The sequence below is a fragment of the Candidatus Tectomicrobia bacterium genome (assembly GCA_016192135.1).
Classification (GTDB): Bacteria; UBA8248; UBA8248; order UBA8248; family UBA8248; genus 2-12-FULL-69-37.
This window is the reverse complement of sequence record JACPUR010000035.1, coordinates 57311-112837: the sequence shown is the minus strand read 5'-3', so window position 1 is coordinate 112837 and position 55527 is coordinate 57311. Positions and strand designations below refer to the sequence as shown.

General features: G+C 68.1%; 56 protein-coding genes (2 of these 56 only partly in view). 24 read left to right on the top strand and 32 right to left on the bottom strand.

Annotation, left to right across the window (positions count from 1 at the left end):
- Nucleotides 1-613: the 3' end of an MFS transporter gene (locus tag HYZ11_14295; protein ID MBI3128771.1), read on the top strand. Its footprint begins 623 nt before the window's first position; only the last 613 of its 1236 coding nucleotides appear in the window; the start codon falls outside the window, past its left edge; the stop codon is at nucleotides 611-613.
- Between the two features lie 55 nt (nucleotides 614-668).
- Nucleotides 669-1154, top strand: coding sequence for a hypothetical protein (locus tag HYZ11_14290; protein MBI3128770.1), 486 nt, complete (start codon nucleotides 669-671; stop codon nucleotides 1152-1154).
- A gap of 3 nt (nucleotides 1155-1157) precedes the next feature.
- Here the strand turns inward: HYZ11_14290 and HYZ11_14285 are convergent, their stop codons facing one another.
- Nucleotides 1158-1946 (bottom strand): hypothetical protein, encoded by a 789-nt coding sequence (locus tag HYZ11_14285; protein MBI3128769.1) that lies wholly within the window; start codon nucleotides 1944-1946, stop codon nucleotides 1158-1160.
- A 5-nt stretch (nucleotides 1947-1951) separates the two neighbouring features.
- Nucleotides 1952-2635, bottom strand: coding sequence for a glycosyltransferase family 2 protein (locus HYZ11_14280; protein MBI3128768.1), 684 nt, complete (start codon nucleotides 2633-2635; stop codon nucleotides 1952-1954).
- Nucleotides 2636-2954: 319 nt separating this feature from the next.
- On the opposite strand from HYZ11_14280, the gene HYZ11_14275 reads away from it, so the two are divergent.
- Nucleotides 2955-3869, top strand: a complete 915-nt coding sequence (locus HYZ11_14275; protein ID MBI3128767.1) for a dienelactone hydrolase family protein — start codon at nucleotides 2955-2957, stop codon at nucleotides 3867-3869.
- Here HYZ11_14275 and HYZ11_14270 read toward each other — a convergent pair.
- Entirely contained in the window at nucleotides 3838-4230 is a 393-nt protein-coding gene (locus HYZ11_14270; GenBank protein MBI3128766.1) for a redoxin domain-containing protein, read from the bottom strand. The genes HYZ11_14275 and HYZ11_14270 overlap by 32 nt on opposite strands.
- A 27-nt stretch (nucleotides 4231-4257) precedes the next feature.
- On the bottom strand, nucleotides 4258-4398 hold the full coding sequence (locus HYZ11_14265; GenBank protein ID MBI3128765.1) for a hypothetical protein: 141 nt from the start codon (nucleotides 4396-4398) through the stop codon (nucleotides 4258-4260).
- A gap of 170 nt (nucleotides 4399-4568) precedes the next feature.
- On the opposite strand from HYZ11_14265, the gene HYZ11_14260 reads away from it, so the two are divergent.
- From HYZ11_14260 to HYZ11_14240, 5 genes are all read left to right on the top strand, one after another.
- Nucleotides 4569-5240 (top strand): cyclase family protein, encoded by a 672-nt coding sequence (locus HYZ11_14260; GenBank protein MBI3128764.1) that lies wholly within the window; start codon nucleotides 4569-4571, stop codon nucleotides 5238-5240.
- A gap of 8 nt (nucleotides 5241-5248) precedes the next feature.
- The gene (locus HYZ11_14255) at nucleotides 5249-6388 is read left to right on the top strand and encodes a hypothetical protein (protein ID MBI3128763.1); all 1140 of its coding nucleotides are present in this window, start codon (nucleotides 5249-5251) and stop codon (nucleotides 6386-6388) included.
- Complete coding sequence (locus HYZ11_14250) at nucleotides 6385-7239, top strand: ABC transporter substrate-binding protein (protein ID MBI3128762.1); 855 nt, start codon at nucleotides 6385-6387, stop codon at nucleotides 7237-7239. Before HYZ11_14255 ends, HYZ11_14250 begins: the two co-directional genes overlap by 4 nt.
- A 74-nt stretch (nucleotides 7240-7313) precedes the next feature.
- Complete coding sequence (locus HYZ11_14245) at nucleotides 7314-7517, top strand: type II toxin-antitoxin system HicB family antitoxin (GenBank protein MBI3128761.1); 204 nt, start codon at nucleotides 7314-7316, stop codon at nucleotides 7515-7517.
- Nucleotides 7514-7741, top strand: a complete 228-nt coding sequence (locus HYZ11_14240) for a type II toxin-antitoxin system HicA family toxin (GenBank protein MBI3128760.1) — start codon at nucleotides 7514-7516, stop codon at nucleotides 7739-7741. Before HYZ11_14245 ends, HYZ11_14240 begins: the two co-directional genes overlap by 4 nt.
- A gap of 102 nt (nucleotides 7742-7843) precedes the next feature.
- On the opposite strand, the gene HYZ11_14235 is transcribed toward HYZ11_14240, so the two are convergent.
- The 4 genes from HYZ11_14235 to HYZ11_14220 form a co-directional block, all read right to left on the bottom strand.
- On the bottom strand, nucleotides 7844-8908 hold the full coding sequence (locus HYZ11_14235; protein ID MBI3128759.1) for an ABC transporter ATP-binding protein: 1065 nt from the start codon (nucleotides 8906-8908) through the stop codon (nucleotides 7844-7846).
- Nucleotides 8909-8911: 3 nt separating this feature from the next.
- Nucleotides 8912-10711: an iron ABC transporter permease gene (locus HYZ11_14230; protein MBI3128758.1), complete on the bottom strand. Its 1800-nt coding sequence runs from the start codon at nucleotides 10709-10711 to the stop codon at nucleotides 8912-8914.
- Between the two features lie 67 nt (nucleotides 10712-10778).
- On the bottom strand, nucleotides 10779-11843 hold the full coding sequence (locus HYZ11_14225; protein MBI3128757.1) for an extracellular solute-binding protein: 1065 nt from the start codon (nucleotides 11841-11843) through the stop codon (nucleotides 10779-10781).
- Between the two features lie 149 nt (nucleotides 11844-11992).
- Entirely contained in the window at nucleotides 11993-12868 is an 876-nt protein-coding gene (locus tag HYZ11_14220) for an isocitrate lyase/phosphoenolpyruvate mutase family protein (GenBank protein MBI3128756.1), read from the bottom strand.
- 262 nt (nucleotides 12869-13130) lie between these two features.
- On the opposite strand from HYZ11_14220, the gene HYZ11_14215 reads away from it, so the two are divergent.
- Together HYZ11_14215 and HYZ11_14210 are read left to right on the top strand one after the other, a co-directional pair.
- Nucleotides 13131-13613: a cytochrome c gene (locus tag HYZ11_14215; protein ID MBI3128755.1), complete on the top strand. Its 483-nt coding sequence runs from the start codon at nucleotides 13131-13133 to the stop codon at nucleotides 13611-13613.
- Nucleotides 13614-13815: 202 nt separating this feature from the next.
- Nucleotides 13816-14331 carry a tetratricopeptide repeat protein gene (locus tag HYZ11_14210; protein ID MBI3128754.1) on the top strand — a complete coding sequence of 172 codons (516 nt, stop codon included), beginning with the start codon at nucleotides 13816-13818 and terminating at the stop codon, nucleotides 14329-14331.
- 230 nt (nucleotides 14332-14561) lie between these two features.
- Here HYZ11_14210 and HYZ11_14205 read toward each other — a convergent pair whose 3' ends face one another.
- The 9 genes from HYZ11_14205 to HYZ11_14165 all read right to left on the bottom strand — a co-directional run bounded on the left by HYZ11_14205 (nucleotide 14562) and on the right by HYZ11_14165 (nucleotide 25385).
- Nucleotides 14562-15011, bottom strand: coding sequence for a cupin domain-containing protein (locus HYZ11_14205; GenBank protein ID MBI3128753.1), 450 nt, complete (start codon nucleotides 15009-15011; stop codon nucleotides 14562-14564).
- Between the two features lie 140 nt (nucleotides 15012-15151).
- Nucleotides 15152-15913, bottom strand: a complete 762-nt coding sequence (locus HYZ11_14200) for a cytochrome b/b6 domain-containing protein (GenBank protein ID MBI3128752.1) — start codon at nucleotides 15911-15913, stop codon at nucleotides 15152-15154.
- On the bottom strand, nucleotides 15910-17133 hold the full coding sequence (locus HYZ11_14195; protein MBI3128751.1) for a cytochrome C: 1224 nt from the start codon (nucleotides 17131-17133) through the stop codon (nucleotides 15910-15912). The genes HYZ11_14200 and HYZ11_14195 overlap by 4 nt, the downstream gene beginning before the upstream one ends.
- A 345-nt stretch (nucleotides 17134-17478) precedes the next feature.
- Nucleotides 17479-18618: a hypothetical protein gene (locus HYZ11_14190; protein MBI3128750.1), complete on the bottom strand. Its 1140-nt coding sequence runs from the start codon at nucleotides 18616-18618 to the stop codon at nucleotides 17479-17481.
- A gap of 245 nt (nucleotides 18619-18863) precedes the next feature.
- Complete coding sequence (locus tag HYZ11_14185; GenBank protein ID MBI3128749.1) at nucleotides 18864-19643, bottom strand: M48 family metallopeptidase; 780 nt, start codon at nucleotides 19641-19643, stop codon at nucleotides 18864-18866.
- A gap of 262 nt (nucleotides 19644-19905) precedes the next feature.
- Nucleotides 19906-20916, bottom strand: a complete 1011-nt coding sequence (locus tag HYZ11_14180; GenBank protein MBI3128748.1) for an alpha/beta fold hydrolase — start codon at nucleotides 20914-20916, stop codon at nucleotides 19906-19908.
- 62 nt (nucleotides 20917-20978) lie between these two features.
- On the bottom strand, nucleotides 20979-22322 hold the full coding sequence (locus HYZ11_14175) for a 4Fe-4S dicluster domain-containing protein (protein MBI3128747.1): 1344 nt from the start codon (nucleotides 22320-22322) through the stop codon (nucleotides 20979-20981).
- Between the two features lie 235 nt (nucleotides 22323-22557).
- Nucleotides 22558-23931, bottom strand: coding sequence for an FAD-binding oxidoreductase (locus HYZ11_14170; GenBank protein MBI3128746.1), 1374 nt, complete (start codon nucleotides 23929-23931; stop codon nucleotides 22558-22560).
- A gap of 5 nt (nucleotides 23932-23936) precedes the next feature.
- On the bottom strand, nucleotides 23937-25385 hold the full coding sequence (locus HYZ11_14165) for an FAD-binding protein (GenBank protein ID MBI3128745.1): 1449 nt from the start codon (nucleotides 25383-25385) through the stop codon (nucleotides 23937-23939).
- A gap of 256 nt (nucleotides 25386-25641) precedes the next feature.
- Between HYZ11_14165 and HYZ11_14160 the strand changes: the two genes are divergently transcribed.
- The gene (locus HYZ11_14160; protein MBI3128744.1) at nucleotides 25642-26916 is read left to right on the top strand and encodes an MFS transporter; all 1275 of its coding nucleotides are present in this window, start codon (nucleotides 25642-25644) and stop codon (nucleotides 26914-26916) included.
- 73 nt (nucleotides 26917-26989) lie between these two features.
- Here the strand turns inward: HYZ11_14160 and HYZ11_14155 are convergent, their stop codons facing one another.
- The 6 genes from HYZ11_14155 to HYZ11_14130 all read right to left on the bottom strand — a co-directional run bounded on the left by HYZ11_14155 (nucleotide 26990) and on the right by HYZ11_14130 (nucleotide 33136).
- Nucleotides 26990-27763 (bottom strand): PAS domain S-box protein, encoded by a 774-nt coding sequence (locus tag HYZ11_14155; protein ID MBI3128743.1) that lies wholly within the window; start codon nucleotides 27761-27763, stop codon nucleotides 26990-26992.
- A gap of 113 nt (nucleotides 27764-27876) precedes the next feature.
- A complete protein-coding gene (locus tag HYZ11_14150; protein ID MBI3128742.1) occupies nucleotides 27877-29148 on the bottom strand; it encodes a hypothetical protein in 1272 nt (423 codons plus the stop codon).
- A gap of 25 nt (nucleotides 29149-29173) precedes the next feature.
- Nucleotides 29174-29947, bottom strand: coding sequence for a hypothetical protein (locus HYZ11_14145; protein ID MBI3128741.1), 774 nt, complete (start codon nucleotides 29945-29947; stop codon nucleotides 29174-29176).
- Between the two features lie 38 nt (nucleotides 29948-29985).
- Nucleotides 29986-31380, bottom strand: coding sequence for a tetratricopeptide repeat protein (locus HYZ11_14140; GenBank protein MBI3128740.1), 1395 nt, complete (start codon nucleotides 31378-31380; stop codon nucleotides 29986-29988).
- A gap of 105 nt (nucleotides 31381-31485) precedes the next feature.
- Complete coding sequence (locus HYZ11_14135; GenBank protein ID MBI3128739.1) at nucleotides 31486-32538, bottom strand: Ldh family oxidoreductase; 1053 nt, start codon at nucleotides 32536-32538, stop codon at nucleotides 31486-31488.
- An 88-nt stretch (nucleotides 32539-32626) separates the two neighbouring features.
- On the bottom strand, nucleotides 32627-33136 hold the full coding sequence (locus HYZ11_14130) for a VOC family protein (protein MBI3128738.1): 510 nt from the start codon (nucleotides 33134-33136) through the stop codon (nucleotides 32627-32629).
- A gap of 173 nt (nucleotides 33137-33309) precedes the next feature.
- On the opposite strand from HYZ11_14130, the gene HYZ11_14125 reads away from it, so the two are divergent.
- Together HYZ11_14125 and HYZ11_14120 are read left to right on the top strand one after the other, a co-directional pair.
- Nucleotides 33310-34059, top strand: coding sequence for a DsbA family protein (locus tag HYZ11_14125; GenBank protein ID MBI3128737.1), 750 nt, complete (start codon nucleotides 33310-33312; stop codon nucleotides 34057-34059).
- A 27-nt stretch (nucleotides 34060-34086) separates the two neighbouring features.
- Nucleotides 34087-34815, top strand: a complete 729-nt coding sequence (locus HYZ11_14120; GenBank protein ID MBI3128736.1) for a TIGR00730 family Rossman fold protein — start codon at nucleotides 34087-34089, stop codon at nucleotides 34813-34815.
- 9 nt (nucleotides 34816-34824) lie between these two features.
- On the opposite strand, the gene HYZ11_14115 is transcribed toward HYZ11_14120, so the two are convergent.
- From HYZ11_14115 to HYZ11_14105, 3 genes are all read right to left on the bottom strand, one after another.
- Complete coding sequence (locus tag HYZ11_14115) at nucleotides 34825-35061, bottom strand: hypothetical protein (GenBank protein MBI3128735.1); 237 nt, start codon at nucleotides 35059-35061, stop codon at nucleotides 34825-34827.
- Between the two features lie 23 nt (nucleotides 35062-35084).
- Nucleotides 35085-35303 (bottom strand): hypothetical protein, encoded by a 219-nt coding sequence (locus HYZ11_14110; protein MBI3128734.1) that lies wholly within the window; start codon nucleotides 35301-35303, stop codon nucleotides 35085-35087.
- A 95-nt stretch (nucleotides 35304-35398) separates the two neighbouring features.
- Entirely contained in the window at nucleotides 35399-36289 is an 891-nt protein-coding gene (locus HYZ11_14105) for a lyase (protein ID MBI3128733.1), read from the bottom strand.
- A 552-nt stretch (nucleotides 36290-36841) separates the two neighbouring features.
- Between HYZ11_14105 and HYZ11_14100 the strand changes: the two genes are divergently transcribed.
- The 9 genes from HYZ11_14100 to HYZ11_14060 all read left to right on the top strand — a co-directional run bounded on the left by HYZ11_14100 (nucleotide 36842) and on the right by HYZ11_14060 (nucleotide 46335).
- A complete protein-coding gene (locus HYZ11_14100) occupies nucleotides 36842-37249 on the top strand; it encodes a peptidoglycan-binding protein (GenBank protein MBI3128732.1) in 408 nt (135 codons plus the stop codon).
- A gap of 216 nt (nucleotides 37250-37465) precedes the next feature.
- Nucleotides 37466-38578, top strand: a complete 1113-nt coding sequence (locus HYZ11_14095; GenBank protein ID MBI3128731.1) for an ABC transporter substrate-binding protein — start codon at nucleotides 37466-37468, stop codon at nucleotides 38576-38578.
- Nucleotides 38579-38657: 79 nt separating this feature from the next.
- Complete coding sequence (locus tag HYZ11_14090) at nucleotides 38658-40406, top strand: iron ABC transporter permease (protein MBI3128730.1); 1749 nt, start codon at nucleotides 38658-38660, stop codon at nucleotides 40404-40406.
- A gap of 230 nt (nucleotides 40407-40636) precedes the next feature.
- On the top strand, nucleotides 40637-41746 hold the full coding sequence (locus HYZ11_14085) for an ABC transporter substrate-binding protein (GenBank protein ID MBI3128729.1): 1110 nt from the start codon (nucleotides 40637-40639) through the stop codon (nucleotides 41744-41746).
- Nucleotides 41747-41821: 75 nt separating this feature from the next.
- Complete coding sequence (locus HYZ11_14080) at nucleotides 41822-43564, top strand: iron ABC transporter permease (GenBank protein ID MBI3128728.1); 1743 nt, start codon at nucleotides 41822-41824, stop codon at nucleotides 43562-43564.
- A 392-nt stretch (nucleotides 43565-43956) separates the two neighbouring features.
- Nucleotides 43957-44208 (top strand): hypothetical protein, encoded by a 252-nt coding sequence (locus HYZ11_14075; GenBank protein ID MBI3128727.1) that lies wholly within the window; start codon nucleotides 43957-43959, stop codon nucleotides 44206-44208.
- Between the two features lie 30 nt (nucleotides 44209-44238).
- Nucleotides 44239-44514, top strand: a complete 276-nt coding sequence (locus tag HYZ11_14070; GenBank protein ID MBI3128726.1) for a hypothetical protein — start codon at nucleotides 44239-44241, stop codon at nucleotides 44512-44514.
- A 424-nt stretch (nucleotides 44515-44938) separates the two neighbouring features.
- Nucleotides 44939-45439, top strand: coding sequence for a RidA family protein (locus HYZ11_14065; protein MBI3128725.1), 501 nt, complete (start codon nucleotides 44939-44941; stop codon nucleotides 45437-45439).
- 494 nt (nucleotides 45440-45933) lie between these two features.
- Nucleotides 45934-46335, top strand: a complete 402-nt coding sequence (locus tag HYZ11_14060) for a cyclic nucleotide-binding domain-containing protein (protein ID MBI3128724.1) — start codon at nucleotides 45934-45936, stop codon at nucleotides 46333-46335.
- Nucleotides 46336-46669: 334 nt separating this feature from the next.
- On the opposite strand, the gene HYZ11_14055 is transcribed toward HYZ11_14060, so the two are convergent.
- The 5 genes from HYZ11_14055 to mgtE form a co-directional block, all read right to left on the bottom strand.
- Complete coding sequence (locus tag HYZ11_14055; GenBank protein ID MBI3128723.1) at nucleotides 46670-46855, bottom strand: hypothetical protein; 186 nt, start codon at nucleotides 46853-46855, stop codon at nucleotides 46670-46672.
- Nucleotides 46856-46866: 11 nt separating this feature from the next.
- Nucleotides 46867-47139 carry a DUF4242 domain-containing protein gene (locus HYZ11_14050; GenBank protein ID MBI3128722.1) on the bottom strand — a complete coding sequence of 91 codons (273 nt, stop codon included), beginning with the start codon at nucleotides 47137-47139 and terminating at the stop codon, nucleotides 46867-46869.
- 582 nt (nucleotides 47140-47721) lie between these two features.
- On the bottom strand, nucleotides 47722-50340 hold the full coding sequence (locus tag HYZ11_14045) for a leucine--tRNA ligase (GenBank protein MBI3128721.1): 2619 nt from the start codon (nucleotides 50338-50340) through the stop codon (nucleotides 47722-47724).
- A 432-nt stretch (nucleotides 50341-50772) separates the two neighbouring features.
- Nucleotides 50773-51168, bottom strand: a complete 396-nt coding sequence (locus tag HYZ11_14040; protein ID MBI3128720.1) for an acyl-CoA thioesterase — start codon at nucleotides 51166-51168, stop codon at nucleotides 50773-50775.
- 69 nt (nucleotides 51169-51237) lie between these two features.
- Nucleotides 51238-52605, bottom strand: coding sequence for a magnesium transporter (gene mgtE, locus HYZ11_14035; GenBank protein MBI3128719.1), 1368 nt, complete (start codon nucleotides 52603-52605; stop codon nucleotides 51238-51240).
- Between the two features lie 185 nt (nucleotides 52606-52790).
- On the opposite strand from mgtE, the gene hflX reads away from it, so the two are divergent.
- Nucleotides 52791-54515 carry a GTPase HflX gene (gene hflX / locus HYZ11_14030; GenBank protein ID MBI3128718.1) on the top strand — a complete coding sequence of 575 codons (1725 nt, stop codon included), beginning with the start codon at nucleotides 52791-52793 and terminating at the stop codon, nucleotides 54513-54515.
- Between the two features lie 44 nt (nucleotides 54516-54559).
- Nucleotides 54560-55204, top strand: coding sequence for a hypothetical protein (locus HYZ11_14025; protein ID MBI3128717.1), 645 nt, complete (start codon nucleotides 54560-54562; stop codon nucleotides 55202-55204).
- A 3-nt stretch (nucleotides 55205-55207) separates the two neighbouring features.
- Here the strand turns inward: HYZ11_14025 and HYZ11_14020 are convergent, their stop codons facing one another.
- Nucleotides 55208-55527 carry the end of an insulinase family protein gene (locus HYZ11_14020; protein ID MBI3128716.1) on the bottom strand. Its footprint extends 2425 nt past the window's final position, so 320 of the gene's 2745 nt are visible here — the last part of the coding sequence; its start codon lies beyond the right edge, outside the window; the stop codon is at nucleotides 55208-55210.

Sequence of the window (55527 nt, the reverse complement as noted above, 5' to 3'; positions counted from 1 at the left end):
GGGCGGCCCTTCCCTCCTTCGGGGCCTGCAGGCGTCCCTGCGGGAGGCCGGGCTTCCACTCGTCATCCTGACCGGCATCACGTTCTGCCGCGCCATGGTGAACATCAACCTGATGGGCTTCCTCCCGACCCTTTACGTGGAGCGGGGGCTGGGGCTTTGGCAAGGCGGGACGGCGAACGCCATCCTACTCTTCTTCGGCGGCCTGGGGGTGATGCTCGGCGGCGTCCTGGCCGATCGCATCGGCATGCGGACCATCGTCGTCACCGCGCAGGTCCTCTCCTTCCTCAGCCTTTCGGCGTTCCTCGCCTCGCCCCCCGGCCTGGGCATGGCCATCCTCGCCGCGGTCGGGATCAGCATGTACCTGATGATGGGGGTGGGCATCGCCTACGCGCAGGAGATGATGCCCAACAACCGCGGCTTCGCGAGCTCCATGATGCTGGGAGTGGCCTGGGGGATGGCGAGCTTCTCGGTCTATCCCATCTCGAAGGTGGCCGAGCAGGTGGGGCTCCACAGCGCCTTCTGGATCCTGCCAGGCTTCCTCGTGGTGAGCTTCCTCCTCTCCCTCCTCCTCCCGAGGAAGGCCGCGCCCGCGCGGCAGGCATCGCGCGGTTGAGCCGTCCCCCGCCCGGGGCTAATATTCCCCGAGACCTTCCCCCGGGAGAAAAGACATGCCTCATCCCCTCCGCCTCGCCTGCCTCCTGGCGCTGAGCCTGGCCCTGGCGCCCTTCCCCGTCCTGGCGGGGCCCGCCGCGCCTCCCGCGCCGCCCGGGAACCAGCCGCCGGCCGAGAAACCCGAGGATGCCCGCAAGCGCGCCGAGGAGGAGCGGCGGGCCCGCGAGGCCCAGGCGAAGGAGATCCGGAAGAAACTCGACACCCTGAGGGGGCTGATCAAGGAAACCAACGCCGACCTTCAGCTTCGCACGGCAGGGAGCGACATCTTCGAGCGCAAGCGCGTCCTCGAGAACCAGCTCCGAGACTACATCGCGCTTCTCTCCCTCACGGATCAGGCCCTGGCCGAGGCCGAGCGCCTCGCCCACGAGGTGGAAGCGCTCCGCAGGGCGGCGGGCGCGGGGCCCCGGGATGCGCAGCGGCTCCAGCTCGTGAATTTCCTTGAGGCGCGCCGGCGCGAGTACATGCTCTTCGCCACGCGCTGAGCCTCAGCCGCCCTCCGGAGGGCCGAAGACGGCCCACGCCACGTCCGCGGCCCGCCGAAAGCCCAGGTTCAAGAAGACCCGCTCCGAGGCCGTGTTCCCGTCCACGATGTAGCAGAAGACCTCCCTGCCCCGCGCCCACTGCCGCTCCACCATGGCCGTGACCACGGCGCGCGCGAGCCGCCGGTTGCGGTAAGCGTCCAGCGTCCGCAGCATGCCGATGTCCCCGCTGGCGTGGACGATCATGAAGGAAGCCAGGGCGCCTTCAATCCGGACGGCCGCGGTGGGGGCGCCGCGGATGCGTTCCAGGCAGTACGCGACGTCGTGCCCGTACTCGCTCAGCCGGGCGAGGAGGGGGGCATCCTCCTCCCGCAGCGTCTCCACCGGCGGCCCCTCCCGGAAGGGGCGGAAGTCCTCCCTCCGAAGGGTATAGAGGCCGCAGGGGGACTGGCGGACCAGGGGGCGCGAGGCCGCCAAGGCGTCCCGCAGGGGGGGCGGGATCGACGCCAGCTTCAGGAGGCCCTCGTCCTCGCTCCCCCGGTTCACCTCGGCCGAGAGGGCGTCAAGATCATCCAGATGGGCGAGTACCGCATCGGGATCGCCCACCGGCAGGAGCCACTTCCGCTGCGCGGCGTGGACGGCGAGCCTGGGCGCGGCCGGATTGTCCGTCCAGACGGGGAAGGCGCCGCCCGACTCGGCCAGCGTGCCGCGCATGCGGAGGCTCTGGGGATGATGCTTCCGTAGAAAAGCGTCGAAGGGGGCTCCCGCCGGGTGGAGCACGGGATGGAGCGGCATGGCGTTCAGTCCCAGAAGCGGTAGCGCAGCAGGGTCCACATGGCGACGGCGCCGTCCCGCCAGGTGATCTTCTTCCCCTCGTCGTAGGAGCGGCCGTAGTAGGAGATGGGCACCTCGTACACCCGCCACCGCTTCGCCTTGAAGATCTTGGCGGTGAGCTCGGGCTCGACGTCGAAACGGCGCGAGCGCAGGGTGATGCCCGCGATGACCTCCCGCCGGAACATCTTGTAGCCCGTCTCCATGTCGGTCAGGGTGGTGTTGAAGAGAAGGTTGGTCAGGAAGGTGAGGCAGCGGTTGCCCACCTTGTGCCAGAACATGTGGACGCGCTGGGGCCTTCCGCCGAAGCGGCTGCCGTAAACTACGTCCGCCACCCCCCTCTGGATGGGCCCGAGGAGATCGGGAAGGTCGGCGGGGTCGTATTCCAAGTCGGCGTCCTGGACGACCAGCACGTCCCCGCGCGCGGCCGCGAAACCCGCCGCCAGGGCGGCGCCTTTTCCCCCGTTCTCCGGCTGGTGAAGGATGCGGACCCCATCCCCCTCCAGCCCGGCCAGGACGCCGCGCGTCCCGTCCGTGCTGCCATCGTCCACCACGATGATCTCCAGGGAGAGCGGGACGGCCTTCACCCGTTCCACGACCTGCCGGATGGTGGCTTCCTCGTTGTAGCAGGGGATGACCACGCTCAAGAGGATGTCCACTTTCCATCCCTCCATGGGAGCAGAAGGGCGGAAGCTAGCACGGGGATTTGGAGAGGGTCAAACTCAGGCCTTTCCCGGGTTTGACGCCGCTCTTTCGACGCACCTAAGATGAACTTCAGCTTACGGCGCTGCACCGGGCCATCTAGCAGGCGGGATATTGACAATCCGAGCGAACGCACCGCGCACTCCCTGGAAGCGCAGTGGGGGCCACCGGCCGGCCCTCCTGGCCGCCCTGCTTCTCGCCGGAGGGTGCGCGCTGTTTCCGCCGGCCGGGAACGTCAAGCTGCCTCCCCCGCCCCGGCATGAAGGGGAATTGCAGCCCTTCCGCTACGCCAGCCCGGACGGCTTGCCCATCGAGGGCTACATGGCCCTTCCTGCCGGGGCCTCGGCGCCCGCCAAGAGCCCCTGCCTGCTCTTCCTGCACGGGCAGATCGGCTTCTGGCGGTCCTACCGGCCTTACGCCCTGCAGCTGGCCCGGTTGGGGTACGGCGTCCTCTACATTAACTATTATTCGGCCCGGATGGTGAACCTGAAGGAAGGGATGCGCCCCTTTCCCGAGCGGGTCGAGCGCTTCCATTTCCTGCTCGAGGACATGGCCCGCGGGGTGGACACCCTGGCGGCGCACCCGCGCTGCGAGGGGGGCGGGGTGACGCTCGTCGGCTTCAGCCTGGGAGGGAGCTACGCCTTTCAGGTGGCCGCGCGGCGGCCGGGGAAGGTGGCGGGCATCGTCTCCTTCTACGGCGGCTATCGCTTCCGGCCCCTCATGGACACCTGGGACATCCGGCTCTCCTACTATTTCGCCGACGAGGATGGCCGGCTCTGGCACCAGTGGTTCGCCCGGCAGGACCCGCAGGCCCTCATCGGGAAGGTCCGTTCCCCCGTCCTTCTCCTCCATGGGCGGAGGGACGCCTGGATCCCCTATCAGCAGGCGCGGGAATATCATGGGGCGCTCCGGGAGAGGAACATCCCGGCCGACCTGGTGCTTCTCCCCCGGGCGAACCACGACTTCATGTTCAGCCTGGACCCCTCGCCCGGCCAGCAGGCGGTGAGCTATCTGGTGGAATTCCTGGAGCGCCGGGTGGTGGCCGCGCTGCGCCGCGGATGCTCTCCGGGCGGATACGGGGCCCTCCCCCCCTGCCCCGAACCGGTCCCGCTGCATACGGTGGGACGGCCCGAGAAGCTAGCGGCGCCCCTCCTCACGCCCGCTGGATCCCATCCCAGGCGTTGAGCAGGTCCTGCGCCGTGGGATGATCGGCCGCATCCCGCCCCCGGCGCCCCCAGCGGATCGTCCCCTCCCCGTCGATGATGAAGGCGCCCGGCAGGCGCGAGCGGTCGCCGATGGTCTGGCCATGTCTGTGCCCGCGCAGCATGGCCCAGAGGCCGCGCGAGAAGGTGCGGAAGTTAATCAACTGCGAGACCTCGGCCTGAACGAGGCCGAAGGCGTCGTATGCCTTTCCGGCCGGATCCCCCAGGCAGATGAAGGGAGAGCCCAGCATCCCGCACACCGCCTCGGCGGCGGCCCCCTCCGCCGGGCTCACGGCGACCACCCGGATCTTCTTGTCCTGGAACAGCGGCCACGCGCGGCGCAACTGCGCCACCTGCTCCCGGCAGAAAATTCACCCCAGGTGGCGCATGAAGACGAGCGCGAGGGGTCCCTGCTTCCACAGCGAGGAGAGCGGAACGGGGCTTCCCCCGCCGTCCTCGAACCGTATCTCGGGGGCGGGACCCTCGGGACCCGTCATTTCCGGCGATTGCATGCAGCCTCCTTTCGGGCGTCCGGGCGGACGCCTCCGGGAACCATCATACGCCTCCTGGCCGGGCGCCTGAACAGGCCGGGAGGCTTGGCAGAAGCGTGCGTGCGTGCCAAGATTGGCGCTCATAAGCCGGCCAGTGGCTCGGGCGCGCGCATATCCACAAGGAGGCTGTCATGCCCCGCTACATCGACATCAGCTGCGAGATCAAGAGCGGCGTCCCCATCCCCCCGGGCGTCCCCCAGAAGGTGAAGCACACCACCGCCTACCGGGGGCCCTATTCCCACCACTGGCAGGCCACCTGGCTCGAGCTCAGCGCCCACACCGGCACCCACGTGGACAGCCCCCTGCACGTCGTGAAGGGCGCCCCCACCGTCGGGGCCATCGACTTCCAGCTCTACATGGGCGAGGCCGTCATGCTCGACGTCACCTCGATGGGCAAGCCCAACGCGGTGATCAAAGCGGCCCACCTCGAGAAGCACGAGAAGAAGTGCCGCGCCGGGGACATCATCGTGGTGCGCACCGACTGGGGCCGCAAGATGTTCGGCACGCTCGAGTACTACACCAAGTCCCCCTACATCGATGTCTCCGCCGCCAAATGGCTGGTCGCGCGCAAGCCCAAGGCCATCGCCTTCGACTTCTTCGAGGAGTACGACGCCCGCCGCACCGACTTCGACTCGACCGAGTTCAAGGTGCACCACGTCATGCTCGGGGCGGGCGTCGTCCTCATCGAGGGCCTGGACAACCTGGATAAGGTCAAGAAGGAGCGCTTCTTCATGATGGCCCTTCCGATCAAGATTGCGGACGCCGAGGCGGCCCCCGCCCGCGCGATCGCCATCGTGGACTGAGCCCGGCCATGCCCTCCCCCCTCATCGAGCGCCTGCGGGCGCTCTGCGCCCTCCCGGGCCCGCCGGGGCGCGAGGAGGCGGTGCGCGAGGCCATCGCGGCGATCCTCCTGCCCCATGCGGACCGCCTGCGCCAGGACGCCTTCGGCAACCTCCTCGCCCAGCGGCTAGGGAGCGAGGGCGCGCCCCACCTGCTCCTCCAGTGCCACATGGACGAGGTGGCCGTCGTCGTGACCGGGGTGGAGCCGGGCGGGGCGGTGCGCTTCGACAAGGCGGGGCTGCTGGCGAACGCGGTTTTCCCGGGCCGGGAGATCGACCTCCTCGCGCCGGACGGCTCCCTCCACCGGGGCATCGTCCACATCGCGGGCGGGCATCAGCAGTTCCTCTCCGGCGACCAGCACCCCACCCCCGCCCAGATGTGGATCGAGGTGGGCGGGCTGGACGGCGCGGCCGTCCGGAAGCTCGGCATCGGGCCGGGCACCCTCGGGGTCTTCCACGGCCCCTTCGCGGGCATGCCAGGAGGCGCCTGGAAGTCCAAGGCGGTGGACAACCGCTCGGGCTGCGCCCTCTGCGCCGAGGCCTTCCTGAACGCGGGACCCCTCGCCGGCCGCCTCAAGCTCACCGCCGCCTTCTGCGTCCAGGAGGAGCTCGGCTCGCGCGGCGCCTCCGTCCTGAACGTGACCCACACCATGGGGGGCCACCCGCCCGATCTCGCCATCGTCCTCGACACCGTCCTGGCCGGAGGCCCCGCCGGCACCCCGGACGGCCAGGCGCTCCGGATGGGCGCCGGGCCCGCCCTCCGCCGCTACGACCACCACCCGATCACCTTCCTCGGCCACATCGCCCCGGCCCCCCTCGCGGAGTGGGTGAAGGAGACGGCCCGGGCCGCGGGCGCCCCTCTCCAGGAGGACGCCGTCGCCAACACCTTCACCGATGCCGCCACCCTGAGCCGATCCCTGCCGGGCGGGCTCCCGGTGGTGAACCTCAACCTCCCCCGGCGCTTCGCGCACTCTCCGGTCGAGATGTTCCTCGAGTCCGACCTCGAGGCCCTCTCCGCCCTCCTGGGCGCCCTCATCCGCCGCGTGGCGGAGGGCGACTTCCCCGTCCTCGCCCGGGACTACAAGGGCCGGAGCCGGAGCGCGTTCGGATGAGGGCGAAGGACGCGCCAAGGACCATCCGCGTCGCCCACAGCCCGGACTCGGACGACGCCTTCATGTTCCACGCCCTCGCCAACGGCAAGATCGGCACCGGGCGCTATGAGTTCGTTCACGAGCTCCGGGACATCGAGACGCTGAACCGGGCCGCCTTCGAGGGGACCTACGAGGTCAGCGCGGTGAGCTTCCACGCCTACTGCCACCTCGCGGACCGCTACGCCATCCTCCCCCACGGGGCGAGCTTCGGGGATGGCTACGGCCCCGTCCTCGTCGCGCGCCGGCCCATGGTGAAGGAGGAGGTGCGGGGCGCGGAGATCGCCGTCCCGGGCCTCCTCACCACGGCCTACCTCGCGCTCCGGCTCTACCTGGGAGGAGCCGAGCCCCAACACCGCGTCGTCCCCTTCGACCGGATCATGGAGGAGGTGGCGGGGGGCTCCGTGCCCTGCGGCCTCCTCATCCACGAGGGCCAGCTCACCTACGCGGAGGAGGGCTTCCACCTCGTCGAGGACCTGGGCGCCTGGTGGAAGAAGGAGACGGGCCTGCCCCTGCCCTTGGGCGGCAACGTCATCCGGAAGGACCTGGGCCCCGAGGCGGTGCGCGAGGTGAGCCGGCTGCTCTCGGCGAGCATCGCCTACGCCCTCGACCACCGGGAAGAGGCCCTCGACCACGCCATGCGCTACGCGCGTGACCTCCCCCGGGAGAAGGCGGACCGCTTCGTCGGGATGTACGTGAACGACTGGACGCGGGGCTACGGCGAGCGGGGCAAGGAGGCGGTCCGCGTTCTCCTGCGAAGGGCGTACGAGGCGGGGATCGTGCCCAGGAGGATCGAGCCCGAGTTCACGGAGTAAATCGCAACCCCTGTCCCGCCTGGAATTGCGGTAGAATAAAAAAAGTTAGGCTTGCCAAGAAGGGGACTGCGGCCATGAAACTCAAGATCATTCTCGAACCCAGCGATGAAGGCGGCTTCACGGTCTATGCCCCCTCCCTCCCCGGCTGCGTCAGCGAAGGGGAGACCGAGGAGGAGGCCCTCGCCAACATCCGCGAGGCCATCGAGCTTTATCTGGAATCTGCCGAGGATGACGCCCTCCCGGCCGAAAAAGCCAAAGTGATGGAACTCGTTCTTTGACGCGGGTCCCCAGCCTTTCGTATGTCCAGGTAGTCCGTGCCCTTCAACGGACAGGGTGGATTGTCGTGAGGCAACGGGGGAGCCATATCCGGCTTCAAAAGCGTGAGGGGGAACACCTCTTGAAGCTGGTCGTCCCTGCCCACCGCCCTGTCAAGCGCTCGACCCTAGCTCACATCCTCAAACAAGCCGAAATCGAACTGGATGACTTCCTGGGGATGCTTTAAACGCGAATCCCTACGAAACCCTCCCCGCCGAAATCAGCGCCCGGTTGAAGTGCAGGTAGAGCGGCGCGGCGGCGAAGCCCATTTCCTTCCAGCGGTCCCTCCCTACCCCCCCAACACCTGGCACAGCTCGGGGTTGATGTGGATGCGGACCGCGTCTCCTTCGCTGACGGCCGCCACGCTCCGCACCCGGGCGCGCAGCGTGCGGGAGCCCACGCGGAGGCGGAGGTCCAGGACCTCGCCGAGGAAGTAGCGCTCGCTTACTGAGGCCTCGAAGCAGTTGGGTCCGCCGTCCGGGGGGTTGAGGGTGATGCCCTCGGGCCGGATGGCCACCCGGATGGCCTCGCCGGCGGCCCGGCCTTCCGGCCGGCCCGTCACCCGGAGCGGCGCCCCCAGCCCCGCGTCCACCAGGCCCTCGCCTTCCGCGACGCGGGCCTCGAGGGTGTTGGCGAGCCCGACGAAGGTGGCGACGAACTCGGTGGCCGAGCGGCGGTAGATGTCCTCGGGCGAGCCGATCTGCTCCTCCTTGCCGTGGCGCATGACGACGATGCGGTCCCCGACCACCATGGCCTCTTCCTGGTCGTGGGTGACGTAGATGCTCGTGATGCCGAGCCGGCGCTGGAGGTGCTTGATCTCGAAGCGCATCTCCTCGCGCAGGGTGGCGTCGAGGTTGGAGAGGGGCTCGTCCAGGAGGAGGAGCTTGGGCTCGAGCACAAGGGCGCGGGCCAGGGCCACGCGCTGCTGCTGGCCGCCCGAGAGGGCGCTGGGCAGCCGGCCGCCCAGGGCGCTCATCTGGACGAGTTCCAGGGCGCGCCCCACCCGCCGCCCGATCTCGGCCTTGGAGAGCTTGCGGAGCGTGAGGCCGAAGGCGAGGTTCTCGGCCACGGTCATATGGGGCCAGACGGCGTAGTTCTGGAACACCATGGCGAAGCTGCGCCTGTCGGGCGGCATGGAGAAGCGGGCGGAGGCGACCAGCTCCCCGTCCATGCGGATCTCGCCCGCGTCCGGCTGGATGAAGCCCGCGATCATGCGGAGGGTGGTCGTCTTGCCGCAGCCGCTCGGCCCCAGGAAGACCACGGACTCCCCGGACTTCACCTCGAGGTTGAAGTCGCGGACCGCGCGGACCTCGCCGTAGCTCTTGCTCACTCCCTGAAGGACCAGCGTGGACACCGGTCACACCTCCATTACGGATTTCCCGGCGAACCTCCGGACGAGCCACGTCGCCCCGACCGAGGCCACGATGATGATGATGCACATCGCGGCGGCGCGCTCGAGGAGGCCGTCCTCGATGAAAAGCAGGATGCGCACCGCCATGGTCTGCGCCCCCTGGACGTTCAGCATGATGGTGAGGGGCAGCTCACGGAGCAGGACGGCGAAGACGAGCGTCCAGCCGATCCACAGGCCGCTCTTGAGCAGGGGCACCGAGATGCTCCAGGTGGTCCGCGTCCACCCCGCCCCCACCATGCGGCCCGCCTCCTCCATCTCGGGGCCCACCTGCTTCATCGTATTCCGCACGAAAATGAAGGCGAAGGCGATGTAGCGCGTGATGTAGGCCAGGATGAACATCATCATGGTGCCGAAGACGGGCAGCCACTCGAGCCTCAGGTAGCCCACGTAGAGCCCCACGGCCAGCGCCACGGAGGGGAAGGCGAAGGTCATCATGATGAGGCCGGTCAGCGCGCCCCTCCCATCGATTCCCGAGCGCTCGACGATGTAGGCCGACACCACCGCCAGCAGGAGGATGAGGGTGGCCGCCACCGCCGAGAGCCACATGCTGTTGTAGACGGCGCATATGGCCTCGGTGACGATGTAGCCGCCGGGAAGATCGCAGTTGGCCAGGGCGGGGTCGAAGAGCTGCTCGTAGTGCGTCAAGGAGAAGCCGCCGGCGGCCGGCGGGAAGAGCCCGGTGAAGAGCGGCCGCCCCCACACCTCCGTCACGGAGGTGGCGAAGATGGCGTACATCGGCGCCCCCACCGAGACGAACACCACGAGCATGGAGAACCCGCTCAGGACGTAGCGCCACCGCCCGATGTCCATGGGCGCGGGGGCGGTGGCCTTGCCGCCCACCGTCACGTACTGCCGCCGGGACAGGATGCGCCGCTGAAGCCACAGCGCCCCCGCCGTGATGACGATGAGCGGAGAGGCCAGCGCCGTCGCCATGGCGAAGTTCGGCGGCGGCTCGAACAGGTTGTAGATGCGCGTCGTCAGAACGTGAAACCGGGCGGGAACGCCGATGACCTGGGGGGCGCCGAACGCCGCCAGCGTCTCCAGGAAGACCATGATGGCGCCCGACACGATGGCGGGGGCCGCCATGGGGAGGGTGATCCGCAGCACGGTCAGGAGCCTCCCCGCCCCCACCATGCTCCCCGCCTCCTCGTAGGAGGGGTCCATGTTGTCGAGCGAGGCGCTCACGGAATAGAAGACGAACGGGAAAAAATGCAGGACCAGGACGAAGGCCAAACCCCAGAAGGAGAAGACCGTGAAGGGGCCGCTCTCGATCGGCTCCGCCAGGAAGGGGTTGACGATCCAGCGCACCAAGCGGTTGATGTCCCCCTGGTTCTCCCCGAGCAGGAAGATCCAGCCCACCGCCCCGATGAAGCTCGGGATGATGAAGGCGATGCCGGTGAGGCTTCGCACGAGCTCCCGGAAGGGCATCCGCGTGCGCGAGACCCCGAAGGCCATGGGGATGCCGAGAATGAGCGAGAAGAAGGTGACGATGAGGCTGAGCCAGATCGAGCGGATGAACGCGTCCCGGAAGCTCTCCTCGGTGAAGATGCGGACGTAGCTTGAGATCGTCCAGGCGCCCGTCTCCGGGTGCTGAAGGCTCATGACGAAAAGGGTCAGGAAGGGGTAGGCGATGAGGGCGGCCAGGAACGAGGCCGTCAGCGCCATCGCGGCGAACTTGCCGGGCTCGTTTCTCCATTGGGCCGCCCGGTCCGCCAGCCATCCCGCGGGGGCGGATATCGCCTCCATGCAGCCTCCGTCCTGCCTGGGCGCCCCGCCGCCCCCGGCGGAGGCCGGGGGCGGCGCGCGGCCGGAGCTACTTCAGCCCGTACACCTGATCAAACTTCTTCAGGAACGGATCGTGCTCTTGGATGGCCTTCTCGAGGTCGGGCCACCACAGGTTCTTGTACGTGTGCAGCGGCTGGGCGCCGGGCACCGGCTTCACGTCCTTGCGGCCGCTGAAGAAGTGCGCGTGCTCGACGATGTTCTCCTGGCCCTCCTTCGAGGAGAGCCACGTCACCAGGAGCCTGGCGGCGTTGGGATGCCTGGCGGCGCCCTCCTTGAGGATGGTCATCGCGAAGTTGATCATCACCGCGCCCTCGCAGGGCCAGAAGGTGAACACGCCCTTCTTGGGATCCTGCCCGTGCTCCAGGGCGCGGTAGCCCGTCACCGCGTAGGTCACCGGCCGCTCGCCCTTGATGACCATGCTCGTGGTCACGCCCGCTGTCGCCCCGAGCAGGATGTTGTGCTTACGCAGGGTTTCATGGAACTCCCAGCCGAAGAGCTCGGTCATTCGCATGGCGGCAAAAAGGGCGGTCCCGCCGGCGTTGGCGTGGGTGACCACCTGCTTGCCGGAGAATTTCGGGTTTAGGAAGTCCTTGTAGCACTTGAAGTCGCCGGGCTTCATGCCGATGCTCTCGACGTACTTCTTGTTCACGAGGGGGAGCATGGGGGTGACGCCCATGGCCGCGAAGGTGAAGTCTTTGTCGAGGTACTGCGGCTCGTAGTCGGCATAGTAGGGGCTCTTGTAGGAGAGCAGCCTCCCTTGCTTCTTCCATTTGACCAGGATCACGGGGTCGGTGACGTGGACCACCTCGTGGGTGAGCTTTCCGGCCCGGAATTCCGCCTCGATGGCCTTGACGAGCCTCCCCGTCGGGTTGCGCGAATACTTCAGCTTCACGTCGGGATAGCGCTTCGACCATGCCCGTGCGACGTTGATGAAGGAAGTCCGCTCGGTCGGCCCCCGGAAGTCCACCTCCCCTTCCTTCTTGGCCTCCCGGTAGAGCTTCTCCTCCTCGGGCGAGACGGCGGCGCCCGCCGGGGCCGCCGCGCCGGCCGCCAGCGCCAGCGCGGCGGCGAGACTCAGCAAGGAATTCCTCATCGGCATTTCTCCTCATTCGGATGGATGCAAAGCCGGACGCGAATGGGTTGCCTCCCGGTGGAGCTTCTCCCTTCGTGTGCATGGGCTTAATGCCCGCATTTTGGCGGAAAACCGGAGGGAAGGAAAGCCGGGATTCGGGCCGCGGGATATCAGTCCCGGGGCAGGTAGCGGGCTTCGATCCGGTGATAGGCGTCGTAATCGATGAGGTCGTACAGCTCCGCGCGGGTCATCATCCGGTCCAGGTACGCGGCTTGGGTGCCCTTCTCCCGGATCTCGTCGAGGAGCTCGGCCGCCGCGCGCAGCATGACCCGCAGGGCGCTCGCGGGGAAGATCACGAAGCGGTAGCCCATCCGCCCGAACTCCTCCGCCGGGATGAGGGGCGTCTTCCCGAACTCCGTCATGTTCGCGAGCAGGGGTCCCGGGCAGCGGCGGGCGTACTCTGCGAACTCCTCGGCCGACTCGAGCGCCTCGATGAACACCAGGTCGGCCCCCGCCTTCAGGGCCTCGTTCCCCCGGACTACGGCCTCCTCGAAGCCGAAGGTCGCCCGGGCGTCGGTGCGGGCCATGATCGCCAGCGCCGGGTCGGGCCGGTGATCGGCGACGGCCCGGATCTTGCCGACGAACTCGGCGCGGCTCACCACTTCCTTCCCGGGAAGGTGCCCGCACCGCTTGGGCGAAACCTGATCCTCGATCTGGACGCAGGCGGCCCCGGCCCGGTCCAGATCGCGGATGGTGCGGACCGCGTTGACGGCATTGCCGTAGCCGGTATCGGCGTCTACGATGAGGGGGATGGAAACCGAATCCGCGATGTAGCGCGCGTTCATCACCGTCTCCGAGGCGGTGACCAGGCCGTTGTCCGGCAGGCCGGTCAGGGCGACGGAGGTGCCCCCGCCGGTCATATAGACCGCCTCGAAGCCCTTGGCCTCGATGAGCCGGGCCGTGAGGGCGTCGTGCGCGCCCGGGACGAGGGTGACCCCCCGCCGGCCGAGCAGCTCCCGGAACTTCGCCCTCCTGGGGTCGGACATGAGAGACCTCCCGCTCCGATTGAAAGCGCGCCTCACGGCCGGCGAGCCGGCCTCGAAGCCATTTCCGCAAGCAAGAATGGGAAATCTTAATCGTTCTCCGTCGGGCAGCCAAGCGGAAATGGGGCCGCCCCGGAACTTTTTCCGGCGCCCGGGTGTTCTCACTCCGGCACCCAGCACGCATCCGCCGCGGCCTTTTTCACCCCGCCGGGACGCCTCCGGCAGGGGCGCGCGTTGTCCCGTATATCAGAGGAGATCAAGGCTGATGAAGAGTCTGCGTGCCGGTTTCACCCTCGCCGCCCTCGTCGCGGCGGTGGGGCTGCTCGCGGGATGTACGAAGGACTTCTCCTTCGCCGAATTGATCGGCTACGAGAATCCGCAGGTGAAGGCCCGCAAGGACCTGATGCAGAGCCACCCGCGCAACATCCGGGCCATTCAGGCGGCCATGAAGGAGAACAGGCTCGCCGACGCGGCCAAGTCCGCTGATGCACTTTCCCAATCGGCCCGGCGAATCCCTGACGCTTTCAAGGAGAGAGTCCTGGAGGGCCAGACGACCGCCCTCCCCGTCATCTGGGAGAACAAGGCGGACTTCGATCAGAAGGCCAGGAACCTCGGGACCGCCGCCGCCTCGCTGGCGGTGGTCCTGCGGGCAGGCGACAGGAACGGCGCCGAGGCGGCCCTGAAGAACGTTCAGGGAACCTGCGGAGGCTGTCACCGGACATACCGGAAGCCGCCCCCGAAAAAGTGAAGGCGCTCACGCGCGCGGCGCCCCGGCCGTCCGGCTGGGGCGCTTTTTTTCCATTGGGTCGGGGATTTCCCTCCCCCTCTTCCCCGTACGAGCCTTTCTTGACAGCCGGGCCGGGCGCGTTAACATTGAATAAGGTCTGAAATCCACCGCCGGGTTTCGGACGCAAGGGAGGGCAGTGACCATGCAAGAGAGCTTCCCTACCATGTCGTTCGAGGAAAAATACTGGGAAGAGTCCCGGGTGAATCCCGAGCTGAGAAAGGCCCTGGAGCTGCTGGCGGAGGCGGAAAGCGCGCACCGGAGAGGTAGAATCGATCGGGCGGTCGAGCTGTACAAGAATTCTCTCGCCTACCATCCCACCGCGGACGCCCACACCTACCTGGGCTGGATGTACAGCAAGCAGGGCAGGCTCGAGGAGGCCATCGAGGAGTGCCATCTCGCCATCGAGGTCGACCCCGATTTCGGGAATCCTTACAACGACATCGGCTGCTATCTGATGCAGTTGGGCGATCTGGAGCAGGCCATCGAGTGGCTGGAGAAGGCAAAGCGGGCGCCTCGGTATGATCCCCGTCACTTCCCCTACACGAACCTCGCGCGCATCTACCTGAAGCGCAGCGAGCACGGGAAAGCCGCGAGCGAGATTCTCGGCGCCGTCCGGCGGGCGGCGGACGAGGAGACTCTCAAGCGCCAGCTCCTGGAGCTCGTGACGCTGCTGAATTGAACCGCCGCACAGCCTGAGACTTTCCCCCTCCCTCCGGGAAGGGGCTGGGGGAGGGAGAATCTATCGGCGCTATAAATCCTTCCCCCACCCTGGCCCTCCCCTCCGGGTGAGGGGAAAAAAAAACCTCAGTCATCACTTTTTCACACGTACGTTGACCAGAAAGTAATGTGTTTAGGACCCACAAGAAAAGCCGGCCCCGAAGGGCCGGCTTTTCTTGGTTCGTCCGATGCCTACTTCGGGATGCGATCCCGCTTGTCCTCTTCCTGCCACGCCTCCTCCACATAGATAGTTCGCGCGGCATCCCGGTTCGGGCAGTTGCCGTACGTGAAGATGAGCTCGGCGTCCTCGGTCTCGCTCGGGTTATAGAGGCCGTGGATCTCGCCCGCCGCCGCGTAAACGAAAGTGCCGGTGGGGACGGTGTGCTCCTCCTTCTCCTCTCCCATCCACACGACGATGGGCCCCCGCACGATATAGAAGGTGGCGTCGCAGACGTGGTAGTGGCGCTGGTTCCGGGCCTTGGGGGGGATGATGGTGCGGCCCATGGTGATGGTCTGGGTGCCCACCGCGTGGCTGTCCACTCCCCAGGCGATGATGAGAGGGGGCTCGTACTTCTTGTCGACTCCGATCGCCGTCGAATCCACCAGCGCCCACCGGCGCTTCGTCGGGGCCTTGATCGCCATGGTGCCTCCTGCATGGAAGATGAAGGGAACGCCCGCCGCGCCCGGGGGCCCGGCGTCCGGAGCCGGCATGATTGCTCGCTTCCGGGCGGCTGGCAAGCGGCGGGCGCCGCTCACCATCCAATCCCCGGGGCGGGCGGACCTCAGGCGGGGCTGGGATCGGAGGCGCCGCGGGCCGGGCGTTCTTCCTCGCCCTCCTCGGCGGCCTTCTCCGGAAACAGGCGCTCGAACTCGAGCGGGTGCTCTTCCCGCAGGCGCCCGAGGCTCATGCGCCCGTGGATGATCGTGGTGTCCAGAGGGAACACGCCGGGCCGGAACATGGCGTTGTAGAGGTGCCAGACGACGATCACCATGAGGGCCAGCATGGCCTCGTAGCTGTGCGCCGTCTTGGCAACGGGGATGACCTGGCCGGGCAGCCAGCGGGTGGCCTGAATCGGGAAGTAGAGGATCAGTCCGGTCAGGATCATGACGCCGCTCCCCAGGAGCATTCCCCAGAACTCGAGCTTCTCCCGGTAATCGAAGCGCCCGGCGGCCGGCCGCGGCCCCAGCCCGGCGGCCCACAGGAGGCCGCGATAGACCTCCCTCAGGTCCGAGAGGAAGGGGGCCATGGAGAGGGCCGCCCGCCCCCGGAGGACGTCGAGCGACGCGAAGACCAGGAAATAGACGGTGAAGCCGCCGAAGGCGAAACCCGCCATCCGGTGGAGCCAGCGCATCAGGTCCAGGTCGCCGATCAGCCGCACCACGGAGCCCGCCCAGAAGGCGTCGGAGAACTTCTGTGGCAGGCCCGTCACCGTCAGCAGGATGAACAGGGCGGCCATGATGTGATGCTCCAGCCGCTGCCTCCTCGTGAACCGCAGCACGGAGCCCTCCTCCTCCCGCACGTCCTTCTCCTCCGGCGGCATCATGCCCGCTCCTTCCGGGACCGCCGCCGGGCGCGGAGCTCGGCGGCGAAGTCGAGCCCGACGTGGAAGAGCATGCAGGCGATGATCGCCGGGACAAAGATGAAATAGAACAGCCGGAGGAAGAACACCAAGGGATAGCGCGTCGTGCTCGGCGGATAGTGCGAGAGCCAGCTCGCCGGGAAATTGAGCGAGGCGTCCGGGTGGCACTTCTGGCAGGTCCGCATCAGGTTTTCGCGCACGACCTTCGAATCCGGGTCCTTCACCCGCAAGATGTCGTGGATGCCGTGGCAATCGGTGCAGACCGCCGTCAGGCGCGGGGGAAGGTTCCGCTGCTCGCGGTAGAGGCTGATCGAGGCACCGTGAAAATCCTCAAGATAAGTCGAGACGACCTGAGAGGAGAGGCCGTATTTCTCCATCAGCGGCTTGTTTTGATGGCAGTCGGCGCATAGCTGGGGAATGTTGATGCGGAACTCCATCTTCCGGGGGTCCTGCCCCGTGTGGGAGGGATGGCAGGTGGAGCAGCCGGGCACATCCTTGGCCCCGTTCTGGATGAGCCCCCGCCCATGAACGCTGGTCTCGTATTGCCGGTAGGGCTTCTCGTGGCACTTCGCGCAGGCCTGGGGGGTGAAGCCCTTGGCGACTCCTCCCTTGGTGATCGCGTGCGCGCCGTGGCAGTCCGCGCACAGGGGCGCCCGGCGGTCGCCTGCGGAGAGGAGGCGCCAGTGGATCCCTTCCTGGAATTCCTTGAACTTTCCGCCGTGGCAGGAGGTGCACGCCCTGCTGTAGTGGAGGCTGAGAGCGCGCCGGTCCTCGAACTCAAGCTTGTCGTGGGGCACCTTCTTGATATCGGTGTGGCAGGCCGTGCACAGCAGGAGACTCCCGTGCGCGGACTTTCCGAAGTCCGCGGCGGGAATCTGAAGGGAGACGCTGGAGCCGTCCTTCAGCTTCATCTGCAGCGGCAGCTTGTGGCAGTTGATGCACATCTCGTTCGACACCGCCTGTCCCCAGGCTGCCGGCCCCCCCAGCAGGACGGCGCCCGCCAGGAAGAGGCCCGCCGCGCGGCCGCCCCGTCCCCTGCGGATGAGCTTCACGGGGATGATCGCCATCGCGGCCAGGGTGAGGAAGATGAAGCCGAGGACGAAGACGGTGCCGAGCACGGGGGAGATCAGGAGCGCGGCCAGGGGAGGGATTCGGCGGAAGATTCGATCGGCGGGGCCGGGCAAGGACCGGCCCCCTCCATCTTGAAAGATCGGCGGCTCCCACCACCCTTCCAGGTAGATTCCGGCCGGGGCGGGACTCCCGCCCGGGAAGCGCTTGAAAATGGTTCGTTCCCTCGGCAATGAAGCCCCCTTCAGAGACGGCCTGTAATCTCTGGCGAACTTGCGGAGAGGCGCCCGAAGCGGGGAAGGCCGAACCGGATCAAAAATAGGGCGGAAACCGGACCCCCGCAACCGAAATGCGTGTTTTCTTCTCGCGAGGCGGCCGCTCGGGATGAAACCGCCGCAAGCGCGGCGGCCCGCCGGGCGGGGAAACCCCGCCACGGCGGGCCGAAGAAGGAAAGCGCTTAGCTATTTCTTTCCGGCGACGGCTTTGCCGTAGCCGTGAATCCCCTTCTTGGTGGCATCCATCGCCCATTCCTTGGTCCTGCCGCCGTGGCAGGCGAGACAGGCATACTCGACCGTGAGGAAACCTTTCGCGAACTTGCCGTCCGGCGTGAACATGCTCGCCGCCGGGTCGAGGCTGATCTTGAAGAGGTGCGCCCGGATGTCCGCCTCGTGCGGACCTTTCTGGATGGCCGTCTTGGTCGCCCGCGCCATGTGGCAATCCGCGCACTTAACGCCGCCGAGCTGCATCATGCTGCCCTTATAATCGGCCGCCTGCTTCGGATGGCAGCTCTCACACTGCACCTTGAGGCCGTCCTTGAACTTGGCGCTCACGTGGGGCTTATGGCAGGTGACGCAGTCGAGCGCCTTGTGCTTGTTCGCCAGGAGCTCGTTGTACTGCTCGTGGTGCTGGATGAATCCGCCGGAGGCGGGGATGGTGTCCGCCTTCCCCCGGATGTGGCACTGGCCGCACATGGCCTTATCGGGGCGGACTTGGATGTTGCCCTTGTAGCCCTTCCCGCCGACGTGGTCCCCGCCGGGCCCGTGGCAAGCCTCGCACCCGACCCCGGGCTCCGCCCAGGTCCCCACGATGCCGGGCATCCCGTCCTGATGGCCTTCCTTGCTGTATCCGGTCGTGTGGCAGGCGCCGCAGTCGTACTTAAGGTTCTTCTGGCCCGGGTGATAATTGCTCCAGGTCCCGTCCTTGAGGTTGAACTGGTTCTTTCCGGGCGTGCCGCGCTTCACGTCCTTCAGGGAGAATATGTCGCGCTTGGCGTCGGGCATGACGCCCGTGGACGTGATGATGTAGCCCTGCTTGTCGACGTAGCGGAGCTTCCAGTTCCGGCCCCCGATGACGTAGCTGATGTCATCCCACGTGTAGCCGCCGGGCAGGGGCAGGCCCGCCCTGCGGGCGTCCTCGGCCTTGCGCAGCTTGTAGGGGTGCCCCGAGGCCACCCAGTCGTTTTGCTGCGCTTGGTGGCAGGTGACGCAGACCTGAGAGCCGACGTACTTCGGCTGTGCCTTTTTCTCTTCCTTCGGCTGCGCCTCCGCCCAGGCCGGAAGGAGCAGGCCCCCCGCGAGCAGACAGCCCAACGTGTATTTCACCAGTCCGCGTGCACCCCCTGACATAGGCTCCCCCCCTTCATGACACGCACGGATGAGGACACCCTGGCGCCGTGAAGGCGAGGCGGCCAGAGCCTGAATTTTGTGCGCGAAGGGAGACGGTGCTTTTACGGAAGGCCGAACGGAAAAAATATATTCCATCCTAACGAAATTCACCAGTTAGAAATGCCGGAAAAATCAGGCGCAAAAAGGATTTAACTTAATTAATTTCCTGATTTCCCCGGTCGTCACGGCCGATAATTCCGCATCGCCTCGGGGAGCCACTGCTGGAGCTGGCGGATGCGGGTCTCATCCGACGGATGGGTCGAGAGGAATTCCGGCGGCTTGCCCTTTCCCCGCCCGGCTTGCTGCATCCGGCGCCAGAAGTCCACGGCGGCGCGGGGGTCGTAGCCGGCCTTTGCCATGTAGATGAGCCCCAGGCGGTCCGCCTCGGACTCGTGGCTGCGCGAGAAGGGCAGGATGAGGCCAACCGAGGCCCCCGCTCCCAGGAGGCCCGTCACCTGCCGCACCATCGCGGGGTCTCCGCCCGACATGCCGGCCTCGACGGCGGCCAGCCCGAGGTTCACCAGGAGCTGCTGGCTAACCCGCTCCCCGCCGTGGCGGGCGATCACGTGGGCCACCTCGTGCCCGATGACGGCGGCCAGGCCCGTTTCGTCCCGGGTGTAGGGAAGGATGCCAGTGTGAACTCCCACCTTCCCGCCCGGGAGCGCGAAGGCGTTGGGCGTCCGGTCCTCGATGACGGCGAATTCCCATTTGTAGCCGGTCTGCCCCGTGGCGCCCGCGATGCGGCCGAGGACGCGCCGCACCATCGCGTTGATCCGCGGATCGCGGTTAATCTTATGCTTCTTGAGGAGCTCCTGCCAGGCCGTGAGGCCCATCTCCTGCTCGGAGGAGGGAGGGAGAATGAGGAGCTGTTGCCTGCCCGTCAGCTCGGAACGGACGCACCCGCCCAGCAGGGGGAGAGCGAGAAAAGCGGCGAGGACGAATGCCAGCAGGCGGTGGAACATGGGGAGTTCCTCCCGGCGGCCTTTCCAAAGCCTCAGCGAGCTGCACCCGAGAACTTCCTGCCTCGGCGATCCCTCTTCTTCCAGGCTCCTCTCTCCCCGTCTTTTCGGGTCCCCGAACCGGCCCGCCGGTTCGGGAGGAGGGAGAGGGGACGGGGGGTGAGGGAACGGCCACACGCGGCGCCAAATCCTCCCTCACCCCTGCCCTCTCCCATAGGGAGAGGGAGAAATGCCGAACCCGTCCGAAACCGGACGTCTCGTCCCCCTACTCCTCCAGGAAGTGCTGCACCTCGTTCAGAAGCTCCATCCGGCGCTTCTCGAGCTCCATGAAATGGGTGCCGTCCTCGAGGATGACGTAGCGCTTCCCCCAACTGTTGCGCAGCGCGTGGAAGAGGCCCAGGGCCTCGGGATCGGCCGAGGCGCCGTCCTGCGTCCCCCGGATGAGGAGGACCGGGCACCGGACCTTCGCCGCGTCGTAGAGGGGGACGTTGGAGGCCCGGTCGTAGAGGTCGGCCAGCGAGCCATTCGGCAGGCGCTGGGCGGGCGGCCGGCGCTTCGCCCCTTCCGGATCGTTGGCGAGGAGGGACTTCCAGTACGCGTCGACCACCCGCGGCTCCCGCCACTTGTGGTGGGCCGTGCCGGAAATGTGCCCCCACCAGCGCCGCTCCATGTTCTCCCGCGTGTTCCACATCCAGGCCCCGCGGCGGGCGTCGAAGCGGCCGGGCCGGGCCGGGTCCTCGAAAGCCGCCCGGCGGCGGGGGTCGTCGAAGGCGTAGTAGGGGGCGTAGAGGACGAGCTTCCCCACCCGCGCGGGCTCCTGGGTGGCGAAGAGCGGCGAGAGGGTGGTCCCCCACGAGCGGCCGAGGATATTGACGCGGTCCACCTCCCTGCGCTCGCAGATGAAGCGCACGGCCGCCGCGATGTCCCGCACCGCCTCCTTCCCCCGGATGGCGGGCGGCTTCCCGGCCGGGTCCTCGCGCATGACCTTCGGCCAGGTGGATTTCCCGAAGCCCCGCACCGAGAGGGTGAAAACGTCGAAGCCCCGGGAGGCGATGAAGTCCATCCAGGAGTAGCCCGGCACCTTGAGATCGAAGGCGACGGGGCCCGGAGCCACCCGGCCGTGGACGAGGAGCAGCGCCGCCTCCGGGCCGAAGCGCCGCTTGCCCCTCGGCCGCTTCTCCCACAAGTGGACGGTGATCCCCTTGTCCAGCGAGGGGATGAAGTGTTCCTTGGCCTCGATGGCCGGGGAGGCTTTGCGCGCTGCGGCGACGGGCATCCGGTGGCTCCTCAAGACAGATGAAAGCACAGTCCCCAGGGGGTAGATAATCGCTCTTTTTTCTAGGGCAGCGCCGCGCCCTCGTAGAAGCCCGCGGCGCGGTAGGCCTCGTCCAGGAGCACGACGGGGTGGACGACGCGCAGGTCCATCCCCCGCTCCCGGGCGCCGTAGGTGATCTGGATCTGGCAGCCGGGGTTCCCGGTGCAGACCACCGGCGCCCCCGAGGCCTCGACGTGGCCCATCTTGCGGTCCAGCAGGCGCATGGAGAGCTCGGTCTGGGTCAGGTTGTAGCTCCCCGCCGAGCCGCAGCACCAGTCGCTTTCCTTTAAGGGCACCGTCTCCACGTTCCCGACCGCCTCCAGCACCTTCAGGGGCTCCTGGCGCACCTTCATGGCGTGGTAGAGGTGGCAGGGGTGGTGGTAGGCCACCCGCTGGGGCTCGGGATGGGGAGCCTTGCGGAGCTGGATGCGGGAGAGGAAGACCGTCACGTCCATCACCTTCTCGCTGAAGGCCCGGGCGCGTCGGGCGAAGGCGGGGTCGCGCGCCAGGAGCGCCCCGTACTCGTGCAGCATGGCCCCGCAGCCCGAGACGGCGAGCACGATGGCGTCGAACTGGGAGGGATCGATGGCCTCGAGGTTCTGCCGGGCGAGGAGGCGGGCCGTTTCCCGGTCCCCGGCGTGGGCCTGGAGCGCCCCGCAGCAGGTCTGCGCCGCCGGGATGCTCACCCGCGCCCCGTTCGCGGCGAGGGCCCGCACGGCGGCGCGGTTCACGTCCCCGAAGAGGGCCGACTGGAGGCAGCCCCCGAAGAAGGCCACGCGTGTCCTCTCCTCCCCGATGGCCGGGATCTCCGAGGGGAGCGGGAGCATCGAGGAGAGGGGGGGCGCTTCGGGCATCATGGGCTCGAGGCGCGCGAGCTTCTCAGGGATCAGGCCGAGTCCGAGCAGGAGCGGGCGCAGGAAGGTGCGCTGGTAGAGACGCGTCCCCGCCGCCGCGAAGGCGAGCAGGGCACGGTTCGGCAGGAGCCACCGGAAAAGGAAGCGCCGCAGCAGCCGCACCCCAAGAGGCCGCTCCCGCACCTTCTCCAACCCCTCGCGCGCCGCCTCGATCAGGGAGCCGTACTTCACCCCCGAGGGACAGGCCGTCTCGCAGGCCCGGCAGTCGAGGCAGCGGTCGAGATGCTTCAGCACCGTGGCGTTCACCGCCATCTCCCCGTCCACCACCATGCGCATGAGGTAGATGCGCCCGCGCGGGGAGTCCATCTCGTTCCCCAGCAGGGCGAAGGTCGGGCAGCTCGTGGTGCACAGGCCGCAGTGGATGCAGCGCTGGATCATCTCCCGGTCCGGGCCCAGGGGGCCGGAGAGGGGGTTGGAGGCCTCGGCCGTTTTGCTCTCGGTCGCTATTGCCATTTGTCCCGCCTGATTTTGAATCTGTAGGGGCGGTTCGCGAACCGTTCCTACATCAGGTGTGCCATATCCGCATCCGCACGGGCGAAGCAAGCCTCGCCCCTACCACAACATCCCACCGCCCTTCCATGTGCGATGTCATTCCGAGCGCAGCGAGGAATCTGCTTTTGAACCAACAACAGATTCCTCGGGCCTTCGGCCCTCGGAATGACATCTTCAGTCTTCGTCCCCTTTTTTCCTACAGCCGCCCCACGAACCGCCCGGGGCTCAGGGTGCGGGTCGGGTCGTACTCGCGCTTCAAGCGGCGCATGAGGACCAGCGCGGCGGGATCGAGGGCGTCCTCCCCCCAGACGGGAATCTGCTCCCGCAGGGAGGTGGGGCCGCCGTCGAGTCGCACGTGGACGAACCGGCCCGCCGCCGGATCGGCCCCCGCCCGGCAGAGGGAGGCGAAGGCGTCCCAGGCCGCCCGGGGCTCGACGCCCCGCTCCCGGGGGGCGAGCCAGGCCCGGAGCACCCCGCTCCCGGCGTGGGCGGCGACCGCGCGGCGGAAGCCGCCCTTCCCGGCCGCCTCCTCCGCCGCGCGGGCGAAGCGGGGGAGCTGGTCCGCCCGGCCCGAGGCCCGCACCGCGAGCGACTCCTCGCGGGCGAAGTCCCCGCCCGGCTGGTCCGCCAGGGCGGCGCCCAGGCGGGCCGTCTCCTCCTCGTCCAGGCGGGCGAGCTCCCGGCCCCCCTCCCGGCCCAGGAGGTCCTCGAAGCGGCGGAGCGCCTCGGCCAGGCCCTCCTCGAAGTCCCCGAAGGCGGCGGCGAGGCACCAGGGGCCCGGGAGGAAATACCGCTCCCCCAGCGCCTCGATGCGCCCCGCGTCCAGCACCTCGACCCACAGGGGATGGAGCGGGAGGGCCATCAGGCGCCGCGCCGCCCGGAAGGCCTCCCCGGCGGTGCCGAAGCCGGCCGCGCGCGCGCCCGAGCGCTCGGGCGCCTTGTAGAGGCGGATGGCCAGCTCGGTCGCCACCGCGAGGGTGCCCCAGCTACCGGCCAGGAGGCGGTTCATGTCGTAGCCCGTCACGTTCTTCACCACCAGGGCGCCGTAGGTGTGGGAGGAGCCGTCCGGCAGCGCCACCTTGAGCCGCATCACCCGGTCCCTCGCCCTCCCCCAGCGCACGCGCTGGGGGCCCGACCGTTCGGCGAAGACGGTGCCGCCCACCGTGGCCTTCCCCGGGTTCGCGGGATCGAGGCCCGCCGTCTGCCCCTCGGGCCGGGTGAGCCGGTTCAGCGACTCGATGGTCATGCCGGGCTGGACGACGGCGGTGAGGTCGTCGCAGAGAAAATCCACCGCCGCCGAGAGGCGCTCGGTCGAGAGGGCCACGTCGTACCGCTCGGGGGGATAGCCCGCCCTGCGGCTCGTGCCCCCGCCCCAGGGGACGACGCCGAGGCTCCCCTCGCTGGCCCGGGCGAGGACGCTCAGCACCGCCTCGTGGCTCGCGGGCCGGGCGACGAGGAAGGGCATCCGGCCCCCCAGGACGTACATGCCCGTCCCATCCCCCGAGAGAAGGGAGGGGTCGCCGGTATCGGCCTCCACGGCGCGGGCGAAGGCGTCGAGCGAGGCGGCCATGCGGGCTACTTGGTGAAGGCGGCGGCCATGCGGGCCACCCCTTGGCTGGCGTCGCAGATGGGGAACTCCACCTCTCCTCCGGGCAGAATCTTCCCGGGGTTGAACATGCCGTCCGGGTCCACGGCCTCCCGGGCCCGCTCCATGATGCCGAGGGTCGCGGCGTCGAACTGGTCGCGCATCTCGCGCTTTTTCTCGATGCCGATGCCGTGCTCGCCGGAGAGCACCCCGCCCGCCCGGATGCAGGCCCGCAGCACCTCCGCCCCGCACTCGACGGCCCGCTCGGTCTCGCCCGGCACGCGGTCGTCGAAGAGGACGTTGGGATGGAGGCTGCCGTCCCCGGCGTGGAAGACGTTGGTGATGCGAAGCCCGTAGCGGGCGGCGATGCGGTCGAACTCGTCGATCACCTCGGCGAGCTTCGAGCGGGGCACGGTGCCGTCCAGGCAGTAGTAGGCCGGGGCGATGGCCCCGAAGGCGCCGAAGGCCTTCTTGCGGCCCATCCAGAGGCTCTCGCGCTCGGCCTCGCTCTGGGCCAGCCGGAAGGTGGCGCAGCCGTTCTTCATGCAGATGTCGCGGATGATCTTCTCGAGGGGCCGGATGGAGGAGGGCAGGCCGTCCAGCTCGATCAGCAGGACAGCACCCGCGTCCCGGGGATAGCCCGCCTGCATCACCTTCTCGACCGCCTCGATGGTGTAGCGGTCCATGAGCTCCATCGCGGCGGGCACGGCTCCGGCGGCGATCACTTCGCTCACGGTGCGGCAGGCGTCCCCCACCTCCTTGAAGCAGGCGAGCATGGTGCGCACCCCCTCCGGGTTCGGGGTGAGGCGCACGGTCAGCTCGGTGATGGCGGCGAAGGTGCCCTCCGAGCCGACGAAGAAGCCGCGCAGGTCGAGCCCTGGGGTCTCGTCCCCGTCGGCGCCCAGATGGACGGCGTCCCCCGAGCCCAGCACCACCGTCATGCCCTGGATGTGGTTGGTGGTCATCCCGTACTTGAGGCAGTGGGCGCCGCCCGAGTTCTCGGCGGCGTTCCCGCCGATGGTGCAGGCCATCTGGCTGGAGGGATCGGGGGCGTAGTGGAAGCCGCGCGGCAGCGTCTCGCGAGAGAGGTGGAGGTTCACCACCCCCGGCTGGACGCGCGCGAGGCGGTTCTCGTAGTCGATCTCGATGATACGGTTCATCCGCACGAAGACGGCCAGCACGCCTCCCGGCGCGGGCGTGGCTCCGCCCGAGAGGCAGGTGCCCGCGCCCCTCGGGATGAGGGGCACCCCCGCCTCCCGGCACAGCCGCACCACCCGCTGGACCTCCTCCGTGCTCCCCGGGAGGACGACGGCCGAGGGCTGGCCCTTGTAGATGGTCAGGGCGTCGCAGTCGTAGGCCCTGAGCGCCACCGGGTCGGTGTGGATGTAGTCGGCCCCCACGGCCTCGGTGAGCTTCTGGATGAGGGTGGCCTGGTCCACGGAACGCCCCTGTCCGGCTGGAAATCCTGCCCGATCGGATGGATTATAGCCCGCCGTCCGGGTGGGCCCAAGCGGGGGCGGGGCATCCCCAAGGAAACGGCGGTCACCCTGCCATCCATAGGGGCGGTTCGCGAACCGCCCCTACAGACCACGCGGAACGATTCGCCCCTCCCCCAATCCCTCCCCTTGGTTAAGGGGAGGGATTGGGGGAGGGGCGGGGCCGGATGCCGTGAATTGAGATTTCATAGGAGACACCGTGCCCGGCCGCCCTCCCCTGACCCTCCCCTTCTACTACGGCTGGGTCATCGTGGCCCTGGCGTTCTGGACCATGGCCTTCACCATCACGGCCCGCTTCTCCTTCGCCATCTACCAGGTGCCCCTCATCGCCGAGTTCGGCTGGGGCCGGGGGGCGCTGGGCGGGGCCTACGCCCTGATGCTCGCCACCTACGCCCTCATCTGCCCCTTCGTCGGGAGCCTCTTCGACCGGAAGGGCCCGCGCTCCGTGGTCCCCTGGGGATCGGCCCTGGTGGGGATGGGGCTTGCCCTCGGCTTCTTCGTCTCCTCCCTCTGGCACGTGTACGTCTTCACCGGCCTTTTCCTGGGAGTTGGGGCGGCGATGAGCGGCTTCGCCCTGAACAGCGCCATGATGCCCCGCTGGTTCCAGCGCAAGCGGGGGGCCGCCACGGGCATCGCCCTCTCGGGGAGCGGGATCGGCATCCTCCTCCTCATCCCCGCGATCGAGCGCCTGATCGCGGGGGCGGGCTGGCGGGCGGCCTACCTAGCCTTCGGCCTCCTCGTGCTGGCGGGCTTCGCCCCGGTGCTCTGGCTCCTCCTGCGCGACCGGCCCGAGGACGTGGGCCAGTCCCTGGACGGGCTGCCCCGCCGCGAGGGCACCCCCGCCCCGCCCGCCCCGGGCCATTCCGTCCCCCTGCGCCAGGTACTGGCCTCGGTCCGGCGGGAGCGCAACTTCTGGGCGCTAGCCCTCATCGTCTTCTTCATCGGGGTGAACAACAACACCGTCCTGAGCCAGCTCGCCCTCTACCTGACGGACGCGGGCTTCTCGACCGCCTTCGCCGCCCTCATCTTCGGCTCGATGGGGGCCATCCGCATGATCGGGAGCATGACGCTGGGCTGGGCGAGCGACCGCCTCGGCCGCCAGCAGGCCCAGGCAATCGCCGTCGCCATCTCGGTGGCGGGCCTCGCCCTCCTCCTCCTCATCCCCCCGATGGGGAGCCCGGCCTGGCTGGCCTGGCTCTTCGCCCTGGTCTACGGGATCGGGACGGGCGCGATGGGCACCTGCCACTCCGCCATGGCGGCGGACAGCTTCGGGGGGCGCTCCTTCGGGGCGGTGATGAGCCTGCTGGAGATCGCCTTCGGGCTGGGCGGGGCCCTCGGGCCGCCGCTGGCGGGGCTGCTCTTCGACCGGACGGGGAGCTACCTCATCCCCTTCAGCTTCATCCTGGCGGGGCTGGGCGCCAGCTTCTTCCTCGCGCTCTTCATGTACCGGCCGGCGGGGAGGGAGGGGAATTAGGAAGTAGCCTTTCGGTCGGCCCGATTGAAAGAGACTCCTTCATGAACGGGCGGCGCCGCACAGGAAGGCGCATTCAGGTGCGCCAGAGCAGGGTGAGCAGGCAGTCTTCGCCGTCGATCTCGACCAGCTCCACCGCAGCGAGCGCCCGGCGCTCGTTGCCGGTACGGTCCAAGTAGCTCACCGTGCTCTCGCGGAGCGTGCCCGCCTCGCGCAGCCTGGCCAGGAACCCCTCGCGGTCCTCCGGCGGGGACCAAAGGCGCAGCACCTGCGGGGCGAGGCCGAGGAGCTCCTCACGGCTGTAGCCGGTGATGTCCAGGAACCGGGCGTTGACGTCCACGAAGCGGCCCTCCGCGAGGGTGGTGAGAGCCGTGGCCACCGGGCTGGCATGGAACAGCTTGGCGAACCGCCGTTCCCTCTCCAGCAAGGCGTCTCGCGCCCGCACCTCCTCCGTGATGTCGCGGCAGAGCCCGAACATCGAAACCGGCCGGTCGGCTTCGTCCCGCTCCACTTCGGCCTGGGAGTCGAGCACGCGCATCTGGCCGTCGGGGCGGATGATCCGCTCCTGATGCCGGAACGGCTTGCCCGATTCCAGCGCGGCGGCCACGGCCGCGTGGACCCGGGCCCGGTCGTCGGGATGAATCCGGTTGATGAAGACCTCATAGGAGAGCGCGGTTCCGGGCTCCAATCCGTAGATCCGGCAGAGCTCGTCCGACCAGATGAGGGTGTTGGTCCCGATCTCCCAGTGCCAGCTCCCCATCCCGGCGAGCTGCTCGGCGCGCCTGAGCATGCGCTCCTGGCGCCGGGCAGGCTCCGCCGTCTGCTTCACCTCCGGACCGCATCCCCCCATCAGCGGCCTCCTTCGCGCGCTCCTCTGGCGCGGAGCGGAAGACGAGTTTCCAAGCACCCAGCACACGAAACGCCAGATTAACCGAAATTATAAGAACGGCTTACGTGGAATGTCTAGCCCGTGTACTCGACGATGTGCATCCCCAGGCCCCAGCGGTCGCCGACATAGGCGAGGCCGGTGGCGCGGTCCACGAAGACGTCGTTGGACTGGGGGCAGAACTTCTCGGCGTTCCCGGCGGGGACGTAGTAACCGGCTTCCTTGGGCCGGAAGGGGTTGGACCAGTCGATGATGCGGAGGCCGCCGTTGTACCAGACGATGTAGACGAGGTCGTCGCGCCGCATGTCGAGCCAGACGTTGTGGGCCCCGTAACGGGCGCCCGTCTCGCACCAGCTCATGTCCCGGGGGCGCATGGAGACGGGGTCGATCTCGGCGGGGTGGTAGGTGCTGATGGGGAGCGGATGCAGCGGGTTCCGCATGTCGTAGAAGGTGACGAAGGCGGGCGGGTGGGCGCAGTTCATGGTGACGCACTCGGTCGTCACCACGGCGAACTCCCCGCCCGGGGGCACGAGGAAGGTGTGGTAGGCGCCCGGCCAACCGTGGGTCTCGTGGGGGTTGTGGCGCCAGAGGAACCGGGGCCGCCGGGGATCGGAGGTGTCGAAGAGGGCGATGCCCCCGTTCCAGAAGCCGCAGGTGGCGTAGTTCCCCCAGGGGTTGGCCTCGTGGAGCCAGCAGCCCCAGCCCACCTGCTCGAAATCCCACGAGGGCTTCTCCCCCGCCCCCTCGTTCTGGCCCTCGATCCAGGACTGGCTCAGGAGCTCGGGCTTGAAGGGGTCGCGCACGTCGTAGATGTTCATCACCTTGCCCCGGCAGCCCTCCTTGAAGGCCGAGCAGTAGAGGAGCTTCCGCTCCCGGTCGTGGATGGGCCGGTGGACCCCCCGGCCCTCCCCCTCGATCCAGTTCACGAAGCGGGGCTTCCTGCGGTCGCCGAGGTCGAAGATACGCATCCCCCCGACGGCCTCGGGGTCGTCGATGCCGGGCACCTTCTCGCTGTTGGTGTAGAGGGCGTCCTCGACGAGGAGCAGCTTATGGGTGCGGGCGCTCGGCCGGTCCACGATGCGGTGGACCACCCGGGGCCTCGAGGGGTCCGAGACGTCCAGGACGGTCATGCCGTTGTGGCCCAGGGCGCCCGAGGCGGCGACGTAGGCCACCCCGTCCCGCACCTGGATCTGGAAGGTGTCCCCCCAGCCGTCCAAGTCCGTGTGGCCCACGAGGCGGGTGTTCTTCTTCATCTCGGGGCGGGGGCCCGCGAGCCTCGATGGCTCTTGGCCGTAGGGGATCATCGTGTCCCCCGCGCGGGGCGGGGCATCGTAGTGCGGCCGGGGCACGGGGGCCTCCTGACTGGATGCAAAACTAGTTGTCCCTATAGGGCTTCCTCTGCAGGTAAAGGTTCAATCGCTTTTCATAACTGGCGATGCGTACCTCGCCCGCCTTCTTCTGGCGGAGGAGGTCGATGGCCTGCTGCTGGGTCTTGACGGCGTCCTCGAAGCGTCCCGCCTCGGCGTAGGCCGCGGCCAGGGTGTCCAAGTTGTACTCATCCCACCTCAGGCGGACCGACTTGATGGCGATCTCCACGGCGCGTTTTCCGTCCCGGCAGCTTGGCGGCCCGGGGCAGGTGGCGAGGAACCAGGCGAGGAAGTTGTTCGCCGCGGAGTCCTCGGGCGCCAGCCGAACCACCTTCTCTTGCGCCGCGAGCGCCTGAAGGTAAAGCTTCTTCATCAAATAGATTTCCGCCTGGTTGCTGAGAGAGAAAACATGATTCGGCTCCCTCTGGAGCACTTTCGCGATGTCCGCGAGAGCCAGGTCCAGGAGCCTCAGCCTCTTGTACATCGCGGCCCGGTTGCTGTAAGCCAGTATGTAATCCGGCTTCAACTGGATTGCCTTTGTGTGGTCCGCAACGGCAAGATCGTAAAGACCCCTGCGTCCGTAGGCGCTCCCCCGGTTGGTGTAGGCAGCGTAGCTTTCCGGCCTCAGGCGGATGTATTCCGTGTAGTAGCGGATCTGAGCCTCGTAGGACTGCGTCTCCTGCGCCTTCCGCCACAGCTCCTCCGCCGTCTGGCCCCAGGCCGGGGCGGAAACGCCCACGACGACCGCAACCGCCAGCATGACGAGCCAAAGCCGTTTCATGCCCAGCCCTCCTCCGCATGGGCCGCAAGCCCCTCCCTTCACTCCGCCTCCCGGTGGGGCTTCTTCTTCTTGAAGAGGTCGGCGCGCGTCTGGTAGTCGGCGATGCGCTTCTCGCTCGCCTTCTGCTGGCGCAGCATGGCGACGGCCTGCTCCTGGGTCCGCACGGCGTCCTCCCACCGCCCGTCCTCGGCGTAGGCGGCGGCGAGGGTGTCCATGTAGGAGGCACTGTAATCAAGTCCCACGGCCTTCAGGGCGTGCTCGACGGCGCGCTTGCCGTTGCGGCAGGAGGCGGGCCCCGGGCAGGTGGCGAGGAACCAGGCGAGGGAGTTGTTGGCCGCGGCGCTCGCGGGATCGGCCTGGTAGGCCTTCTCGAAATCGTTCCGGGCCTCCTCCCAGCGCTTCATGGCCTTGTAGCTCTGGGCGCGCCAGCGGACGGAGGAGATGTCCTTCGGGTCGCGCTCGAAGGCCTTGGTGTACTCGATGACCGCCAGGTCGTACTGCTTGCGGCCCTGGAAGATCCGCCCCCGGTTGCGGTGCGGGAGGGCGTACTTGGGGTTGATCTGGGCGGCCTTGGCGTAGTCGGCGAGAGCGAGGTCGATCTGCCCCTTGTTCTCGTAGGCGACGGCCCGGTTGTTGAAGGAGACGTGGTCGTCCGGCACGGCGCCCAGGTGCTTGTTGTAATCCGCGACGGCCAGGTCGTACAGCTCCTTGTCCAGGTACAGGTAGCCGCGGTTGCGGTTGAAGTAGGTGTCGGAGGGGTTCAGGCGGATGGCCTGGGTGTAGTCCTGGATGGCCTCGTCGGTCATCTTGGCCAGCTCGCGGGCGCGCCCCCGGTGGTAGAAGTTGTAGGCTTCGCCCGGCTCCATCTGGATGGCGCGGTTCATATCCTCGATGGCCGCCGGATAGTTCTTCCGGTCGATCTGGAGGCGGCCGCGGTTGCGGTGGTAGAGAGGCTTGCCGCCATCGAGCCGGATGGCCTCGGTGAGATCGGAGAGCGCGAGGTCGTGCATCTTCTTGTCGTGGTAGGCGACGCCGCGGTTGTTGTAGGCCAGGGCGTAGTTCCGGTCCAGCTGGATGGACCTGGAGTAGTCCGCGATGGCCAGGTCGAACTGCCCCTTGTCCAGGTAGACGTTGCCCCGGTTGTTGTAGGCCAGGGCGAAGTCGGACTTCATCTGCACCGACCGGTTGCAGTCGGCCAGGGCGAGGTCGGTGAGCTTCTTCGCCCGGTAGGCGATGCACCGGTTGTTGTAGCCGACGTAGTCGTCCGGGCGGAGGCGGAGATACTCGGTGTAGTAGCGGATCTGGTCGTCGGGCGAGGTGGCCTCCCTCCCCCGGCGGAACCACTCCTCCGCCGTCTGGCCCCAGGCCGGGACGGAAAACATCCAGAGCAAGAACGCCAACCCGCACAGTGCCGCCCACCGCATGCGCCGCATGCCCGTCACCCTCCAGAGAGCCCCTGCCGAACGAGTTAAAGAAAGGGAACCGGCGCGCATTATCCGCCGGGAGATGCGTACTTCTCAAGAGGGAAGCGGAGAAAGCTATCCGGGAAGAGAAACTTTCAGCTCCCCGGCGAGGGAGGCGACCTCCGCCCAGACGGCCGCGTCGATGGGAACGCCCTCGCGCAGGCGGCGTTCGCGCTCGGCGAAGCCGCGCTCGCCGGGGATGCGGATTTCCGGGGCCCCGGGCGCCTTTCGCGAGCCTTTCACTTCCCGGATGTGGACGGCGGCGGCCCGGCGGAATTCCCCGGGGTCGCCGAAGGCGGCGGGGTCGATGGCGATGAGGAGCTCCCCCTTGTCGTAGCGCCCCTCGCGGACGGCCTGGCCCAGGGGCTTCCCCACCTTGGCCCCGAGGAGAGGGCCCGCCAGCAGCCCCATGAAGAGCGACAGGCCGTAGCCCCGGTGCCCGCCGAAGGGGGCGACCGCGCCCGCCGCCGCCTCGGCCGGATCGGTCGTGGGCCGGCCGTCCGGCCCGACGGCCGCCCCGGGCGGGAGTCTCTCCCCCCGGGCCTTCGCCCGGAGGACGGAGCCGAAGGCGATCTCGCTCGTGGCGAAGTCGAGGAGGAGGGGCCGGCCGTCCTCACCCGGAAGGGCGATGGCGAGGGGGTTCGTGCCCAGCACGCGCTCGCCGCCCCCGAGCGGATGGACCAGGGGCTGCACCACGCCCATCAGGAGGCCCGCCAGGCCCTCCCGGGCGATGTGCTCGGCGTAGTAGCCCGCCATGCAGATGTGGTCGGCGTTCACCACCCCGACCGCGCAGCAGCCGGCGCGCGCGGCCTTGCGGGCGGCCAAGCGCGCCCCGTAGAGGACGCCCACCGGGCCCAGCGCACGGCCGGCGTCCACCAGGGCGCTGGCCTCGCGCTCCTCCGTCACCCGGGGGCGCGCCCTCGGGTCGATCATGCCGGACTGGATGCGCCGGATCATCATGGGCAGCCGGAGGAGGCCGTGCGTGCCGTAGCCGCGCAGGTCGGCCTCCAGCAGGACGTCGGCCGCCACGGCCGCGTCCTCCGGCCCGCAGCCCGCGGCCGCGAACAGGCGCTCCACCAAGCCGCGCAGGGCGCCGGCGGGAAAGACGCGGGGGGAATCGGAGGGCATGCGGGATCTCTCCGTGCACGAGCAAGCGCAGGGGCGCCCGATTGAACGCCCCTGCGGGGAATATCCGCCCCGGAAGGCTTGTTTTTCCCTACAGGTCCGGCGCGGGCGCGGCGATGCTGGGCCGGCTGACCCGCATCATCCAGCAGTAGATCTCGATGCGGTTCTCGTCGGGGTCGAGGAAGTAGAAGGCGTGGCTCCCGCTGCCGCCCACGAAGCTGTCCCCGTCCGAGCCCTCGGGGCCGTGGGTGTAGGGCCCCGAAACGAGCTGGATGCCCTTTCCCCGGACGTGCTGGAGGGCCTCGAGCCAGGTCTCCCGGTCGTGGGCCTCGAAGGCGATGTGGTGGAGCCCGGCCTGGGTGCGCTTTTCGGAGTCGCCGAGGGGGATGCCGGCCTTGCGCGCGTCCTCCGCCAGCTCGAAGAACACGAGGTCGTGGTGCATGTCGCCGCAGCGCATGAAGCAGATGGGGCGGCGGAAGTCGGGCGGGCCCCACTTGCCCGTGAGCTTCAGGCCGAGGACCTCGCGGTAGAACTGGATCGAGCGCCCCACGTCCTTCACGTGGATACCGATGTGGCCGACACGCTTGACGAAGCAGGGCATATCTACCCTCCCCCTGTCTTGAGAGGCGGCGCCTCCCGCTGGACCGATGGCATGGCCGCGAAGCCGCCATTGTAGCATGCCCGCCGCCGCCTTGACTCCGGGGGTTTCCCCGCCCATTCTCTATCCGGCCGCCGCGGGCGGCGCGCATTCCCCCAGTGAGGAAAATCCCGTCCATGAAGAACCGCCTGACCTTCACCACGGCCGCCACCCTCGTGATCCTGATCGTCCTGGGCTCCCTGCTCGTCTGGAGGCTCTCGGGGACTCCGGGCGGCGAGGCGGACGTCGAGCGCATCGTCCGCCAGTACCTCCTCAAGAACCCCGAAGTCATCGCCGAGGCCATCGCGTCGCTCGAGCAAAAGCGGGAGGCCGCCCAGACGGCGGCCGCGCACCAGGCGCTCGGCCAGAACCAGGGCCCGCTCTACAACGACGCCGAGGCGCCCGTGGGCGGGAATCCCCAGGGGGACGTGACCATCGTCGAGTTCTTCGACTACCGCTGCGGCTACTGCCGGAAGGTGCACCCGGCGGTGGAGAACGTCCTCAAGAAGGACGCCAAGGTTCGCATCATCTACAAGGAGTTCCCCATCCTGGGTCCGCCCTCGGTCCTCGCGGCCCGGGCCGCCCTCGCCTCACGCGCCCAGGGAAAGTACGTCGCCTTCCACAACGCCCTCATGTCGGGCGGGGGCTCGTTCAGCGAGGCGGAGATTCTCGAGACGGCGGCCTCGGTGGGGCTCGACTCCGAGCGACTGAAGAAGGACATGGCGGCGCCCGAGATCGAGGCGATCCTGCAGAAGAACTTCGCCCTGGCGCAGGCGCTCGCCATCCGGGGGACGCCGGCCTTCGTCGTCGGGAAGAAGCTCATCCCGGGCGCCATGGAGGAGGCGGACCTCGCCGGCTTGATCCAGGAGGCGCGGGCCGGGAAGTAGCCCCGCGGGAGGCGCCCGTTGAAAGGGTTGCTCGGCACCCAAGACGGCCAAAAGCTGGACGAGAAGGCGTTCCTCGAAGGGCCGCACTCCCGGAAATGGGAGGCGGCCTTTCTTTTCCGCGTGGCGTTGGAGTTCGTGCGGGGGCTCCGAAAGCTCCATTTCCTGGGCCCTTGCGTGACGGTCTTCGGCTCGGCCCGCATCCAGGAGGGGCACCCCTACTATGAGCTGGCGCGCGAGGTGGGCCGCGAGATCGTGAAGCTGGGCTTCACGGTGATGACGGGGGGCGGGAGCGGTCTCATGGAGGCCGCCAACCGGGGGGCCAAGGAAGGCGGCGGCCGCTCGGTCGGATGCAACGTCCAGCTCCCCCACGAGCAGAAGCCGAACGCCTACCTCGACCACTGGGTGACCATCCGCTACTTCTTCATCCGGAAGGTCTTCCTTTTCAAGTACTCCTACGCCTTCGTCGTGATGCCGGGCGGCATCGGGACGCTGGACGAGCTGTTCGAGGCGTATACCCTGATCCAGTGCGGGAAGATCCAGGACTTCCCCATCGTCCTGATGGGGCGGCACTACTGGGAGCCCCTTCTCGGGCTCCTCAAGGAGATGGCGGGAGAGGGAACCATCTCGCCCACGGACCTCGACCTCATCCTCGTCACGGACTCGGTCGAGGAGGCGATGGCGCACATCGAGCGCCACTCGGTGGTGAAATTCCGCCTGCGCAAGACGCTCCTGCCGGTGCGGATGCTGGCGGAGTAGGGGAATCGATCAGGCGCAGCGCCGCAGCAGCATCATCCGGAGGGCCTGCAGGGAGGCTTGGCAAGCGGGGCATCGGAGCGGGTCCCGGCCGCACCAAGCGTCATCCACCGGGGGCCGCAGCGTCCGCCCCATGGGCTCGAAGCAAAGGAACCCCTCTCCCGGGAAGTCCACCCGGAAGGGGCAACCCAGGTTCATCCGGTTCGCCGGCTCCCGCGCCGCCTCGAACGCCTCCGGACCCGGGATCATGACGGCCTCCTGGCAGGAGCGGGCTAGGGAAGCTGGCCCCCGGTCCGGAGCGCCACGCTCCGCTGGAAGCCCGTGTAGACGGGACAGTGCAGATGGTCGCCCTTGCACCAGCCCTCGATGATGTTCTCGGGAGGCTTGGCGTACTCGTCCAGCCAGGGGTCGAAGCAGAGGATTCCTTCTTCCTCGGAGTCCTCCCGGTAGGGGCAGCAAGATTCGAGGGCCTGCTTGTCGGATGGGGGCATGGGCATGTCTCCATATACCGGACGTTTCTATCCGAAATATGCCCTCATCTCGTCCGCTCTGCAAGCGCTTTCCGCATGCGAATTTCGGACCCCACTCACCGGGTCCGCAGGACGACGAGGTGATCCGTCCCCGACTCGGGCGCCCACACCTCCCCCGGGCGGCCCAGCATCTGGCGGACGCGCGCCCCGGGGCGCGGGCTCGGGAAGGCCTGGAATTTCTCCGTCTCCGGATCGAAGCGGACGACGGCGTTGGCCGAGAAGTCGGTGAGCCAGACGATGTCCCTTTCGTCCACGTAGACCGAATAGGCGCGCGGGCTCTCGCCCGGGAGTTTCCACACCTTCCACCCCTTCGTCTTCGGGTCGAAGCGGCTCACGTTCCCGCTGTTCCACTCACTGATCCAGAGCCTCCCCTTGGAATCGGACCATACCCGCCGCGCCCCCTGCTCCGGCGTCGGGGGCTCGATCACCTCGGCCGCGCCCGTCCCGGTATCGATGCGGGCGAGATAGCTCCCCGCCAGCGAGACGTAGTAGACGGAGCCGTCCGGCGTCGCGGCGATGCCGTAGGGGCCGCGCCCCTTGGGCGCGTCATAGACCTTCACCTGCCCCGTCCTGGGGTCGACGCTGCCGTACACCCCGTTCTGGCCCGTGAACCAGAGGACGCCCCGGCCGTCGAAGGCGGCGGTGTTCAGGTTGGCGTAGCCCCGGCCGGCGAGCGGGTAGCGCTTCACCGCGCGCGTCTTGGGGTCTACCCGCACGATGGCGTTCAGGCCGCTGTCGGTGACCCAGGGAGCGCCGTCCGGCCCGACGATCACCCCGTGGGGTGCGGACCCCCCGCCGAGGGGGATGTGCTCGGTCCTGCCCGTCTTCGGGTCGAGCCAGCCCAGGGCCCCCTGGTGCTGGGCGGTGTACCAGACCCCGCCACCGGCGGCGGGGGCCACATCGTGCGGATGGGCACCCTTGGGCACGGGGTAAGACTGCATCTCCACCTTCGCCGCACCTGCCTCACCCCCGGCGGCGGCTCCCAGCGCCAGGAGCACGGCCGCAACCGCGATTCTCAGCCCCATCGTCTCCCCTCCCTTGCGGCGAGGCCGGGCGGCGGCCGGGCCGGCTTCGCCGGATGTGGAATGTCTATCCACCTCAACACCACCCCCCAAAAGCTCCCCCCTCCTCCCAAACTGGCGGGCCAGTTTGGGGACCCTGAAAAACAGGGGGAGAGCGCAAACCCTTCCGCTCCCTGGGGGGGAGGGAGCGAAGCGATGGAGGGAGGTAATGATAATGCCTTCCGGTTTCAGGTGAAATCATGCAATTTTTCCCCGCGCGCCCTTTCGTTGTTGAAGTAGAATGAGGAGATTCGACTGCCGTCCGCGGGCTCTGCGCCCCCGGGCGCGCCCGCGGCGGGGCCGCCGCTAGGAGTTCGGCGTCAGATGCGGCCGGAGGGAATGTCCATCCGCGTTCGTGGCTCGGCCTGGAACTTCGAGCGCCCGCCCCCGGGCCCTCGCGCCTTCCGGAAGAAACCGCATGCCCCTTACTCGCCGCTAATGGAGATGTATTCCGCCATGAAACACGTTCGCCTGGCTTCAGTTTCAACCGCAGCCGTCTTCGCCGCCGCCATCGCTCTCGCCGGATTCGCGCAGGCGCAGGAGAAGCCTCAGGAGGGCGCTCCTTCGGTGCAGCAGGAGAAGCCCGCCGCCCCCAAGGCCCAAGATAAGATGCAGAAGAAGGCGCCGGCCCGCGCCCGGAACGCCGCCAAGAAGAGCAACCCCGAGGTGATGACCCTTCAGGCGGCCTTGAAGAAGGCGGGCGAGGACCCCGGCCCGGCCGACGGGGTCATGGGCCGCAAGACGCGCAGTGCCCTCCGCGCCTTCCAGAAGAAGAACGGGCTCAAGACGACGGGCCGCGCCGACAAGGAAACCATGGCGAAGCTCCAACCCTTCATGGGCAAGTAGCGGCGCGCCCGGCCCCAAGGACTTCCTCCCCCTCCCTTCCCGGGAGGGGGATTTTTTTGCCGTTTGCGGGCAAAGACCTTCCCGTGCATATTGAACTCATCGTTCATACAGAGCGTCCGCCGCCCCAGATGGGCCGAAGCCGCCGTCCACCGGTGGTGCTTTGCACCAATGGGCGAAGAAGAATTTCCCACCGACTGCCGGAGAAGGAGCGACGACATGAACCGGAAAATGAGAGCCCTCTCCCTTTCCCTGCCGCTGGGCGCGCTGCTGGCTCTCTCGCCCGCCTTCGGCGCCACCGAGATCACGCCGCAGGAGAAGAAGCTCATTCCGCTCGCCAAGAAGGAAGGCTCCGTCGTTTACCTCCAGACATCTTTCAACAACGACACGATGCAGAAGCTGGGGGAGTCCTTCGTCAAGCGCTACGGGCTGGGAAGCGGCTTCAAGGTAGTTCCCATCCAGAAGGGGACGGGCCCCACCGTCTCCCAGGCGCGCCAGGAGATCCGGGCGGGCAAGTTCACCTTCGATGTCATCTCGGTCGCCTCGGCGGGCTTCTTCATCGGCGCCGCCAAGGCGGGGGCCTTCCTGCCCCTGGACAGCGGCCACGTGAAGAACCATGAAGAGAATTGGAAGAAAGCGGGGATATACTATGACTATCCCCATTTCGTCTCCCCCTACTCCTACACCTTTCAGCCCGTCTGGAACACGGCCTGCCCCGGCATGGAGGGGGTGAACATCACCTCCTATGCCGATATCACGGACAACCCCAAGCTCAAGGGCAAGGTCCTCGTCAGCGACGTCACGAAGAGCACCTCGTACTCGCTCACGACCATCGGGCTGATCGAGAACGGCATCGATATCAAGGGGATGTGGCCCAAGCTCAAGGCGCTCGATCCTCTCGTGGCCTTCCGCACCGAGGCGAAGATGCAGTTCGTCATCAACTGCGAGCGTCCGGTGGACATGTGGAACCTCTCGGGCCGCGCCCTCCAGAAGATCCGCGAGAAGCCCGAACTGGAGAAAGGGCTGAAATGGGGGACTTATAAGGAGGGTATGGTCCTTTTCGGCCAGCAAGCCGGCGTCATCAAGGGGGCGAAGCACCCGAACGCGGGCAAGCTGTTCCTCGACTTCCTCCTGACCAAGGAGGCGGCGGACATCGTGGCCGAGGGGGAGGTGAGCTTCTACACCATGCTCAAGGGTTACAAGCCGCCCGAGTCCGTCCGCAAGTACATGATCGACTTCGACAAGGTGAAGATACTCCCCATCAAGGATCAAACCGCGGCGGCGAAGAAGTTCAAGGCGATGCACGCGGAGTGGCAGAAGATATTCCAGTAGGAAGAGAAAGCCTCTCGTGGCGACCCCGGGGCGAGGCGGCCTTCCGGGCCGCCTCGCCCCGGGGAGCCCTTGGCGGCAGGTGCCCATGACCACCCTGAGCACGACGCAAGCCGCCGCACGGTTGCAGGGATGGCGGAACCTCCTCACCGTGGAGACGGTGACGAACACGGCCGTCAGCCTGCTCGTCGCGGCCATGGTGCTGCTCCCGCTCCTCGCCCTCGTGGTGAGCAGCTTCCTGGTGCTCGACGACCTGGGCTTCGGGACAGAGTGGGGCCTGGCCAACTACCGGGAAATGTTCCAGGGCCACGTCATCCGCAAGGCCCTGCTCAACACCCTCTTCGTCAGCACCGGCTCGACCATGCTGGCCACCTTCCTGGGCGTCTCCCTCGCCTGGGTCAACGCCCGCACGAACTGCCCCTGGCGCGAAAAGCTCGAGCCCCTGAACCTCATCCCTTTCTTCCTGAGTCCCTTCGTGGGGGCGATCGCCTGGCACAACCTGGCCTCCCCTCAGGTCGGCATGCTCAACCATTTGGCGTGGGATTTCCTGGGGGTCGAGGGGGCTCTCTTCAACGTGAACAACCTCTTCGGCATCATGTGGGTGACGGGAATATTCTTCACCCCCCTGGTCTACCTCTTCGTGGTGGGCTCGCTGCGGCGGATGGACCCCTCCCTCGAGGACAGCGCCCGCACGGCGGGGGCGGGCCTCATGCGCACCACCCTCACCGTGACGCTCCCGCTCGCCTTGCCGGGCATCCTCTCGGGTACGATCATCGTCTTCGTCACGAGCGCGGGGGAGTTCGGGGTGCCCTTCAAGCTCGGGGCCCCCTACGGCTGGGAAACCCTCACCACCCAAATCTTCACCAAGGCCGTGGGCGACCAGGCGAACAGCTACATGGGCGCGGCCATGAGCATGACGCTGGGGGTCGTCACGGCGGCCTTCATCTGGGTGCAGCGGCGGATCATCGCGCCGCGGGAGTTCACCACCGTGACGGGAAAGGGCTTCCGTCCCACCGTCGTGGACCTGGGCCGCTGGAAATGGCTCGCCTTCGGCCTGAACGTCCTCTACATCCTCATCGCGGTGGTCCTGCCCGTCATCAGCATCTTCCTGGTGAGCCTCCACCGCGTCTGGATAGGCAAGATCATTCCGGCCGATTTCTCCTCCATCAATTACGAGCTGGTCCTCTTCTTCTGGTCGCCGGAAAGCATCAAGCCCGCGACGAACGGGATCATCAACAGCTTCATCCTCGCGATCAGCGGCGCCACGATCGGGATGGTCCTCTCGATCGTGATCTCGTTCCAGATCCACCGCCGGCGCGGCCGCTTTGCCGGCGCGCTGGACTTCCTGTGCGCCCTGCCCGTGGGCTTCCCGGGCATCGTGATCGCGGTGGGGGTGCTCCTCACCTACATCAAGACGCCCATCTACGCGACCATGTGGATACTCCTGCTGGGCTACGTGACGCGCTTTTTCCCCTATGGACAGCGCAACGTGGCTTCCGTCATGCTGGCCGTCTCGGAGGAGCTCGAGCAGAGCTCCCGCCTCTCCGGCGCCTCCTGGACCACGACGCTCAGGCGCATCACCGTCCCGTTGCTCAAGCCGGGCATTTTCGCGGGATGGCTGCTCCTGTTCCTCATCTTCATCCGCGAACTGCCGATGTCGCTCATCCTCCACACGACAGGGACCGAAACCCTCTCGGTGGGCATCTACTACCTCCAGGAGTACAAGAACGAGTCCGTCACCTGCGCCCTCTCCGTCGTCCAAACCCTCATCCTGCTGGGCTGCGTCTTTCTCTTCCGCAAGGCCGCGGGCCGCGAGGCTCTGGTCGCCTGAGGGGGCCGCCCGGCCTTTTCCGGCTCCTCGCGAATTCAATAACACCTTGTTTTTACTTGACATAACAAAAAACTCCTTCCGGGGGCCTTCGAATCTTCCAAATTTCGGAAGAAAAGGTCATAATTTCTTCGTCCTTTCATTGAGCCGCTTTTTTCTCTCCGCCGGGGAAAGGAGCGGGCATCGGGTTTCCGGGCGGATGTCTCCCGCGCTGGGGAGAGGAGGGTGCACGCATGAAGTGGACCGCGCATCGTTCCATCCATTCCGCCGTCCTGCTGCTGGCGCTCGCCGCGCCCGCGTGGGGCGCCACCGAAATCACGCCCCAGGAGAAGAAGCTCATCCCGCTCGCCAAGAAGGAAGGACAGGTCATCTTCCTGGAAACCTCCTGGAAGGACGACACGATGCGGCGCCTAGGGCCCGCGTTCCTCAAGCATTACAACCTGGGCAGCGGCTTCAAGGTGAACCACATCCTCAAGGGAACGGGCCCCACCGTGTCCATGGCGCGCCAGGAGATCAAGGCGGGCAAGTACAGCTTCGACGTCGTCTCGGTCGCCTCGCCCGGCTTCTTCGCCGGCGCCGCCAAGCAGGGCGCCTTTCTCCCCCTGGACAGCGGCCACTGGAAGAAGCACGAGGAGAACTGGAAGAAGGCGGGGATCTTCGTGGACTACCCCCGCTTCATCGCCCCCTACTCCTATACCTTCCAGCCCGTCTGGAACGTCTCCTGCCCTGGCATGGAGGGCGTGAACATCACCTCCTACGCCGACATCATCGACAACCCCAAGCTGAAGGGGAAGGTGCTGGCGAGCGACGTCACGAAGAGCCAGTCCTATTCGCTGACGACCATCGGGTTGATGGAGAACGGCTACGACGTCAAGGCCATGTGGAAGAAGCTCAAGGCCCTCGACCCTCTCGTGGCCTTCCGCACCGAGGCGAAGATGCAGCAGGTCGTCAACTGCGAGCGGGCCGTGGACATGTGGAACCTCTCGGGGCGGGCCCTCCAGAAGATCAAGGAGAAGCCCGATCTGGCCAAGAGCCTGAAGTGGGGTTCGTATAAGGAGGGCATGGTGCTCTTCGGCCAGCAGGCCGGCGTCATCAAGGGGGCGAAGCACCCCAACGCGGCCAAGCTGTGGCTGGACTTCCTCCTGACCAAGGAGGCGGCGGACATCGTGGCCGAGGAGGAGGTCAGCTACTACACCATGCTCAAGGACTACGAGCCCCCGGCGTCCGTGAAGGCGCACATGATCGATTTCAACAAGGTGAAGCTCCTGCCCATCAAGGACCAGCTCGGCGCCGCGAAGAAATTCAAGAAGATGCAGGAGGAATGGCAAGAGGTCTTCCGGTAGGGGATCGTCTCGGCGCGTGAACATCCCGCCGGGGGGAATTACCCCCCCGGCGGGACTCCTCTCCAAAGGGAACCGATGGCCATCTTGAGCGCCCGGGGGACAGCCCTCCAGCTCCGCAGGTGGAGGGGCCTCCTCCGCCCCGAAACGGCGATCACCTCCCTGGTCAGCCTTTTCGTGACGGCCATGGTGGTGCTTCCCCTCGCCTCCCTCGTCGTGAACAGCTTCCTGGTGCCGGATGAGCTCGGCTTCGACACCGAATGGGGCTTCGGCAACTACCGCGAGATGGTCCGGGGCCACGTCATCCGGAGGGCCTTCCTCAACACCCTCGTCATCAGCTCCGGCACCACCCTGCTGGCCACCTTCATGGGAGTCGCCCTCGCCTGGATCAACGCCCGCACGAACTGCCCCTGGCGCGAAAGGCTGGAGGCGCTGAACCTCATCCCCTTCTTCCTCAGCCCCTTCGTGGGCGCCATCGCATGGCACAACCTGGCCTCTTCCCAGATCGGCCTCCTCAACTTCCTGGCCAGCGACCTCCTCGGCATCCAGGGGGCCATCTTCAACGTCAACAACCTCTTCGGCATCATGTGGGTGACGGGGATTTTCTTCACGCCGCTGGTCTACCTCTTCGTGGTGGGCTCGCTGCGGCGGATGGACCCCTCCCTCGAGGACAGCGCGCGAACCACGGGCGCGGGCCTCCTGCGGACCACCCTCACCGTCACCCTCCCGCTCGCCCTGCCGGGCATCCTCTCGGGCGCGATCATCGTCTTCGTGACGAGCGCGGGGGAGTTCGGCGTCCCCTTCAAGCTGGGCACCCCCTACGGCTGGGAAACCCTCACCACCCAAATCTTCACCAAGGCCGTGGGCGACCAGGCGAACTACCAGATGGGCGCGGCCATGAGCATGACGCTCGGCGCCATCACGGCGGCCTTCATCTGGGTGCAGCGGCGCATCATCGCGCCGCGCGAGTTCACCACCGTGACGGGCAAGGGCTTCCGGCCCAACCTCATCGACCTGGGCCGCTGGAAGTGGGCCGCCTTCGGCTGGAACGCCCTCTATATCTTCATCGCGGTCATCCTCCCCATCCTCTCCCTCTTCGTGGTGAGCCTCCACCGGATCTGGACGGGGAAGATCATCCCGTCGGAATTTTCCTTCTGGAACTACCAGCGGGTGCTCTTCATCTGGTCGCCGATCAGCTTCAAGCCCGTGACCAACGGCCTCCTCAACAGCCTCATCCTCTCCCTGGCCGGGGCCTCCCTGGCCATGATCCTGGGCATCGTGGTCTCTTTCCAGATCCACCGCCTGCGCGGGCGCTTCTCCGCCCTGCTGGACTTCCTCTCCGCCATCCCCGTGGGCTTCCCGGGCATCGTCATCGCGGTGGGGGTCCTCATCACCTACATCAAGACCCCCATCTACGCGACCATCTGGATCATCCTGCTGGGCTATGTGACGCGCTTCTTCCCCTACGGGCAGCGCAATGTGGCCTCGGTCATGCTGGCCGTCTCGGAGGAGCTCGAGCAGAGCTCCCGGATGGCCGGGGCCTCCTGGGTGACGACCATGCGGCGCATCACCCTCCCCCTCCTCAAGCCCGGAATCTTCGCGGGCTGGATTCTCATGTTCCTCATCTTCATCCGCGAGCTGCCGATGTCGCTCATCCTCTACACCGCGGGCACCGAGACCCTCTCGGTGGGCATCTACTACCTGCAGGAGTACGAGAACGAAGCCCTCACCTGCACCCTCTCGGTCATCCAGACCTTCATCCTGCTGGGGTGCGTCTACCTCTTCCGCCGGGCCGCCGGCAAGGAGGCCCTCTCCGCCTGACCTTCTTCGTGCCCGCCCCTCCTCCGGGAGGGGCGGCCCGCCTCTTGGGAAAACGGCTGCCGGTTAAATCCAATGACGCTTCCCCCCTCCCCCCGGGAGGTCGGGCCCGCATGGGCCCGAGGGGGGAGGGGCGCCCGGATGGCTGCTCCCCCACCCTGCCCTCCCCCGGAGGGGGAGGGGAACTGCAAACCATTTTTCATGGCGCGGCCTCCGGGCCTTCGCCCGCCGACCTTCCTCCGCCCGCCGACCTTCCTTCGCCCGCCGAAGCGGGCTTCGCGAAGGCGGGAGCGGGCTTCGGCCCGCGCAGGCGGGAGGGGCGGCCCGCCTTGGAAGCCCGGCGGAAGCCCGGTATCCTCCCCGCAGGACATTCCACATCCGCGAGGAGAGGACGCATGATCGAGAGCCCGAAATATCCCTGGAACGAGAGCGCCGTCCCCGGCGAGCGCTCCATCGACAAGCCCGAGCTCCCGCCCCAGGGCTACGAGATCACCATGGTCGCCGAGACCGAGACCCAGGGGGAGGGCCAGCTCAAGGTGGGCCGTTACCGCCACTTCGAGGTCTTCTGCGACGAGCCGCCCCGCATCGGCGGCCAGGACCGCCACCCCCAGCCCCTCACCTACGTGGCCATGGGGGTGGGCTTCTGACTGCTCACCCAGCTTGGGCGGTACGCCCACATGACCAAGACCCCCTTCCGCAAGGCGAGCTGCCGGGTGGAGTTCGACTACTTCCTCCGGGGCTCCGTCCTCAAGGGCACGGTGGACTCGGGCTGCACGGCCGTGCGCACCCACTTCAAGGTGGAGTCCGGCGAGCCCGAGGACCGGGTGCTGCGCCTCATCCGGCTCGCCAAGCAGGGCTGCTACGCCGAGAAGATGGTGCGGACCGCCGTGCCCTTGACCAGCACGGTCGAGCTGAACGGCAAGAGCATCTCCCTGGAGGGGATCACGGGGTAGAGGGGGACAGGGCGTCCGTCTCTGCCGGTGCGGCCGCAGGTTTTAAACCCGCTCCCTGACGTTCCATGCCTGCGTCCTCCCTCCCCCTCCGGGGAGGACCCAAGAACCGGTGGAGTAAAGTGTCACCCATGTGCCCGGTCTGATCTGTCATCCATGTACCCGGTTGCACAGCGGAGGAGATCCCTCGGAGAGAATTCCCTCCCCCCTCGGGCCCATGCGGGCCCGACCTCCCGGAGGGAGGGGGACAAACAGGGCAAGAGAGCGGGTTTCAAACACGCCCCTGCGGACGTGGCGTGTTTGAATCTGTAGGGGCGACCGGCCGGTCGCCCCTACAGAGCCTGCGGCCGCATCCGATTGCAGGGGCGGTTCGCGAACCGCCCCTACGGGCGGCGGATCGTTCGCCTCGCCCCCGAGGAGCACGACGATGCCCCCTCTCCCCCTGGGAGAGGGGAAAAGCAGCCACATCAATCGGGATTTCCACACCCGTAAGGAGCCCCTCATGCCCAAGACCATCGAATGCGTGGACTGGCCGAACCACCTGGACGTCTGGACGCCCTACTCCATGGCGGTCAAGGCCACGGGCGGAACCACCGTCTACTTCGCGGGGGTGACCGCCGCGCCCCCCTACCACCATCACCCCCACCGGCCCGAGGAGTTCGACACCCTCCCCCGGGACCTCCCCGCCCAGACCCGCATGGCCCTCGAGAACCTGAAGAGGAGCCTGGAGGCCGTGGGCGCCACCTTCCGGGACGTGGTCTTCCTCCAGACCTTCATGACCACCATGGAGGGCCACGCCGAGGCGGGGGCCGTGCGCAAGGAGTTCCTGGGCGAGCACCGCCCCGCCACCACCACCCTGCAGGTGGTGCGGCTGGCGACGGACCCCAGGTGCCTGATCGAGGTGAACGCGATCGCGGTGATCGGGTAGGGGAAACCCAGAATCGAGAGACATCAGACGTCATTCCGAGGGCCGCAGGCCCGGGGAATCCGCCTTTAGGTATTTGGAGGCAGGCTCCTCGCCTTGTTCGGGATGACTCCCGGGAAAAAGAACGGGGATTAGGCTCCTCGTCCGGCCATTCGTGTGTGCCGGCTCACACTTGGGCGGAAATTTTCCCGGAGTTCCGCGGTTTTGTGTGATGTGTGGGGTGAACAGCCTTCTCCCCTCATTCTGCCGCCTGTCTTGGGGCCGCAAGTCTCCTGGGAGCCGGGGCCATGGGTGCCACCCACCTGAAAACCCTAAAAACCTCTCCTCCGCACCTTCAGATCAGGACGCTGCCCGACAATGGGGAGAAGGACGCGGCTTCCCGGGCGCAAAAACCCGCGTCGAAAGGCCTCCGTCCCGGCAAGGATGAACTTCAACACGTCCTCCGCAGGGTCTTGATGCGGACATGCCCCTTCTTCTCGGACATGAATGAGGAGGAAGTGGCCGAGTTCCTGCGCTTTTGCGCGGTGAGGAGGCTCCGGCCGCTGCATGTCATTTTCTCGAAGGGGGAGGCGGCGAAGGAGTTCTACGTCGTCGTCGGCGGCTCCGTCGTGATCGAGCCCGGCGACGAGGAAACGCGCGAGGTGCGGGTGAGGCCTGGCGAGACTTTCGGCGAGATGGCGCTCCTCGAGAGCACCTCCCGCAGCGGGAACGCGTGGACGGAAACGGATACGACGCTGCTGGTCGTGCCTCAAGCCTTCTTCGAGGCGGGGACGATGGGCCTCCGGGAGAAGGTGCTGAAGACTCTCGCCAAGCAGCTCTCGCGCAATCTTCGGAGGACCGACTTTCTCGTCGAAATTTTCCAGGGAGCGAATCGTCTGGCCAGCCAGAAGAAATCTTAAGGCAAGGCCTCCCCATCCGCCGCGGCATTCGGCCACGGGGCGGCCGGCCCGGAGCCTGTAGGGGCGAGGCATGCCTCGCCCCTACGGAATACCTGTCCACCCGTAGGGGCGTTCAATTGAACGCCCCTACATTGCATGCACAGCCTGGGACCCGCGATGTCACCCTGAGCCCTTCGCGAAGGGTATCGGTTTCGTGGATAAGGTTGAAAGACAACACCGAGATTCTTCGCTTCGCTCGGAATGACGGCCAGGGCAATCGTCGGCCCCCCCCAAAAAAAAGCGGCCGGTCGGCCGGCCCCGCGGATGAACTCGCCGCAAAACAGCGGATTCCCCCTCAGTCCGTCACCTCGGGCTCTTTCTCCTCGTCCTCCTCGGGCAGGGGGATGAGGCCGCACTCCGCGCAGGCCATGAGGATGTTCTCCATCGGGACGCCCCGGCCCTGCTCCTGCCGGATCCAGTCCCGGAGGCGCTGGACCAAGGCGTCATGCTCGGTCTTGCTGATGGGGCGGCCTCTCGCCATGGCTTCCCTCCTCATTCCGCCGTGGTGGGGTCGATGACGGTCCTGATCTCCTCGATGCGGTTGGCGGGGAAGCCGCCCTGCTTCGCGTGCTCCCGGATGGCCGCCTCGCTCTCGGCGATGTAGACGCAGTAGATCTTGTCCCCCACCACGTAGCTGTGCTGCCACTGCACCCTGCCCTTCATCCCGGCGATGATTTCGTTGGACTTGCGGGCCACGGCCCGCATCTTCTCGGCGGGCCAGCCGCCCGCGCCCGGGATCTCGCGCTCGATGACGTACTTGGGCATTCGTTCCCTCCCCGGCCGGTGAAAAAGAGGACGCCCCGAAGGGCCTTCCATCATAGCCCCGGCCCCCGGGGATGCAAGTCCGGTTTTCCCCGGCCGAGCGCCTCCCCGAAAAATCCCCCGGAAGCATGAAGGTGCGCGAAATTGACGGAAATTGCGGTAACGGACTTTCCGCCTTCGGGACCTATCTTGCCCCGTGGGCGGGCGCCCGCCCCGGGGATCGGGGACGGGTTCGTCCGTAGGGGCGATGCTTGTCATCGCCCCTACGGAACAGAGGAGGGTGGCGAACACGAGGTTCGCCCCTACGGAGAGCCGCGAAATGGCACGGAAGGGAGGCCCCGTCGCGGATATTGAGGGATATTGAGGGAAAAAGCCCATCAAAAGGGGGGCGGCCGGGCCACGAGGAGGAGGAGAAACGGGCGAGGACCCTAATGACGGATAGTGAACCAGAAAGACCCATGATGCGCAGAGGGCGCGTCCGGCCAGGGCCGAGGATGGAGGTTGTAACGCTTAATAACGGGAATTAACGGGAAAAGCCCATGAAAAGCCTCCCGCTGGTCCGACCGCGCCGGCGGGGGAGGCGGCCTAGCCCTTGACGATGATGTTGACGAGCCTGCCGGGGACGACGATGTGCTTGACCACCTGCTTCCCCTGGAGGAAGGAGGCGGCGGCGGCGCTGGCCTTCTCCTTGAGCTCCTCCTCGGGGGCGTCCGGGAGGGCGGTGAAGGTGCGGCGGGTCTTGCCGTTCACCTGGACGGCGAACTCCTTCTCCTCGGCGGCGATGGCCCCCTCGTCCACCCGGGGCCAGCTCTCGCGGAAGATGCTCCCCTTCCCCGTCCCCGCGCCGAGCTCGGCCCAGAGCTCCTCGGCGGCGTGTGGAGCCATTGGGGCGAGGCAGAAGAGGAGGATCTCGGCCGCCTCGCGCTGGGCGGAGGCCTCGGCCCCCGCCTCGTTCCGCAGCGAGGTGGCGAGCTCCATGATGCGCGCCACGGCGGTGTTGAACGCGAAGGATCGCTCGTACACCTCGGTGACGTGCTTGAGGGCGGTGTGGGCGTCGCGGCGGAGCCTGCGCCCCGGGGGGGAGAGGACCGATCCGTTTCCCCCTGGGCGGAAGGGCTCGGCCCCGCGCCAGGCCTCGACGCGCTCCGAGGCGGTGGTCCACAGGCGCTGGAGGAAGCGGTGGACCCCGATGAGCCCGTCGTCGCGCCACTCCTTGTCGCGCTCCGGGGGACCGATGAAGAGAGTGTAGAGGCGGCCCGCGTCCGCGCCGAAGCGGCCGGTGCACTCCTCGATGGAGACGCCGTTCAGCTTGGACTTGCTCATCACGGCCATCTCGGCCACCACCCTCTGCCCCGCCTGGTAGGAGGAGCCGGGCGGGCCGGCGGCGGTCACGGTGAGAGAGCCCTCGTCCACGTGCTTGTAGGGCACCCACACCCTCCCCCGCGCCTCGGCCAGGCGGTAGGCGGTGCGGCAGACCATGCCCTGGGTGAAGAGGTTCTCGAAGGGCTCCTCGAAGGAGACGAGGCCCATGTCGTAGAGGACCTTGGTGAAAAAGCGCGAGTAGAGCAGGTGCATGACGGCGTGCTCGGCGCCCCCGATGTACTGGGAGACGGGGAGCCAGCGGTTGACGTTCCCGGAGTCGAAGACGGCGCGCTCGTCCCGCGGCGAGACGAAGCGGAGGTAGTACCAGGAGGAGTCCACGAAGGTGTCCATCGTGTCCGTCTCGCGGCGGGCGGGCTTTCCCGTGCGGGGCGAGACGGCGTTCACGAAGGCGGGGACCTTGGCGAGCGGGTTCCCGCCCCGGCCGGTGAACTCCACGTCGCGCGGGTGGACGACGGGGAGCTGCCCGTCCGGCACGGGGGTGACGGAGCCGTCCTCCTCATAGAGGACGGGGATGGGCACCCCCCAGTAGCGCTGGCGGGAGATGAGCCAGTCGCGGAGCCGCCAGTTCACCGTGCGGGCGCCGAAGCCCCGCTCGGCGAAGTAGTCGATCATCCGGGGGTAGGCCTCGCGGTTGGGCTGGCCGTCGAAGGGCCCCGAGTCCTGCATGACGCCGTCCTCGACGTAGGCCTCGGCCATCGTCTCCCCGCGCAGGCCCCCCTCGGGGTGCTGGATGACCACCTTGACCGGGAGGCCGTACTTGCGGGCGAAGAGGAAGTCCCGCTGGTCGTGGGCCGGCACCCCCATGACGATGCCCGTGCCGTAGTCCATGAGGGCGTAGTCGGCGATGAGCAAGGGCACGCGGTCCCCGTTCACCGGGTTGAGGATGAAGTGGCCGGTCTCGACCCCGGTCTTCTCCTTCTCCTCGCTCATGCGCTCGGCCTGGCTCTGGGCGCGCATCTCCTCCACGGCCCGGCGGATGGACGCCGCGCGGGGGTTCCCCTCCAGGAGCCGCTCGATGACGGGGTGCTCGGGGGCGCACACCATGAAGGTGACGCCGTAGACGGTGTCGGGCCGGGTGGTGAAGACGGAGAGGGTTTCGCCCGTGGCCTCGAGCCGGAAGTCGATGCGCGCGCCCTCGCTGCGGCCGAGCCAGTTGCGCTGCTGCTGCTTCACGTGCTCCGGCCAGCCCTGGAGGCCGTCCAGATCGTCGAGCAGGCGCTGGGCGTAGTCCGTGATCTTGAGGAACCACTGGCTCAGCCAGCGCTTCTCCACCTTGGCCCCGCTGCGCCAGGCGACGCCGTCGTGGATCTGCTCGTTGGCGAGGACGGTCTCGTCCACCGGGTCCCAGTTGACGAGGGCCTCCTTCTTGTAGGCCAGGCCGCGCTCGAGCATCCGGAGGAAGATCCACTGCGTCCAGCGGTAGTAGCCGGGGTGGGCGGTCGAGATCTCCCGCCGCCAGTCGTAGGCCAGGCCGGCCAGGCGGAGCTGGCGGCGCATGTTGTCGATGTTGCGCTGGGTCCACCCGGCCGGGTGGACTCCCGCTTGGATGGCCGCGTTCTCGGCCGGGAGGCCCAGCGCGTCCCAGCCCATCGGGTGGAGGACCTCGAAGCCCCGCATCCGGCGGTAGCGGCCGATGGCGTCCCCCATCGTGTAGTTGCAGGCGTGCCCCATGTGCAGGTCGCCCGAGGGGTAGGGGAACATCATGAGGCAGTAGTAGGTGGGCTTCGAGCCGGGGTCGTCCGGGGCCTGGAAGATGCCCTCGCGCTCCCAGCGCTCCTGCCACTTGGCCTCGTAGGAGGCGGGGTTGTATTCGCCGAGCATTCGGAGTCCTCAACAGGCGCCCCGTCCAGCCGCGCAGGCGCAAATCTTGGTCCGGGGCGGACCGGGCGTCAAGGCGGCGGGAGCAAGCAGCGGCTCCACCCGGCGAGCCGCCGTGTTTCGCCCTCTCCCCTTGGGAGAGGGTGGAGCATCCAGGCGGCTGGCCGCTTGGATGCTCCGGGTGAGGGGGCATTCAACGGCTCGGCCTTTCCCTCACCCCCGGCCCCGTGCTTGCGAAAGACCATGCGCTCGGTTGGCTTGACCCTCCCCCTCCGGGGGAGGGCCAGGGTGGGGGAAAAGGTTGGCGGCGCGATCACCCCTTCCCTCCCCCCACCCCCTCCCGGAGGGAGGGGGGAAACACGGCTGCCTCGCCCAGAGCGGAGGGGAGCCAGCTCCGCGAGGTGCGATGCCGCCGCGAGATGGGCGGCCGGGGGGCTAGACGCCGTGGGATTCGGCCTCGAACGAGGGCCCCTCGCCCGGGGGGGAGGCCTCGGCCATGAGCCGGGCGAGGAGCTCCGGGGGGATGCGCCCGGGCCGCCCCTGGGCGTCGGTGCGGGCATGGAGGGTGTAGCCCTCGGCGAGCACCCTCCCCTCCTGCTCCGCGCGGTAGTCGATCCGCACCCGCACCCCCTGGGGGGCGCGCACCCAGCCCGTCACCCGAACCAGGCCGTCGTAGCGGGCCCCCTCCCGGTAGCGGCAGGCGGCCTCCACCACCGGGAAGAAGACGCCCTGCCGCTCCAGCTCCCCATAGGGGAAGCCCAGCGCCCGGAAGTACTCCGTCCGCAGGTGCTCGAACCAGACGAAGTAGGCCGCGTGGTGCACCACCCCCATCTGGTCGGTTTCGGCGTAGCGGACGCGGAACTCGGCGGCGTGGGGCACGGCTTCCTTCCGGGGGCGGGCCTAGGAGCCGGCGAGGAAGTAGCGGGCGATGTTGAAGTACACGAGGACCGAGATGAGGTCCATGCTCGTGGTGATGAAGGGCCCGGTCATGAGCGCCGGGTCGAAGCGCAGGTACTGGAGCACCAGCGGGAGAATCGAGGAGAGGGCGGCCGAGGTCATGATGGAGATGCAGATGGCGATCCCCACGATGAATCCCAGCCGGCCGATGCCGGGGAATTGCCACTGGGCGATCAGGTAGAGGAGAAGGCCGAAGGAAACCCCCAGCATCACCCCCACCAGCACCTGGCGGCCCACCACCTGGAACCAATCCTTAGGGGTCACCTTTCCGGTGGCGAGCCCCCGCACCATGATGGCCACGCCCTGGGCGCCCACGTTCCCCGCCGTGCCGTTGATGACGGGGATGAAGGCGGCGAGGGCGATGACCCGGATCAGCTCGTGCTCGAAGCGGGAGATGAAGTAGGCCGCGATGAGGCTGCCCAGCCAGCTGATGACGAGCCAGGGCAGGCGCACCCAGGCGAGGCGGAGGGCCGGGAGGGAGGTGATCTCCTCCGTGTAGTGCGTGCCCGCCATCTTGAGGATGTCCTCGGTCGCCTCGTCCCTGAGGACATCCAGGACGTCGTCCACCGTCACGATGCCCACCAGGGTGCCCACGTCGTCCACCACCGGGATGGCGAGGATGTTGTAGCGCGAGATGAGCTGGGCGACGTGCTCCTGGTCGGCGTTCGCGCTCACCCGCCAGACGTTCGGCGTCATCACCTCGGAGAGGCGCTTCGAAGGGTCGGCGAGGAGGAGCTGGCGGAGGCTGATGACCCCGCGGAGATGCTTGTTGTCGTCCACGACGTATACGTAGAAGACGTACTCGGCCTTGCTCGCCTGGCGGACGGCGGCGATCGACTCATCGACCGTGTAGGATTCCGGGAGGGCCACGTAAGCGTCGGTCATGATGCTGCCCGCCGTGTCCGGCGGGTAAGCCATCACGCCCTCGATGACCGCGGTCTCGCGGGTGCCGAGGATGCGCATGACCTCGGCCGCCCGGTCCTCCGGGAGCATCTCGACGAGGTAGCGGGTGTCGTCGTTGTTCAGCTTGCCGAGGAGGGCCGCGACCTCCTCGTTCGAGCTGGCGTCGAGCAGCTCGCGGACGATGTGGGGGTCGCACTCGGTCAGGGTCTCGGCCCGGTGCTCGCTGTCCGGCACGAGCCGGAAGGCGGCCAGCCGCTCCTCGGGGGCCAGGTGGGAGAATATCTGGGCCACCTCGGCGGCGTGCATCTTCTCCAGGGCGTTCGAGAGGTGCGCGTGGGCATTGCGGCGCAGGAGGCGCCGGATCAGGTCCTCTATCCGGGACAGCCGCAGGTCGCGCTCGTGCGCCATCGGGTCTTCCTCCGCCGGATCCGGCGCTCCCCGGGGCGAGGGGGCGTGGCAGTCTAGGTGAACCCCGGCGAGGCTGTCAAACTTTTGATATTGGCCCGCATGCGGGCGAAATGAAAGCTTGCGCCGCGGGTCCGGCGGACTTAATATATGGATGTGGCTCATCCGTTTTCACGGATTCGCAGGAGATGCGCGCTATCGCCAAGCTCCACGGCAAGCTCACCGGCCTCAAGACCCATCAGACCCGGGCGCTCGAGCGCCTCTACCGGCGCCGGGTGCCGCCCCATCAGCTGATTCATCTCGAACTCGGACGGGAGATCGCTCTCCTCTCCCATGAGATATCCCGCCAGCTCGCGCTCCTGGTGGACCGGCAGGGCGGCGTGCGCCACGTCATCGTCGGGGAGGCCAAGGGGATCGAGATTCCCGAGCTCGGCCGCGCCCGCGCCGGCACGGCCCGCCTCAGGGGCCTGCGCTGCATCCACACCCACCTGGACGCCTCCTCCCTCTCCCAGGAAGACCTGACCGACATGGCCCTGCTGCGGCTGGACGTCATGGCGGCCATCGAGGTCGCCGATGAGGGCGCGGCGGGCCGGGTGCACGTGGCTCACCTGCTCCCCCGGCCCCTCCCCGAGGAGGGGGACGGCGGCGCGGACGTTCCCAACGGCGCCGGCCGGACCCCGCCCTGGGAGATCCGCACCTTCCCGAGCCTGGAGTGGCTCCGGCTGGACGTGGCCCACCTCGTGGACTCGCTGGAGGAGGAGTTCGCCCGCACCCAGGATTCCCCCGCCGCCCAGCGAAAGGGCGAGCGCGCGCTCCTCATTCACGTGGATACAGGCAGCAAGCGGAGCCGTCCGGCCCAGGCCGAGCTGGACGAGTTGGAGGTCCTGCTGGACGGCGCGGGGCTCATCCCCTGCGGACGGGTGGTCCAGCGGCGCAAGGAGGTGGACCCGCGCTTCGTCATCGGCCGGGGGCGGCTGGCCGACATCCTCATGCGCTCCATGCAGGTCGGGGCCGAGGCGCTGGTGTTCTCCCAAGAGCTTCACCCGGCCCAGGTGCGCAGCCTCGCCGAATTCACCGACCTCAAGATCCTCGACCGTACCCAGATCATCCTCGACATCTTCGCCCAGCGGGCCACGAGCCGTACCGGCAAGCTCCAGGTCGAGCTGGCCCAGCTCCGTTACATGCTCCCCCGCCTCTCGGCCCAGCACACGGCCATGAGCCGGCTCACCGGCGGCATCGGGGGCCGGGGCCCGGGCGAGACGAAGCTCGAGATCCACCGCCGCCGCGCCTTCGAGCGCATCCGCCGGCTGGAGCGGGAATTGGAGAACCTCCAGCGGAAACGCTCCCAGGGCCGGACCCTGCGCCAGCGCCGGGCGGTGCCCGTCCTCTCGCTGGTGGGCTACACCAACGCGGGCAAATCCACGCTCCTCAACGCCCTGACGGAGAGCCAGGTGCTCGTGGCCGACCAGCTCTTCGCCACCCTGGACACCTCCAGCCGGCGCCTCCGCCTCCCGCGGGACCAGGAGGTGATCATCACCGACACGGTCGGCTTCATCCACGATCTGCCCAAGGAGCTCGTCGGGGCCTTCCGCTCCACCCTGGACGAGCTGAACGACGCGGACCTGCTGCTCCACGTCGTGGACGCCTCCTCTCCTAACTGCGAGGAGAACCTGGAGGCGGTCGAGCGGCTGCTGGGGGAGCTTGGCCTGGAGCGCACGCCCACGCTGAGAGTCTTCAACAAGATGGATCGGGCCGACCCGGTGCTCCTCGGGAACTTCTGCCGCCGCTACGGCGGGATCGCCGTCAGCGGCCTGGACGCCCGGAGCCTCATCCCCCTGATCGAGGAGGCTGGCGAGCAGCTCTGGGAGCAGCGCGAGCCCGAAGCCCCCGCCCTCGAGGGCACCGCCATCTAGTCCTCCGGCCCCGTCTTCCCCTCCCTCCGCCCGAGGGATGCGCCATGCGGAACCTTGAAACGCCGAACCGGCCGGGCGGCGCCGCGCCCGCCGCCTTCTCAATCGCGCTCGCCCTCGCGCTGAGCGGATGCGCCTCTTCCGGGGAGAAATCCGCCGCCTCGTCCGTCTGGGACCGCACCGTGCAGGGCGTCTCGAGCGCCTACGACGCCACCAAGACCGCCGTGACCTCCACCATCCACCGGATCGCCAAGGACCAGCGCGAGGGCTGGGAGGAGATGGAGAAGCAGAAGGAGGCCCCGCCCGCCAAGCCGGCGGCCCCGGCCGTCCGCGCTCCCGAGCCGCGCCCGCCGGACCGTCTTCCCTCGGCTCGCCCCACCTACCGGGAGGAAGATATCGGCCGCTCCCCCCAGCCGGCCCGCACTTCCGAGAGCCGGCGGATCGCGCTCCTGCCTCGCATCCCCCAGGCGCCGGAGCAGATCCGGGCCCGGATGGCGGAGATCGACCGGATTCTCGGCCAGGATACAGATCCCGCCGCCCGCCAGCGCCTCGCCGCCGAGCGTGAGGGCCTCTCCCGCGCCCTCCAAGCCTCGCTGGAGGAGGAATCGCTGATCCGGGAGATGGAGCGGCTGCGGGCCCGCCTGCGGCGGCTGCAGGAGCGCCTGAACGAGGTCCAGCGCGCCCGGCAGTGAGCGCTAGCGCGGCCCGAGGATCACGAGGCACTCCCCAGACGGATCGAGGAAATCGCGGGCCGCGCTGCGCGCGGAGGCCAAGTCCACGGATTCGAACTCGCGCTGGACGCGCTCCATGCCCTCCGCCCCCATCCCGTAGAGCGCGCCGTAGGCCAGCTCGGAGGCGCGCATCCCCGCCCGCTGGCGGCCCCGCAGGAGCTCGCCCACCAGGAAGGCCTTGGCCCGCTCCAGCTCCTCGCGGCCGAGGCCCTTCTCGCGGACCCGGGCCACCTCGGCCCGCATGATGCGCACGGCCTCCGCCTCCGCGCCGGGCGCGGTGGCGG

Excerpts from the sequence above, each read along its gene's own strand:
- HYZ11_14220 (MBI3128756.1), bottom strand. The coding sequence starts at position 12,868 with ATGTCCGACCCCAGGAGGGCGAAGTTCCGGGAGCTGCTCGGCCGGCGG.
- mgtE (MBI3128719.1), bottom strand. The coding sequence starts at position 52,605 with ATGGCGCACGAGCGCGACCTGCGGCTGTCCCGGATAGAGGACCTGATC.
- HYZ11_14185 (MBI3128749.1), bottom strand. The coding sequence starts at position 19,643 with ATGTTCCACCGCCTGCTGGCATTCGTCCTCGCCGCTTTTCTCGCTCTC.
- HYZ11_14045 (MBI3128721.1), bottom strand. The coding sequence starts at position 50,340 with ATGCTCGGCGAATACAACCCCGCCTCCTACGAGGCCAAGTGGCAGGAG.
- HYZ11_14115 (MBI3128735.1), bottom strand. The coding sequence starts at position 35,061 with ATGATCCCGGGTCCGGAGGCGTTCGAGGCGGCGCGGGAGCCGGCGAAC.
- HYZ11_14070 (MBI3128726.1), top strand. The coding sequence starts at position 44,239 with ATGACCAAGACCCCCTTCCGCAAGGCGAGCTGCCGGGTGGAGTTCGAC.
- HYZ11_14100 (MBI3128732.1), top strand. The coding sequence starts at position 36,842 with ATGGAGATGTATTCCGCCATGAAACACGTTCGCCTGGCTTCAGTTTCA.
- HYZ11_14200 (MBI3128752.1), bottom strand. The coding sequence starts at position 15,913 with ATGATGCCGCCGGAGGAGAAGGACGTGCGGGAGGAGGAGGGCTCCGTG.
- HYZ11_14265 (MBI3128765.1), bottom strand. The coding sequence starts at position 4,398 with ATGCAATCGCCGGAAATGACGGGTCCCGAGGGTCCCGCCCCCGAGATA.
- HYZ11_14085 (MBI3128729.1), top strand. The coding sequence starts at position 40,637 with ATGAAGTGGACCGCGCATCGTTCCATCCATTCCGCCGTCCTGCTGCTG.
- HYZ11_14025 (MBI3128717.1), top strand. The coding sequence starts at position 54,560 with ATGCGGAACCTTGAAACGCCGAACCGGCCGGGCGGCGCCGCGCCCGCC.
- HYZ11_14125 (MBI3128737.1), top strand. The coding sequence starts at position 33,310 with ATGAAGAACCGCCTGACCTTCACCACGGCCGCCACCCTCGTGATCCTG.
- HYZ11_14260 (MBI3128764.1), top strand. The coding sequence starts at position 4,569 with ATGCCCCGCTACATCGACATCAGCTGCGAGATCAAGAGCGGCGTCCCC.
- HYZ11_14080 (MBI3128728.1), top strand. The coding sequence starts at position 41,822 with ATGGCCATCTTGAGCGCCCGGGGGACAGCCCTCCAGCTCCGCAGGTGG.
- hflX (MBI3128718.1), top strand. The coding sequence starts at position 52,791 with ATGCGCGCTATCGCCAAGCTCCACGGCAAGCTCACCGGCCTCAAGACC.
- HYZ11_14250 (MBI3128762.1), top strand. The coding sequence starts at position 6,385 with ATGAGGGCGAAGGACGCGCCAAGGACCATCCGCGTCGCCCACAGCCCG.
- HYZ11_14135 (MBI3128739.1), bottom strand. The coding sequence starts at position 32,538 with ATGCCCTCCGATTCCCCCCGCGTCTTTCCCGCCGGCGCCCTGCGCGGC.
- HYZ11_14130 (MBI3128738.1), bottom strand. The coding sequence starts at position 33,136 with ATGCCCTGCTTCGTCAAGCGTGTCGGCCACATCGGTATCCACGTGAAG.
- HYZ11_14245 (MBI3128761.1), top strand. The coding sequence starts at position 7,314 with ATGAAACTCAAGATCATTCTCGAACCCAGCGATGAAGGCGGCTTCACG.
- HYZ11_14180 (MBI3128748.1), bottom strand. The coding sequence starts at position 20,916 with ATGCCCGTCGCCGCAGCGCGCAAAGCCTCCCCGGCCATCGAGGCCAAG.
- HYZ11_14255 (MBI3128763.1), top strand. The coding sequence starts at position 5,249 with ATGCCCTCCCCCCTCATCGAGCGCCTGCGGGCGCTCTGCGCCCTCCCG.
- HYZ11_14110 (MBI3128734.1), bottom strand. The coding sequence starts at position 35,303 with ATGCCCCCATCCGACAAGCAGGCCCTCGAATCTTGCTGCCCCTACCGG.
- HYZ11_14155 (MBI3128743.1), bottom strand. The coding sequence starts at position 27,763 with ATGGGGGGATGCGGTCCGGAGGTGAAGCAGACGGCGGAGCCTGCCCGG.
- HYZ11_14040 (MBI3128720.1), bottom strand. The coding sequence starts at position 51,168 with ATGGGGGTGGTGCACCACGCGGCCTACTTCGTCTGGTTCGAGCACCTG.
- HYZ11_14205 (MBI3128753.1), bottom strand. The coding sequence starts at position 15,011 with ATGGCGATCAAGGCCCCGACGAAGCGCCGGTGGGCGCTGGTGGATTCG.
- HYZ11_14050 (MBI3128722.1), bottom strand. The coding sequence starts at position 47,139 with ATGCCCAAGTACGTCATCGAGCGCGAGATCCCGGGCGCGGGCGGCTGG.
- HYZ11_14175 (MBI3128747.1), bottom strand. The coding sequence starts at position 22,322 with ATGGCAATAGCGACCGAGAGCAAAACGGCCGAGGCCTCCAACCCCCTC.
- HYZ11_14215 (MBI3128755.1), top strand. The coding sequence starts at position 13,131 with ATGAAGAGTCTGCGTGCCGGTTTCACCCTCGCCGCCCTCGTCGCGGCG.
- HYZ11_14140 (MBI3128740.1), bottom strand. The coding sequence starts at position 31,380 with ATGCGGCGCATGCGGTGGGCGGCACTGTGCGGGTTGGCGTTCTTGCTC.
- HYZ11_14285 (MBI3128769.1), bottom strand. The coding sequence starts at position 1,946 with ATGCCGCTCCATCCCGTGCTCCACCCGGCGGGAGCCCCCTTCGACGCT.
- HYZ11_14095 (MBI3128731.1), top strand. The coding sequence starts at position 37,466 with ATGAACCGGAAAATGAGAGCCCTCTCCCTTTCCCTGCCGCTGGGCGCG.
- HYZ11_14230 (MBI3128758.1), bottom strand. The coding sequence starts at position 10,711 with ATGGAGGCGATATCCGCCCCCGCGGGATGGCTGGCGGACCGGGCGGCC.
- HYZ11_14290 (MBI3128770.1), top strand. The coding sequence starts at position 669 with ATGCCTCATCCCCTCCGCCTCGCCTGCCTCCTGGCGCTGAGCCTGGCC.
- HYZ11_14170 (MBI3128746.1), bottom strand. The coding sequence starts at position 23,931 with ATGGCCGCCTCGCTCGACGCCTTCGCCCGCGCCGTGGAGGCCGATACC.
- HYZ11_14145 (MBI3128741.1), bottom strand. The coding sequence starts at position 29,947 with ATGAAACGGCTTTGGCTCGTCATGCTGGCGGTTGCGGTCGTCGTGGGC.
- HYZ11_14055 (MBI3128723.1), bottom strand. The coding sequence starts at position 46,855 with ATGGCGAGAGGCCGCCCCATCAGCAAGACCGAGCATGACGCCTTGGTC.
- HYZ11_14075 (MBI3128727.1), top strand. The coding sequence starts at position 43,957 with ATGATCGAGAGCCCGAAATATCCCTGGAACGAGAGCGCCGTCCCCGGC.
- HYZ11_14225 (MBI3128757.1), bottom strand. The coding sequence starts at position 11,843 with ATGAGGAATTCCTTGCTGAGTCTCGCCGCCGCGCTGGCGCTGGCGGCC.
- HYZ11_14065 (MBI3128725.1), top strand. The coding sequence starts at position 44,939 with ATGCCCCCTCTCCCCCTGGGAGAGGGGAAAAGCAGCCACATCAATCGG.
- HYZ11_14210 (MBI3128754.1), top strand. The coding sequence starts at position 13,816 with ATGTCGTTCGAGGAAAAATACTGGGAAGAGTCCCGGGTGAATCCCGAG.